The following is a 44,461-nucleotide window of genomic DNA, read 5'->3' on the forward strand; positions in this document are numbered from 1 at the left end:
GACTCATGGCCGCGCAGCACCACCGGCTCGCCCTTCCCGTCCGCACTCCACACCCGCGCCGTCTTGTCATCGGAGGCCGTCACCACCCACTTTCCATCCGGGCTGAAGGCGGCGGAATACACCACTGACTCATGGCCGCGCAGCACCACCGGCTCGCCCTTCCCGTCCGCACTCCACACCCGCGCCGTCTTGTCCCAGGAGGCCGTCACCACCCACTTGCCATCCGGGCTGAAGGCGGCGGACTTCACTAAATCCTCATGGCCGCGCAGCACCACCGGCTCGCCCTTCCCGTCCGCACTCCACACCCGCGCCGTCCCGTCCGAGGAGGCCGTCACCACCCACTTTCCATCCGGGCTGAAGGAGACAGAGCTGATGCTCTCTTGGTGCCCAGCAAGAACCGCGCTGCTCAGAGGACGCTGGAGAATGTCGATGGCGGTCTGTCTCCACTCCAGCGTTCCTTCCGGGTGCGTCACCTCACGTAGCACCAGAGCCGCAAGGGTCGGAACCTGCCCAAGCAGGTTGCTGGCGTGAACAACTCGTGAGGTATCCATCACCACGAGCCGTTGGCTCTGGGCCTGCCTTCCCTGCCACGCCGCCACGAGCCCGAAAGCGACGGACAGCAGCACGAGCACGGCCATCGCGGAGAGCACCCGTTTCCGCCGCCTCTTCCTGCCCGCCTCGGCCGCATCCGACTGCCCCACCAGACGCAAGCTCCTCGCCGACAACTCTCCGGGATACCTGTCCCGGACCTGGTGGGCGTAGCCCAGCCGATCCCCCGTCAGCAGGTACGACGCACCCCGGTCCTCTCCCCGCTGGTGCTCCTCCCACGCCTCCGCCCACGCCTCCAGCTCCCGCAGCTGCTGCTCCCGCTCCCAGTCCGCCTTCACCCACTTCTGCAACATCGTCCACCGCCGGATGAGCGCCTCGTGCGCGAACTGCACCCACACTCGCCCCTCCTCCTCCCCGTTCACCAGCAGCCGGCTCCTCACCAGCTTCTCCAGCACCACCTCGAAGTCCTTGCGCGCCGCCTCCCCGGACGGTCTCACCTCCTCCACCCACACCCGCCGCCGCGTCCGCGGGCTCGTCATGTCCCGCGAGCCCACCAGCTTCACCAGCAGCCGCCTCGCCTGCCCTTGCTGCGCCTTCGACAAGGAGGCGTAGAGCTGGTTCGCCGTCTCCGTCAGCGCTCCCGTCACTCCCTTCATGTCCGCGTACGCCTGGTGCGTCAGCCTCCGGCCCACCCGGTTCTTCCACAGCAGGTCCAGCGCGTACTCCAGCAAGGGCAACGCTCCGGGCTCCTGGCCCAGGTCCGCGAGCAGCTTCTGCACCAGCCCGGCCTCCAGCTCCAACCCCACCGCTCGGGCGGGCTTCTCGATGGCCGCCGCCAGTTCCTCCTCGCCCATGCGCCCCACGAAGAGGCGGTGCGCCTCCGAGTACACCACGCTGTCCAGCCGCGTCCGCTCGTCCAGCGCCACCTCTCCACAGCGCTCGAAGTGGTCTACCCGCAGGGTGCTCATCACCACGCACTCCCCCCCGGTACGCATCGCCAGCTTCCACAACACCCGCACGAACGCGGACTGCTCCTCCGGGCCTGACAGCTGGGTGAAGGCCTCTTCCAACTGGTCCACCACCAGCAGCAGCTTCCGCCCGGGCCGCTTCTCGTGCAGCCGCCGCGCTTCCTCCAGCACCTCGGCCTCGGAGGCGCCCGGCCCTCCCACCACCGGCTCGCTGGAACCGAGTGCACGCAGCCGCTTCCGCAGCCCCCCCAGCGAGGGGAAGCTCCCCTCCGAGCCCCCGCCCCCGCCCACCAGCTCGCTCGGACGCACCACCACCGCGTCCCAGTCCTTCTCCTCCAGCAGCAGCGGCACCAGCCCCGCCATCACCACCGAGGACTTGCCCGCGCCCGACGCTCCCGCCACCACCTGGAAGCGGGGCCGCTGCCCTTCCACCGCCTCCCGCACCCGCTCCCGCAGCTCCTTGGCCAGCGCCTCCCGCCCGAAGAAGAAGCGCCGGTGCTTCGCCTCGAAGGCCAGCAGGCCCCGGTACGGCCTCAGCGCCAGCGGACGGAGATCTGTCCCCTCATCGGCGCGGGCAAGGAGCTGCAGCGAGGCCCAGTCGAGCTGGCGCCCTTCCAGTCTCAGCTGCTGCCGCGCCTCCCCCAAGGCCCGCTCCAGCGAGCACGACTCCCCCAGCAGCTGCTCGTACAGCACCTCCGTCATCCGGATGGAACCCGCCACCGACAACGGCAGCCGCGAGGCCACCACCGCCGCAATCCCCACCCGGTGCAGCTCCTGCGCCACACTCCCCACGTGTCTGCCTGGCTCGCCCGAGCTCCCACTCCGGCACGCGCTCAGCACCACCAGGCGCAGCGTGCTGGCGTACGGGGCCAGCACCTGGCGCAGCCTCGCTCCATCCACGAAGTCCGGCTCCCCTCCCTCGCGCGAGGCATTCCACTTCAGCCCATAGGTGGCTCCTGCCTGGCTTCCATGGCAGAGGATGTGGAGCACCGCGACGGGCTCCCGGGCCGTCCTCAGCGCCTCCGCCAGCCCCTTGAGCGACACATTGCCGAGCACGTCCTGGCGCGCATCGAACGGCACGTCTCCCCGCTCGCACGCTCGCGCAATGGCTCTCTGGTGCGCCTCCGCCCCCACGTCTCCTGCCGCCGTGGACCATGCGAAGAGGATGCGTCCCCCCTCCGCGGGCGCAGCCGTGCGTGCCGGGCCCTCCGCCCGGGGCCACTCGTAGCGCAGCGTGCACCCGGGCACCTCTCCCAGGTGCTGCCCACTCCCCTTCAGCGTCAGCAGCTCCCACGGCAGCGCGTACAGCTCCGCCGCTCCCGAGCGCAAGGACACCTGCACCTCGCGGCCCTCGGCCAGCGCCTGCTCGATGGCCGCTTCCTGCATTCCCCAATCCAGCCGTCCCAGGAAGGAGCGCAGGTTGTTGCCCAGGCGCTGCACCGCCTCGCTCCCAGGCGTGGGGCTCTCGAGTGCCTCCAGGTCCGCCAACACCCCCGGGTTCCACGGAAAGGGCGCGTTCTGGAACACCCCGCCTTCCAGCCGGAGCTGGTAATCCTGCTCCTCGAACCGGAAGGCGTACGGGTCTCCCGCCTCCCGGGCTCGCGAGAACTCCAGCACCAGCGCATACGGTTTCTTCTGGGTCGGGCCCATCTTCCCCCCGGAATGACGACGGAGACGCCAACCCTAGCGCACTCCCCCAAGCGCCACCACGGACAGCGCCTGTCTGGTCCGCCGCGGCCCAGGTCTGCTAGAGGAGATCTGAAGACTCCCAGCACCTCACCCTCGAAGGACTCACATGCGCACTGTCATCCTGAGTGACCTGCACCTGGGCAACGGACAGGGCTACGACATCTTCGCGGGAGACACGGCGCTCCCCGCGTATCTCGACTCGCTCGCGGATCGTCCCACCCGGGTGGTGCTGAATGGAGACACGGCCGACTTCCTGATGAACGAGGATCCGCTCCAGCTCCAGACGGAGCGTGCGGTGGCGCAGGCGCGAGCGCTCGTCACCAGCCCCGCCACGGCAGCGGTGTTCGCCTCCCTGGGACGCCTGCTGGCCGGGGGCGGTGAGGTCCTCATGCGCCTGGGCAACCATGACATCGAGCTGGCCCTGGGCGAGGTGCAAGCCGTGTTTCGCGAGGCGCTGCGCCAGCCGCGCGAGGTGGCCGCCCGGCTCGTGTTCCGCCGCGGGGACACCCCGGAGCTGCTGGACGTGGGAGGAGCGCGGCTGCTGCTGGCCCATGGCGAGCACGGGGACGACTGGAACAAGGTGGAGTACGCCCACCTGCCCGGCCCGGGCGCCGCCGACAGCGCGCGGGCCGAGGACTACCAGTACTCCGCCGGCTCCGTGCTGGTGAAGACGCTGCTCAATCCGCTCAAGCGCCAGTATGGAATGCGCTTCGCGGACCTGCTGGTGCCGGACTTCCAGGGCGCGGTGATGGCGGCCCTGGCCGTCAACCCCACGGCGGTGAAGCTGATGTTCCAGCGCACCTCCCTCGACATCCTCTGGCAGCTGTTCCGCAAGTCGAAGATGCCGATGAGCTTCGACCCCGAGGAGCCGGCCCCGGCGGACCTGGGCCTGGCCCCGAGGCTCGCCGAGGCAGGCCTCACCGCCGAGGAGCAGGAGGAGCTGGAGCGGGTGCTCGGTTCCTCGGCGATGAGCTTCGACGGGGACGAGGAGGTGCTCACCCAGGCCCGCCTCAAGCTGGCCCGCGCCTGCCTGGGCGCCTATGCGCGCACGCAGCGGCTCGTGGTGGGACAGAGCGGTGAGCGCTACTTCAGCCTGGAGCCCACGGAGGCGAAGGAGGCCTGGCGGCTGGCGGAGAAGTTCGAGGCCGGAGCGGTCATCATCGGCCACACCCATGCAAGCCGCTGGAAGGAGGACGCTGGAAGGGTCTACGCGAACTCGGGCAGCTGGATCTGGGTGATGCGGCTGCCCTCACCGGAGGCGTCCGACGCGGTGTGGACGGACTTCCTCCAAGAGCTGCAGCGCAACCCCGGGCTCGCCCCCGAGAAGGCGAAGCTGGCGAAGCTGGAGACCCGCTTCACCGCCGTGATCGCCGAGCCGCATGCGAGCGGAGGCGCCCAGGTGTCGCTGGTGGAGTGGAAGCCCTCGGAGGGCAAGGTCCTGCCGCTCGCCACCACGCGCGTGGCAGCGGTGGCCTGAAGCCTCACGTCACGGCCTGGTGGCCTTCACCGCGACTTGTCCGGGTCCTACTCCCCCGAGGCGCAGCCGCTCGATGTACTCCGCAGGCAGTCCTGCGCTCTGCGCGCCGCGCACCAGTGCTCCCCCAAGCAGGTGAGGAGGAGGCGAGCTTGGCGCGTGAAGGGGCCGGTCGCCCGCGGAGATCGCGCGGCGCTCCCGCGAATCGCTCCAGCGGACACTCGCCGATGCCGGTGTCGCCTGACGACCCCCATCCCCCGCGCAAAAAAGAAAACCCCGGCCCACCTGATGGCGGCCGGGGCTCTTTCACTTCAGTGGAGGCGGCGGGAATCGAACCCGCCGCCAGAGACTTCCGGCGAGAGCGCTCCAGAGCGGTCGAGAGCGGTTTCCGTAGGACTTCCGGCCGGTTACGCCGCCCCCTGCCCCATGCTGGGCTGTGTTGAGGACGCTCCAGCGCGGGCCTGCTGTAGCAATGTAGCAAGGCACGTCGCGGCGGCCCTGGATGCCCTGGAAGGGGGCAATCTGGCGCGGGCTGCGACCCTCCTCCGCATCCTGCTTTCGTAGGACTCGAGCAGTCGCTGCAGGATCTGGCGGCGACGTTCGCGCTCCTACGAGACGTGCTGCTCAGCCCGTGAGTTACCGACCGAGGTAGCTCAGCAGCCCCACCGGCCATCGCTCCGCCTCGGTCCCTTCCACTCGCTCCCCAAGACGGAGACGCGCAAGTGCCTGCCTGGCGGCACTCCGCACCGGCATATCCGCCCCGTCTTCCTCGTGGACGTACCAGGACTGGTCCCATGTATCTCGTGCGAGCGCCTCAAGCGCCGGGATGCCGTCGAGCCAGCCCAGGCGGTCGATGGTCTCCGCGACCTCCTGGCGGACGGGACCGCTCTTGTCGGTGTGCATCGCGAGAAGCTCCAGTCGCTCCTCATCACTCGAGGAGTCCGCGAGCATCGCGATGGCCAGGCGGCGGCAGCGGTAATGTGGGTCCTTGAGCAGGGCCTTGACCGATTCCCTGGCCATGGGGTCGGCGTGCAGCGCGAGCCCGGCGCGCAAACGCGCCTCCTTTTCCGGAGAGTGGAGCAGCTGCTGGGCCTGTTCGCGCATTGGCGCCCCCGCGCGCGCCAGCAACAGGAGCGCGGTCGCCGCCCAGGTGTGTCGCTGGCTGAGCACGACCGCACGAAGCAGGGCGCTCGCCTCCGTGTCGAAGGCCTGAGTCGCGCGAATCAGCCCCTCCTCATCCTTTGCCCCCAGCGCCTGGAGCGCGTTCTCGATCGGCCCCGCTCCTGGTGTCGCCTCTCTCACGAGGCGACGAATCGGCTCGAGGGCCGCATGCTCCGAGCTACCCTGGTGGAAGGGGAACATCGCGAACACCAGCTCGATCCGACGGCGCGCGGAGGCCTGTCGAAGGGCGGCGCTGAACGACGCCTGAAAGCGGCCCGGCTCCAGGGAGTGCGACTCCTTTCGGAGGAGGTGTTGCAGACGTCGGGCGGGAAGCGCCTCCAGCCGAAGGAGCCACGTCTCCACCAGGGGGGTGGGAAGTGTGGAGTCCCAGGGGAACTGGTTCCACACGTCGTCATCCTGGTCGTGTGTCTCCGCGAGCTCGATGAGCGCATCGAACTCGTCCGGGGTCATGTCTTGTCCTCGCTTGAGCAGGCTCATGGCCCAGGGGCGGATCAAGGACGCTTGCTCCGGATGCGTGAGGATCCACCGCCAGCCCTCGGGCTGCCGCCTCCTCCAGGAGACGGCGGTTGTAAGCCCGTCCTGGAGCCACCCGTCCCCCTCCGAGGCCTTCTCCGAGAAGTGCTCCTGGGCCATGGTGTCCATCACCTGCTCGCCCCAGTCGGTCTCAGGGACCCGCTTGTTCCATTCGTGCTCATGTGCCCGGAGGGCGCGCACGCAGCGCATCAGCACGTCCTCGAAGGGCGCTCCTTCCAGCAGGGCACCCAGCACCAACTCCTGGAACTCTCCCGTCGTGCCGGCGGGCGCATTGTCGAGCACGCTGTCGAGCCCACGGAGGTACTCGGGCGCGAGGTTCCAGCCGAAGCGACGAAGGAACTCCGGACGACGCTCGTGGTTCTCGAGTGGGAGTTCGGTGAATGGGAGCATCCACTCGACGTATCGTCCGGCGAGCTGACGGGCCGCGGCGTCCTTCGCTATCTGGGCCAGTTCCTCGTCGGCCCAGCGTGGAGCGACCCATCGCAAGGTACTCAGGCCATCCGGCATCCGCTGGTCGTTCAGCAGGGCGTCGGTGACCTTCTTCACGGCATCGGCGGCCCTCGAGAACGCTCGGAGGAGATACAGGGACTGAGCGAATGCGTGGGGTGTCGGCGCTTCCAGCACGCCGTCGCGGAGCCAGGTGTCGAGCGCCTTCTGGCGTGTGGGTCTCAACACGAGGACAGACGGCTGGAAGGCCTCGAGCATGGTGACCGCCCACCCGAAGTCCTCTTCCTGGATGAGCTTCTCGACGAGGTCCGCGCGCGCGTGTTCGATGGCGTCCACGAAGTCGTCACTCTTCCAGGCCAGCTCGAGCCCCTTCTGGAGCAAGGGGTGCACGGTGTAGCCCGTGGTCCGCTCGCGCAGCGAGCGGCGGTCACGCAGCCACCGCAGGACACCCACGGCCCGTACTTCCTGGCCGTCCATGGCCCCGCTCAGCGCTCGGCCGAAATGGCCGGCGGCCTCCTCCGTCACGGTGCCCTTCGTGGTCAGCAACGCCCAGATGACGAGCGCACCCAGGGCGAAGGACAGACCCCGCTCCCTGACTTCCCTGGCAAGACGCTCACTGAGCATCTCGTGCTGCGCTCCCGCGAGGAGGCACTCGAAGTTGGCCTTCTCGCGGGTCTCGAGGCCAGCGAGCTGGTCCACGAACTCGACAAGCACCAGTGGATTGCCCGTTCGTCGAACGAGCTCGGGGATGTGCTCCTCCAGCCACTCCGCTCGCCAGGTTCCAGCGGCGCCCAGGCGGCGCCGCGCGATCTCGGCACGGGCCTCCAGCGGGTAGTCCTCCGCGCTGAGCGTGACCTGGAACCTGGCGAGCTTCTCCCGCTCCTTTTCCGTGACGGGCCCCGGGTAGAGGCCCCATGCGGAGGTGAGGAGGAACTTCTTGTCGGGTCCCGCCCGCCTCAGTCTCTCAAGCAGGTCCGAGGCCCACCCCTCACGCCCCTCGCGTCGCTGGTATTTTCCCCACGGGTCCTCGAAGGCGAAGAGGTGCCGGCCGGGTAGCCGTATGCGCTCGTCGACCTCGAGCCATGACGGATCGAGAACCAGCTCGAAGGGCACCCCCTCCCGTCGGAGCTCTTCCGTCAGGGTCGTGGCCGTCAGGCTCTTTCCGCTCCCAGGCGGGCCGAGCAGGAAGACGGCATGGAGTTCCTGCAACCGCTCCTGCGCGATCCGAAAGGAGACAGGTGGAACGAAGCCGACGAGCTCCGGCGAGCTCCGCGGCCGTCCTCCGCTCTCCGGCGAGCAGATGACCTGCTCGAGCTCCTCTCGCCGCCATTGTCCGGGGTGTGTTCCCTGGAGCCTGCTCCAGACCTGCCGCTCCAGGAGGTCGAGGCATGCGTCGACGCGCGTCGACGGGACGTGCCCGTGGGTCATCAGCAGATCCTTGGACCGGCGTGTGACCAGTTCCTCGGAGCACATGTCCATGATGGCGATACGCGGGGCGAGCCGTGCCGGATCGAGCCCCTGCTTCCGTGCGGCCTCCTCCACGGCCACGGGGAGTCGAGGCTCGATGGGGGCCGCGGTAAACTCCGGTACGCGCAGCGACGGCAGGTGCTCGCCTGTCGCCTGCGAGGAGGTGACGAGGAGGTACCGGGTGGAGGGGTCCCTCAGTGCGACGAGGGGGGGCGTGCGGCGGTTACTCGTGGATGCGTCTGGCTCCGCGATGCTCGCCGTCATCAAGCTGGTGAAGTCCCCGGACGTCCAATGCGCGGCGCGCCGCTTCACCTGGACGTTCAGGCGCGAGTCGCTCAGGCCAACGACCGCGCGGGCCTCCGCGTGTTCTTCACCTTCGGGGTTCGCGGCCCTCCGCAGGACCGCCTCGATGTCCTCGCGATCCACCGGCTCGACGGTGATGCCGTCGCATACGCGGCGATGGAACATCAGCTCCAGGGCCATCCAAACGGTCACCCGGACCTGATAGTGGAAGCCGCTCATTGCAACGATGGCCCCTGTCATCCGCTCCTCACACTCGATGTCGCCCAGGCGGCGCGTACCCATGCCGTCGCGGCGTTCTTGGAAGCCTCTCCACCGGCCGGAGCATGTCAAGTCTCGTCAGCTCCGCTGCTATACCCTCCGGACTTCATCGCCTTCGTGGAGCGCGTGCGCACCGTTCATCGGGAGCGCATCGGCGCGATGACCGCCATGCGCCGTCCGCCCTCCCTCACGCCGCCCCTCCCTTCAACCCCCGAGCCCTCCGCGGCGGATCTGGCACTCCGGGGAACAGCCTCCCCCTCGCGTGGCTGGTACTTGGTGCCCTTCGGCGTGGGCCACTTCCAGCACGGCCGGCGCACCCAGGGAACCGTGCTGGCGGTGACGCAGGGGGCGAGTCTGGCCATTTCCGCGGCAGCGCTGGACACGGCGCTGGCGCTGCGAGGCCCCGACGGGCGGTACAGCGCCGGGGACGCGAGCGTGACCCGAGGGCTCAACATCTCCTACCTCGTGGGGGCCTACGCATTCGCTGCCCTCTACGCCTACGGTGTCCTCGACGGCCTCGTCCTCACCCCACGAGACCCTTGAGTCCTCCTGGGTTGGACCCATCCCTGTGCGTCTCTCCGGCGAGATGGGGAGGCAAAGGAGCCGCTCCCCGCAGCGGATTACGGCGGCCAACACCTTCCCCTACCCCACGCCGAGCTGTGTTGAGAGCGCTCCAGAGCGGGTCTGCTGTAGCAATGTAGCAAAGCACGTCGCGGCGGCCCTGGCGACCCTGGAAGGAGGCAACCCGGCGCGGGCTGCGACCCTCCTCCGCATCCTGCTCTCATAGGTCCCGAACCCCACAAGCAGGCAGGGGCTCCACGGAGCCCAGTGGGAGGCTGACGACAGCGTGTGCCCTGGCGAGGAGTGGCTGGGGAGGAGCAGGTGGAGGAGCGCGGGTGGGAGTACCGGCGGAGACAGCCGGAGGGGACGGTGCTGTATGCGGCGGTGAGGGACAACCTCGCCACGCTGCTGGCGGACGTGTTCACCTGCGTGCCTACCTCTCCCCCCATGGGAGGTCGGCCTGGGCAGTCGTGTATCTCAAGGGGCTGCGCGGCCTGTCCACCCGCTTGGCTCACTGCTCGGCCGGCGCCTGTCAGCGCTCCTCCTCGGCACCTCCGCTCCTGCCCTCACCCCCAACATGGCCTCTATCCCGCCTATACGCATACGCCGCGCGTTCAAGAAGCACCTGCTCCAGGAAAGCTACATCCCCACGAACGAGCCGCATCGGTAATCTGACGCTGCAACGGGATGGGGCTCACCCAGCATCCCCTCGTTCATCGGGGGCCCCGGCGAGGCGCGCCACTTCCTCTTTGACGTCGTTGATCGACTCGTGGAGTCTCCACAGCCCATAGCTGATGAGGGCCGCGAACGGCACCTGCCTATGTGTGTCCTGCAGCACCGTCTCGGTGGCGTTCTGGATCCTGTCCTTCAACTTCTCCAGCAACCAGGCCCTGGGTACGACCGCCTCGAGTGTCATCGTGTCGAGAGTGAAGAACTCCCCCACTTGGTACCCTCCCGAGACGGGCTTGACCCCTACAACGCAGCACCCGAGGAGGTCCTCGACTCGCCAGGAACTCTCTGCGCGCTCCAACTCCGCGACCATCCAGTCATGCACGCGCTTGCGTCCTTCAACCTCCGCCCAGGTGGCCGCCATGGCGATGCACCACTGCACCTTGGGCAGCTCCTGGTTCGTCATGGCGGCGAGAATCTCCGGCACCCGGTGAGCGATCCTGAGCAGCAGCTCCCTCCCTCCTTGCCGGTCACTCGCGGGCAGCAGCACACGGAGTCGCATCAGCCGGAAGAGGAAGCGGATCTCCATGGAGTCCGTGAGGGCCAGACTCACGAGCTCTGTTGCACCCTCGGAGAGGACCACGAGCAAATGGAGTGACAGGTCCCGGAAGTCGGTGCGCTGGAGCAGGTCCTCACCGCTCTCATGCGCCGCCCGGTACCGGCGCGCGAGTACGATCAGGAGGTGGGCTCTCTGGAGCGCGTCAAGGCCAGGCTCCAGCGCCTTCAGCTTTGGGAGGACCAGCTCGAAACTCTCCCGGAGCCAACCCTCGAGCCGGGCCCTTTCCGCTTCGGTCCCTGCCCTCCCCAGGGTGGAGAACACCTTCTCGATCTCGTCCTCGGACACATCTCCCGGCGGCACACCGAAGTAGAAGTACCGCTCGAAGTAGTGCGTATCCGCAGCCCGCCGCTCGGTGGTCCCGCCGAGGAGATCCCCGCCCGAGGATGAGAAAGAGCCCGCCGGGAAGACCGCCGCGATGAGCTTGACGATCGTCGTGGCCTCGGATTCCGGCACGCCAGCGCTCGTGGCGATGACGGGCCACTGCAGCTGCCTGCCCATACTATCGGTGGGCCCCTTGTTCGTGAGCAGCTCCTGCTTGCGGCGATGCAGCTCGCGGTACAGCAGCGGGTAGAACGTGCGCACGTAGCTCAGCGCGACGAAGTCCGGCAGGTCCACCCGATGCACCACCAGAGGGAGGTACGCCGCGACTTGGGCGAAGAACCGCTTGATGCTGCGCGGCTCGTTCAGCCTCATCAGGAGATCGCTCTTCAGCAGCGCCTGCAGCCGGGCCTTCTCCTGATCGGTGATGGGCTTGCGCAGCCCGGAGAGGAGATCCTCCACACAGCTCTGGATCATCTCCTCCGCCTGCACCCGGTGCACGGTGGGCAGGTCCAGCCGGACCTGGACGATCTTCTCCAGGTACGCGAGCGCCCGGTCCGGGCTGCCCCGCGCCAACTGGCTCTCCTTCAGCACCGACAGGAGCGTCTGCTCGTCATAGGCGAGCAGATAGTGGATGCCCGGCAGCCGTCCCAGGAGCCGGATCAGCTTGAACACCATCAGCAGCTCGTCTGGCATCAGCCGGTCCAGATCATCGATGACGACCAGGATGCGCTGCGGGAGATCCGCGAGCGCCACCTCCAGCCGCTTCTTGAGCTTCTGGGTCGAGGCCTTGCTGTCCAGGAGCTTCCCGAGCGTCTCGGCCAGCTTGCCCGGGTCGAGGAACCCCATGGCGTTCGCCAGAATCGCACTGGGGACCTTGAATGCGCCCCCCAGCGACAGCAGCTTGCTGGCGTAGCTCTGCAGCGTCTCGCCCGCCGTCTTCGTCTGGAAGTCGTCGGGGATCGCGCTGGAGATGGCCTCGAAGAAGCCGATCATCAACCCGTCGAGCGAGGACACCTCCCACGGGTTGAAGGCCACCACCTTCCACTCGTCGGAGTGGTAGGTCTCCAAGGAGCGCGTCACCAACCCCAGCAGCGAGGACTTCCCGCTCCCCCACGGGCCGATCAGCGCGAGCACGGTGCTCGACTCCTTCGCGGGCAACCTCTGGATGACCTCAACGATCTGGCGGGCGAAGCCCCAGCGGTTGAGCTTGTCGTCGCGGGACTCGAAGATGGGATCGTCCGCCAGCAGGTGCAGCGCTCGGTTCATGGTGTCTCCGTCAGGCCCGTACAGCGGACGGTACCTCAGAGCGCCAGCCTCCAGCCCAGAATATGAGTCGACGTCTCCAGGGATGGCTGACAGAACGAAATCGGGAGCATCTCCCTACGAGCCGCAGCATCACGCGCAGCTCCTTGGCCTGGTCCTGCTCCTCGGGCTTGGGCGCAGCCACCTGGGCTCGCACCGCCCGAGCTGCTCACCAGTCGAACTCGAAGTTGTCATAGAGGGGGGGAGCAGCCGCCATCAGGTAGGTCCCCGTCACGTGTTGATGTTGATCATCGCGGTCCCCCTCCTGTTGCGGTAGACGCACACCATGGACGAGAAGCTGCGACACGCGCTGGGGGACGCGGCCCGGGCTGCTCGCCTGCGGCTGGGCCTCACGCAGGCGGAGGTGGCCAAGAAGGTGCGCCTGAAGTCCGGCGTCTACGGCCGGGTCGAGCGGGGCGCGATGGTGCCCAGCGTGCCCACGCTACGGCGCATCTGCGAGACCCTGGGCATCTCCTCGGATGCGCTCCTGTCCCTGGGTACTCAGGCCCACGAGGCAACGGTGCCGACCCCTCCACCCGAGGCTGGTGAGCACCCGGAGCTGAGCCGCATCATCCACATCTTGCAGGGCTGGCCGCCGGAGAGGTTGGCGCTCTTGCGCAAGCTGCTGGAGACGGCCGACACCCACCTCTCGGGCGAGAGCTAACGGGCCTCGGGCTGCACGAGGCTGCGCGCCATGTCACCGACAGCGGTGAGCTGCTTGTCGTCCAACTGGCGCAGGGTGCGCAGCAGACGGCGCATCTGCGGCGATTCCTCCGAGGTGGGCTCGGACTCCTTCAACCAGGCCGTCGCCTCGCCCGTTTGCAGTCCCAGGGCGGCACTGGCATCCACCCGCAGCACCATGCACAGCTTGCACAGGGTGAGGACGCTGGGCGTCAGGTGGCCCCGCTCCATCCGCCCGTACACCTCGGTGACCACTCCCACGCGCTCGGCCACGTCCGCCTGGGTCAGCTCGGCCTCGAGCCGGGCCTCTCGCAGCATTTCTCCCAGGTGGACGGTCAGCTTCTTCTTCATCAGGTGCGTGCCGTTCTTCATGGTCACTCGCTCCGCTCCTTCTCTTCCTCCTCGGCCGTGGCTTCCTCCTCGGGAGTGAGCAGGACGCCCTTCTCGATGGGGAAGGCGCCTGTCTCCTGGGGAGCTGGCTTGTCGCGGTCGAGGGCTCGCAGTTCCGCCGCTGCCCTGGAGCGTCCGAACCGCTTGCCCTGGCCGCTCAGCCATGCGCACAGCTCGTCCCTCATCTCTCCGCCACTCTGGTAGCGCTCGTCCGGGTTGCCGCGCAGGGCCTTGTGGAGAATCCGCTTGAGCGGCTCGGGCACCTTGCGGGCCACGCGCTCCACGTCCTCCGGGCCGAAGCTCAGGATGCGGTCAGCCAGCTCCCCCACGCTCGTCCAGGTGGGACGCTCGGCGCGCACGCGAGCGCTGTACCGGACTGCTTCCGGGGACTCAGGGAAAGGCAGCCTCTCGTCCGGGGAGTCCAGCGGGTACTGACCCGACAGCATCTCCAGCAGCACCATGCCCAGCGAGTAGAGGTCGGCCCGCCCATCCGGCTCCTGATGGCGCACCACCTCGGGCGCGGCATAGTCCAGCTCCGCGCGCAGCACCTTGGAGGGCGTGTCCAGCCGTCCCACCATCCGCGAGTACGCCACGCCGAAGTCGGTGAGCTTCACCCGGCCGCTGGACTCCAGCCGGATGCTCATGGGGCTCACCGCCCGGTGGACGACGTGCAGCGGCCGGCCCGCCTCGTCCTGGCTGTTCCAGGCGGAGTGGAGCGCGTCGGCCACCTCGGCGGCGATGTAGACGGCATGGGCCGGTGCGAGCCTCCTGCCCAGCAGCAGCGCCGTCTCCATGGCCGTCGCCAGGAAGAGGCCCGGGGCGTGCTCCATCACCACGTAGGGCTCGCCCTGGTGCTCCGCCAGCCCGTACACCTGGGCGATGCCGGGGTGGCGCAGCCGTGTGGCGAGCTGCACTTCCTCCACGGCCCGCTGGCGGCGCTCGTCCTCGGGCGGCATCTTCACGCCCTTGAGGATGACGAGGCACGGAACGCTCTCCCCGTGCAAGGAGGTGCGCCGGGCAATGGCCATGGGATCATGTGCGTCCGCCAGCGGAGCGACGAAGGTGTAGCGGTACTCGGGTCCCTCGAAGAGAAGACCGTCAGGACCCGAGGGGCGGATGGGGAAGCTGCCGCTGCCTGGTTGCTCGTTCACGAGGATGCCTCCTGAACCTTTCAGGTTCTCATATTGAAGAATGAGTTCCTTTCAGGTAACACGAGTGGCCCCCTGAAGAAAGTCCCGTGCAACTGCGCAAGTCGGTAGCTTGCCTCAACCTGTTGGAGTGGGTAACCCTCACCTGAAACCCGGCTGATTGGCCAGTAGACGGTTGGACGTGTTGATAACCCCACGCGGCGAGGAATTACCGCATTACTTGGATTGATGGTCTTTGCGACCTGGTCCAGAATCGCATGACAACCCACCGTAGGAGGGCTCATGCACTTCTTGGGACCTGGCAGATCGGGCAGCACGTGCGGCCCGCGCCTAGAGGTTGTCATCGCCATGATGTTGGCCTCGGGGTGTGCGGGTGCAGATGCGGCACTCGCGGACGTCGAGTGCAACCAGACGGACAGCACCGCCACCTGCTGCCTGAAGATGAACCCCGGCCAGTACGAGAGGTGTGGCGTGACGCCCCCGCCGCAGTCGGTTGAACGAATAAATGCAGCGGTTCCCAAGCTCCCGACTCGCGCGGAGAAGGAAAGATGGCGCAAGGACATCTGCACGCCAGCCTACGACAGGTGCATCGATGCTGGCGGTGGAAGCGTTGAGGGCCGCGTCTGGGGCGAGACGCAGTGCAAGGCGTGCTTCGAAGCCTGCATGCGCTACGGGTCATGGCCCAAGGAGGCCAACGACAAGCCCTGTCCGGGAGCGTAACCATGCGACGCACACGAAAAGAGCGCGGGCTGGCGCGTGGGCAGGAAAAGGACCAGCTCCTCGTGAAGCTGTTGAAGGCCGACGCCCCCTACGAGGAGATCAAGCGTGCATTGCTGGAGCTGGAGAAACGGTGGTTGAGCGAGGCAAAGACCGAGGTTGAACGTCAGCAGACCCGGCGCAGCATCGCGGAGGATCTCATCTCTCAGGCGTACTCGTTCGACATGCCGTGGGAGGAGTTCGGCCAGTGGCTTCGCCGTGTCCAACGGCTCGGCTTCTCCAACCTCGCGCTGCGTGTCCACATCGCCTGCCTCTACGTGCAATCGCTCCACCTCTACCCCCGCCGGGCCCGGGAGGCATGGGAGATGCTGGAGGACGCGGAGCGGAGGGTCCTGCGCATCCGCAAGGCTCACTTCCTCCGGAAGGAGAGCCTGAACGCCATTGCCTACGCGAAGGAGGTGGCCCCGGTGGGCAGGCCCACCTCCCGATGAAGGGGAGCTGTATGCCTACGGGAACGTTACGCCGTCGAGAGTCACGCCCCCGTCTCCGGCCTCATCCGCCCACAGCTTGAGCATGAAGGTGCCCCGGGCCTCGCGCTCCGTCGCGTTCATCTCCACGGTGATGCTCCCGTACTTCCCCGGCGGGATGGGTTCCAGGGGCCACACCGTCAGCCCCGTCAGCGCCTCCTGCCTGGCGCCCACCAGCGCCGCCCCCGTGGGCGTCCACGCCACTGTTCCCGGATTGAACAGCTTCACCTTCACGGCCACTCGTCCTCGCCCCTCCGGTCCGACGGCCCGGTAGCTGATGACCTTCTGCGCGACGAGCGAGTTTCCCGGACGCCGGGTGACGTTGAGGGTAATCACCTTGGCGACGATGTCCTTCTCGTCGAGCCACCCGTTCTCGATGAGGCCCATCAGCCCCACCTGACCGCCGCACTCGGCCTGGAGACGCGCCTTCTCCTCCCGGCACTGCTGGACCTCGGCTCGTGCCTGCTGCTCGCCCTGCCGGAGGGAGGCCACGGTGCGCTCGTGGCGCGACACCTCCACCTGCCGCTCCGCCTGGGAGGGGTGAACCACCAGCACGAACGTGGCGCTCGCAGGGGCCGCGCCGTCCTCGAAGTGGACCGTCACCCGCACGTGCTCTCCGTCGTGCAGCGCCTCCGAGGCCACGAGCATCAGGGTGTCGTCCACCACCTTCACCCGGCGGAACCGCTCCCGTCCCTCCACCACCACGCGCGCCAGCTTCGCGTCGAAGAGCAGGTTGAGGGTCAGTTCCGGCCGGATGCACACCTCCGGCGGCTTGCTGGGGGCGTCCGCCGTCAGCTCGATGTAGCGCGTGCCCTCTTCGCAGGTGGGGAGCGGCACCTGCTCGGTCGCGTCGGTGGGTGAGGCGAGTAGGGCCAGCCCGAGCAGGGCGGTGGAGGACAGGGCGAACACGGAGCGGGCACCTCTACGAAGAAAGCGAAGAGACCGGAGGCGTGGGCTCTAACACACCATTCTCCCCGGTCGTGCGCGAGCTGCCCCCTGCCTCCTGCCCGCCAGGCACTCGGATGGCGCTACTGGAAGCGGTTCACCGTCCTCACGTCCACGAAGGGGTTGACCCTGATGGCCTCGCCATCGGACCTGCTCTCCAGGCCACGCTCGATACCGGCTTCCCTCAGTTCCATGCAGACGGTGAACGTGTCCCCGGTGGGCGTCACGGCCTGGGTGATGTGGCCGTAGACGCGCTTCTCCCCGATGCAGAGCTGGCCGGAGAGGCGGGTGCCGTTCGGCAATGCCGTTCGTCCATCCACGTCCCAGTCGCCTTGCAGCTCAATCGAGAAGGCGCCTTCCTTCACGGGGACGGGCTTGCCCGTCTCCCACCCGGGGAAGACGGCGCTCCCGGCCCTGTTCCCGATGGGGATGCCGAGCTGGCGCGTCATGGTCTCGACGGCACCGGCCGGGCACGCCTGGGGGGCGGGCGCCTTGCGGACCTGGGCACCGGGACAGGCCATGTTGGCGGCGGCGGCCACGGCGAGCAGCACGTTGGCCCCGGTGGAGCCGGTTCCCTTGTTCTCCACCTGTGAGCCGGGGGCCTTCTTCTTCATGCGGGTGGTTCCCTTGCTGAGCGTCACGGTGGTGACGGGCGCAGGGGTGTCCGCCTTCGAGGGCGCTGCGCCTGTGTCAGCTTCGGGCGGCTTCCACGGGGGCGCCACTTCGTGGACGGGCGTGGCCCATGGCATCGGTCCGTCGAAGGAGAATTCCGCAGGTACGGGAGACGTCAACACCGGCTGGCCTGGAGCAGGGGACGGCGTTGGGACGGGAGGCGCCGGCCGGAGCTGGCCGAGGACGTTCACCACACCCAGCACGAGGCCCACCACGGTCACGGCCACGAGGAGCGGAACTGCGCGTCTCACCCGGGTACGAAGGGTGGGGACGGTTGATGCGGTGGGCGGCTCGGGTAGGGCAGGGAGCTCGACGGGATGGGCGGGAGCAGCGGGAGGCGCGGGCGGCCTGCCCCGCTTGGGCTTCTGCCTTATCCACCTGCGCAGCCACGCTTGGCTGTCGTGGCCCACCAGCTCCGGCGCGTCATCGGTGGTGCGTCCGTCCGCCGTCCAGCCGTAGCACAGCGCCATCTCCCAGCGGTGGGGGTCCGCCTTCGCCTCTTCCAGCAACTTCTCCAGCGCCTCGCACAGGGCCTCGGCGTCCGGTACGCGGGCAGCCGTCTTGGCCAGCAGGCGCAGGCACAGGTTGCTCAGCGCCGGAGGCACACGAGAGTTGCGCACGTGCGGGGGCTTGGGCTTGCCCGCGCGAATCTCCGCCATCAGCTCGTCATCCGGGCCGTTGAAGGGGTACACGTCCGTGACGAGCACGTAGAGGATGACGCCCAGGGCGTACAGCTCGTCCTTCACCGAGTAGTCGTAGCGCTCCCCCCGTTTTCGGTTCTCGCGCAGGAAGAAGGCCACGGCCTCGGGGCTGCGGTAGCGGAGGTTGGCCGGGGCCAGGGCTCCGGTGACGCGAGGAGCGCCCGGCATGGTGCCCGCGCCGAAGTCCACCAGCACCGGCGCTCCGTCCGCCTCGCGCACCAGCACGTTGTCGCCCTTCAAGTCGCGGTGCTTCACCTCCTGGGCGTGAACCGCCTTCAACGCCCGGGCGAGCGGCAGCAGCTTCTCCACCAGCTCGCGGGCGCATGGGTTGTTGTCCCGAGCCCACCGGTAGAGCGTCACTCCCGGCACGTACTCCATGACGAGCACCAGGTACTCGGGCTTCTCCTCCGGCCACTTGAAGTGGCTCAGCAGCCGCACCACGTTGGGGAACTCGTGGCGGAGCATGATGAACAGCTCGCGCCAGCCCCACTCACCCACGCTCTCCAGGTGGATGAACTTGAGGGCGCATGGGCTGCCATCTCGCCACGCGAGGAACACCTTGCCGAAGCCGCCAGCTCCCAGCTTCTTCTCGATGCGGTAACCGCCCACCACCATGTCCGGCCGCACCACGTCCTCCAGCGTGGGCTTCATGGTGCCCCTCCTGCGACACCAGCGTGTAACGGTAGGAGTTCGGTCACGTGCTCAACCTCGGAAGTGAGGAGGCTAGCAAAAACCTGGGGCCGCTCGTGCTCGGAGAAATCCCTCGCAGCCTCGGCGGAAAAAGAAAGCCCCGGCTCGCCTGATGGCGGCCGGGGCTCTTTCACTTCAGTGGAGGCGGCGGGAATCGAACCCGCGTCCGAAAGCCTTCCGTCCTTTGACCCTACGTGCGTAGTCCGCGATTTGCTACGTCCCCCAGACTCCCACGGACGGGATTCTGTGAGCCGGTCCTGGATGATCTCACCGCCGAGAGTCCAGGCACCCTCGACGGCCAGCCCGCATTATGACGGTCCTACCCCGCCCCACGGGCCGAGAGCAGGAGGACCGCGCACTAGGAAACTGCTAGTTAGGCAGCCAGCGCGAGCTCAACGTTGTCGTTGGCTTTTGTGTCTTTGTCGGTTGGTTTTACGAGCGAACCAACAAGCTCGGCACGCGTCTCGAACTTCCATGCCCCCGTCGAAACCAGGTCGCCCCCTTCGGGCACTTCAACTTCGCTCACTTCCTCTTTGCTCCACCCACCATAACCGCTGACGGCGCCCGGTCAATCCTTCTGACGCCTCGTGCTGTCGTCCTCCAACGGCCTCCCCTCGCCGCCCGCCCGCTCGTGGGAATAGCGGGTAGGCTGCGCCGTTTGCTGGCCCCCCACCTCGTGGGTGCTTCAGCGACATGAGGACACGCATGCACCGGCGCTTCATCCCCCTCCTGCTCCTCCTGCTGGGAGTGGCCCTCCCCGCCGCGGCCGCCGAGCAGGCCGCCTCCCCCTTCTTCCCCTACCCCATGAAGGTCGATCGCCTGCCCAACGGGCTCACGGTCGTCCGCGTGCCCTTCAACTCGCCCGGTCTCATCGCCTACCAGACCGTGGTGCGCGTGGGCTCGCGCAACGAGGTGGAGCCGGGCAAGACGGGCTTCGCCCACTTCTTCGAGCACATGATGTTCAAGGGCACGAAGAACTTCCCCGAGGGCGAGCGCGACAAGGTCATCAGCACCTACGGCTTCGACGACAACGCCTTCACCACCGATGACCTCACCCTCTACCACTCGTACGGCCCCACCGCCGGCCTGGAGAAGCTGGTGGAGATCGAGGCCGACCGCTTCCGCAACCTCGAGTACTCCGAGCCCTCCTTCCAGACCGAGGCGCTCGCCGTGCTCGGCGAGTACCACAAGAACGCCGCCCAGCCCTACCTGAAGATCGAGGAGGAGCTCGGCCGCACCCTCTTCACGAAGCACACCTACGGGCACACCACGCTCGGCCACTACGCCGACATCAAGGCCATGCCCCAGGCCTACCCGTACAGCCGCACCTTCTTCGAGCGCTGGTACACCCCGGACAACGTCATCCTCGTCGTCGTCGGTGACTTCGACGACGACACGCTCATGCGGGCCGTGCGCGAGCACTACGGCCCGTGGGACCGCAAGAGCGCCACCGTCACCGTGCCCGCCGAGCCGCCCCAGACGAAGGAGCGCTCCGTCCACATCGACTGGCCCCAGAGCACCCAGCCCCGCCACCTCTTCGCCTGGCGCACCCCCGCCGCCCGGCTCGACACCGCCGACGCCGCCCTCCAGACGGTGCTCGCCGACTACCTCGTCGGCCCCACCAGCCCGCTCTACAAGGAGCTCGTGCTGGACAAGCAGCTCGCCCAGGAGATCGGCAGCGACTTCTCCATCCACCGGGATCCGCACCTCTTCACCCTCGTCGCCGTCCTCCAGGAGGAAGGCAACCGCGCCGCCGTCCGCGACGCCTTCAACGCCGCCGTGAGGGCGCTCGCCACCGGCAAGGTGGACGCCGGCCGCGTCGAGGCCATCAAGAGCAACACCCGCTACGGGCTCCTCATGAACATGGAGACCGCCAAGGCCGTGGCCACCCAGCTGTCCTATTTCGCCGGCGTCTACGGCACGCCGGACGCGCTCGCCCGCCACTACCAGAAGGTCTCCGAGGTGAAGCCGGGCGACCTCGTCACCTTCGCCAAGAAGTACCTCACCGCCGCCAACCGCACCCAGCTCACCCTCACCCCCAAGCAGGCCGGAGGCCAGAACTGATGCGTCCCCTCGTGTCCCGCTCCCTCGCCCTCTGCGCCGTGCTGTGCCTCGGCGGTTGCGCCACCACGTCCCAGACCGCGTCCGCTCCCGAGGCGCCCCCACCCCAGGCCGAGCAGCAGGCGCAGGCTCCCGCCGAGCCCCCGGCTCCCGCGGCCCCCGCGTCCGTACCCGCCGTCCCCCTGAAGCGTCCCGAGCCCCTGCGGCTCGTCGTCCAGGCCAACCCGGCCAGCCCCATCGTCAGCTTCCGGCTCGTCTTCCACTCGGGCTCGGTGGATGACCCGAAGGGCAAGGAGGGCCTCACCTCGCTCACCGCCGACCTCCTGTCCGAGGGCGGCACGAAGAGCCTCACCTCGGCCCAGTTGCTCGAGGCGCTCTTCCCCATGGCCGCCGAGCTGAGCTCCTCCACCGACAAGGAGTTCACCGTCTTCGCCGGCCGCGTCCACAAGGACCACCTGCCGCGCTTCCTCGACATCTTCACGGATGTGCTGCTCCAGCCGCGCTTCTCGCCCCAGGAGTTCGAGCGGCTGCGCGCGCGGGCCCTCAGCGACGTCCGCAACGGGCTGCGCAGCGAGAACGACGAGCTGCTCGGCAAGGTGGCGCTCGATGCGCTCCTCTATGAGGGCCACCCCTACGCGCACTTCGTGGGCGGCACCGAGAAGGGGCTCGAGTCCCTCACCCTCGAGGACGTGAAGGCCCACGCCGCGCGCGTCTTCACCCAGGACCGGCTCGTCATCGGCCTCGCGGGCCCCGTGGACGAGGCGCTCCAGAAGACCGTCGTCTCGCGCCTGTCCGCGCTCCCGGCCACCGGCGCCCCGCGCGTGGAGCTGCCCGCCGTGCCCACCACCGCGGGCCGCGCGCTCGTGGTGCAGAAGCCCACCCTCTCCACCGCCGTCTCCATGGGCTACGTCACACCCCTGCGCCGGGGGGATCCGGACTTCTTCCCCGTGGCCCTCGCCCTCTCGTACCTCGGCGAGCACCGCCAGTCCTCCGGTGTCCTCTTCAACGAGCTGCGCGAGAAGCGCGGCCTCAACTACGGCGACTACGCCTACGCCGAGCACTTCATCGAGCAGCCCGGCACCACCTACAACCGCACCAACATCGCGCGCACCCAGCAGGACCTCACCCTGTGGATCCGCCCCGTGGTGCCCGCCAACGGCATGTTCGCCACCCGTGGCACCGTCTACTTCCTCGACCGGCTGGTGAAGCAGGGCATTCCCCAGGAGAAGTTCGAGCTCAGCCGCGGCTTCCTCCTGGGCTACACGCGCCTGTGGGAGCAGACGGATCAACGCCGGCTCGGCTACGCCATCGACTCGCTCTTCTACGGCACGCCCGGCTTCCTGGAGGAGTACCGCGCCGCGCTCGCGAAGATGACCCCCGAGTCCGTGCACGCCGCCGTGCGCCGGCGGCTGCGTCCCGAGGCCCTCAACTTCGCCTTCGTCACCCAGGACGCCCAGGAGCTGGCGAGGAACCTGGAGGAGCAGCCACCCTCGCCCATCACCTACGCGTCCACCAAGCATCCCGCGCTGCTGGAGGACGACAAGGCCATCATCACCTGGCCCCTGCCCATCCGGGCCGAGGCCATCCAGGTGGTGCCCGCGCAGTCCTTCATGGAGAAGTAGCGCGAAGCTGTAGCGAGCAGACACTCTCGCGGGGGTTTTCTTCCGCCCCCCGGGAGTGGGTGGTAAGAGCCGAGCCACTGAAGGGCCCGACTTTCCGGGCCTCTCCCTGGGAGCGGTCCTTGCGAAGCGCAGCAACCCGACTCGCAGTGGTGTGCCTGCTGTTGGCTGGTGTCACGGCGCGGGCGGACCATGATCCCTTCGCGCGCGGCTTCGACGCCGTGCCGCTGAAGGCCACGCCTGCCCAGAGGAGCGGCATCGCCCTCGAGGGCGCCAAGGCCGAGCCCGCTGGCAGTTTCCGGGGCGCCCTGCTCCTCGACTACAACCGCGGCATCCTCGCCCTCAAGCTGGGCGACGAGAAGCTGGGGGACCTCCTCCCCTACCGGCTGGATGCCCACGCGCTCTTCGCCTGGCAGCTGCACCGCCGGCTGGAGCTCGCCGCGGACGTGCCCTTCACCCTCACGCAGGGGGATGGCTTCCAGCTGCTGCGCGACAGCCTCAATGCCCCGGACTTCCCCGGGGCCGCCGGAGTCAGCCGCTTCGGTTTCGGCGACGTGCGGCTCCAGCCCCGCGCCTTCCTCCTGCTGCCAGAGGAGTTCCCCGTGGCCGTCGCCCTCTCCGCCGAGGTGCGTCTCCCCACCGGGGATGGCGGCAGCTTCCTCGGGGAGCGGAGCGTGCTGGTGGCGCCACGCATCGCCGTGGAGCGCGCCTTCGGTCCGGTGCGCGTGCTGGGCAACCTGGGCATGCGCCTGCGTCCCCAGCATGCGCAGTACCTCAACCTCTACGTGGGCAACGAGGTGACGTTCGGCGGTGGCGCCGTGGTGGACCTGCCCGACGTGGGCCGCCTCACCGACGTGCAGGCCATCGCCGAGATGCACCTGGCCACGCCCGCCGCAGCGCCCTTCAACTTCCGCCAGGCGGACTCCCTCAAGACGCCCTGGGAGGTGCTCGGCGGCGTGCGCGCCCACTTCCACGGCAACTGGGGCGTGGAGCTGAACGTGGGCCGCGGCGTGACGCTCGGCAGCGGCTACGGCCGCGAGGAGCTGCGCGTCATGTTGGCCCTGCGCTACGACGAGGTCTTCATCGACTCGGATGGCGACGGCGTACCCGACTCGCGCGACCGGTGCCCCATGGAGGCCGAGGACCTCGATGGTTTCGGGGACAACGACGGCTGCCCGGATCCGGACAACGACGGCGATGGCATCACGGATGGCGAGGACCAGTGCCCCAACTCCGCCGGCTCCAAGGCCGACGGGGGCTGCGGGGACTCGGATGGCGACGGCGTGCCCGATGGCCAGGATCTCTGCCCCTACATGGCCGGCCCCAAGAGCTATGACGGCTGCCCGGACACCGATGGCGACGAGGTGCCCGACAACGTGGACAAGTGCCCCGACCAGTCCGGCCCTCCCGAGGCCGATGGCTGCCCCATCGACAATCCGCCGCTCGTGGTCATCGAATCGGACCGCATCCGCATCAAGGGCAACATCCTCTTCGAGACAGGCTCGGCCACCATCCAGAAACAGTCGCTCAAGCTGCTCGACGAGGTGGCCGTGGTGCTCGACCGCAATCCCGAGCTGGGGCCCGTGCTCATCGAGGGTCACACCGACAACGTTGGCTCCGACACCCTCAACCTGAACCTGTCCCAGCGGCGCTCGCAGTCCGTGATGGACTACCTCATCTCCAAGGGCATCGAGTCCCACCGCCTGCGCGCCAAGGGCTTCGGTGAGTCCAAGCCCATCGCGACCAACGCCACCGCGCTCGGCCGCGCCAAGAACCGCCGCGTCGACTTCCGCCTCATCAAGTCGGAGATCGAAACGCCCGCGCGCACCGTCCCCGCCGACAAGAAGGGCGAGGGCGATACCGGGAAGCGGTGACGGGGAGGCCGGGAGCAATCCCCCCGGCGTTTGCCTATAGTACCGGGAGCAGCCTTTCTCCCCCCCCACACTCCCGGAGATGCGATGTCGAAGAGTCCCCGCCTGGATTCCCAGGGTCTGTCCCATCACGACGTGCTCGCCCGGATGCGCGAGATGCGCACCGAGGACGCACGCTGGCAGGAGGGGAAGACGTGGAGCCTCGTCTACAACGCGGGCGAGGACATCCGCCGCGTGGCCGCCGAGGCCTACACCGAGTTCATGTCGGAGAACGGCCTCAGCCCCCTGGCCTTCCCCAGCCTGAGGCGCTTCGAGGCCGAGGTGCTCGCCATCGCGGCGGAGCTCTTCCACGGCCCCACCGCCGCCGGAACGATGACGTCCGGAGGCACCGAGTCCATCCTCATGGCCATCAAGACGGCCCGGGACTTCGCCCGCTCCGAGCGCGGCATCACCGAGCCGGAGATGGTGCTGCCCGCCTCCGTCCACCCCGCCTTCCAGAAGGCCGCCCACTACTTCGGGGTGAAGCCCATCAACGTCCCCGTCGGGCCCGACTTCCGCGCGGACGTGGCCGCCATGCGCGCCGCCGTGGGCCCGCGCACCGTGCTCGTCGTCGGCTCGGCGCCGTCCTATCCGCACGGGGTGATGGATCCCATCTCCGAGCTCGCCGCCATGGCCCGGGAGAAGGGAGTCCTCTTCCACGTGGATGCCTGCCTCGGCGGCTTCCTGCTGCCCTTCGCGAGGCGGCTCGGCCACGACATCCCCGACTTCGACTTCGCCGTGCCCGGCGTCACCAGCCTGTCGGCGGATCTGCACAAGTACGGCTACGCGGCCAAGGGCGCCTCCCTCGTCCTCTACCGCACCCCCGAGCTGCGCCGGCACCAGTTCTTCACCTACGCCGGTTGGAGCGGCGGCATCTACGCCTCGCCCTCCATGGCCGGCACCCGTCCCGGTGGGGCCATCGCCGCGGCCTGGGCCATCCTCAAGTACCTCGGCGAGGAGGGTTACCTGCGGCTGGCCCGCACGGTGCTCGACACCTCGAAGGCGCTGCGCGAGGGTATCACCGCCATCCCCGGGCTCGAGCTGCTGGGCAGGCCTTCGCTCAGCATCTTCGCCTTCTCCTCGGACACCCTGGACATCTACGCGCTGGGCGATGCCATGGAGGCGCGCGGCTGGAAGCTGGATCGGCAGATGATGCCTCCCGCGCTGCACCTGATGGTGACGCCGGCCCATGCCACCGTGGTGCAGCCCTTCCTCGATGACCTGCGCACGTGCGCCGCCAGCCTCGCCTCCGGCGAGCCCGCCCCGGATGGCAGCGCGGCCATGTACGGCATGCTCGGCACCCTCCCCGACCCCAAGGACGCCGAGGGCTTCATCCTCCAATTCATGGACGGGCTGTACGACGTCCCCGAGCAGGAGTGAGCCCATGACCACCGTGGGGCTCTTCCAGGTGCTCGCGCTCGTGGGCTTCCCCGGGCTCTCCCTGCTCGCCGCGCGACACATCAAGCCCGTGGCCTGGGTGGGCCCCGTGGTCGTCTGCTACGCCTTCGGCATCCTCCTCGGCAACCTCCCGGAGTTGGGGCTGCAGGAGCGGCTGAGTCTCTCCGTCAGCGAGGCCGCCGTCCCGCTGGCCATCCCCCTGCTCCTCTTCACCACGAACGTGCCCCGGTGGATGCGGCTCGCGCGGCCCACGCTGGTGTCCTTCTGCCTCGCGTGCCTGTCCGCCATGGTGAGCGCCGCCGTCGTGGGCTTCGCCTTGTCGGACCGCTCGGACGAGTGGTGGAAGATGTCCGGCATGCTGGTGGGCGTCTACACCGGTGGCACCGCCAACATGAACGCCATCGGCCTGGCACTCCGCGTCAGCGATGAGACCCTCATCCTCCTCAACACCGCGGACATCGTCGTCGGCGCCGCCTACCTCCTCTTCCTGGTGACGGTGGCCCAGCGGCTCGCCCTGCTCTTCCTGCCGCGCTTCCCGAATGCCACCGGCTGGGATGACGGCGACCCGCAGGAGGCGGAAGGGGCCGGGCGCTTCACCTGGAGCCAGGCGCGCGGCATGGCCCTGGCCTTCCTCCTCGCCGCGCTCATCGTGGGCATGTCCGTGGGCGGAACGCTCCTGGCGTTCGGCGGCATGGAGGCTCCGGTGGTGCTGCTGCTCATCACCTCGCTGAGCCTGGCCGCGTCCTTCGTCCCCGCCGTGCGCGAGCTGCCCGGCAGCTATGCCATGGGGGACTACGCGCTGCTCGTCTTCTGCGTGGCCGTCGGCACGCTCGCGGACGCCAGCCGCATGCGCGACACGGGCCTCTTCGTCTTCGTCTTCTGCGCCGCCGTGGTGGTGCTCGCCGTGGGGCTGCACTTCGCCCTCGCCGCCCTCTTCCGCATCGACGCGGACACCGCCCTCATCACCTCCACCGCCACCATCTTCGGCCCCCCCTTCATCGGCCCGGTGGCGCGCGCGCTGCGCAACCGCGAGCTCATGGTCTCCGGTCTCACCACCGGCATCATGGGCTACGCCGTGGGCACCTATCTCGGACTCGCCGTGGCCTGGTTGCTGCGGCCCTGACGTACCTGGAGCCTTCCATGCATCCGATTCGGAAGACGTGGGCCGTGGTGCTCTCCACCGCCCTGGCCGCCACCCCCGCGTGGGCGGAGGAGGCCCCCCAGGAAGCCCTCGCGGCCCCCGGCCCCGAGCCCGTTCCCGTACCCGCGCCCTCCCCCGCGCCCCGGACGGGCTGGGGCGTGCAGGGCCTGCCGCTCGTCAACTTCAACAGCGACGAGGGGGTTGGTTATGGCGCGCGGTTGATGGTGGTGGACTCGGGCGACGGCACCCAGCGGCCCTACCGCCTCGCCTTCATCGCGCAGTTCTTCCAGACGACGAATGGGCTGGGCATGCACCGCCTCATCGTGGATGCGCCGGGTTTCCTGTCGTCGCCCTGGCGACTGACCACGGACATCAGCCTGCTCAACGACCGGTTCTCGCCGTACTACGGCCTGGGGAGCTCGGCGGGGTATGAGCCCGCCTTCGCCGCGTGCGCGGACCGGGACGCGTTGAAGTCGGATCCGAACGCCTGCCCGGGCAACCCGGACTTCCGCGGCCTGCGCTACTACACCTTCGAGCAACGCTCCCTGCCGAGCATGATGCTGAACGTGCGCCGGCCCCTGAGTGGCCCCTGGCAGGTGGCGCTCGGTTATCGCTTCCGGCTCACCACGGTGCAGACGCGCTACACCGCGAAGGACCTGGGACAGGCGAGGGACTCGCGGCTGGTGGAGGACGCCCGCGCGGGGTTGCTCACCGGGCTGAGTGGGGACTCGGACGCGCCGGCCTCCTTCCGCACCGCCGAGGTGACCGCCGGCTTGCTGTTGGATCTCCGCGACAACGAGCCGGCACCGGTGCGCGGCATGTTCCATGAGCTCGCGCTGCGCGGCGCCACCGGGGTGACGGGCAGCGCCTTCTCGTACTGGGGCGCCACCGCCAACCTGCGCTTCTACCACCCCGTCTTCGACGACCGGCTCGTGGCCGCCCTGCGCCTCTTCGTCGATGTCATGGGCGGAGACGTTCCCTTCGTCCTCCTCTCCGCCTTCAGCGGAGTGGAGTGGCGCGAGGGCTGGGGCGGCATCGGCGGCGTGTACACCGCCCGCGGCATCCTCAAGAACCGCCTCCAGGGCCAGGTGAAGGCGCTCGCCAACGGGGAGCTGCGCTGGAAGTTCCTCTCCGTGGCTCCGGGGAATCAGCGCCTGGACTTCACCCTCGTCACGTTCCTCGACGCCGGACAGGCCTGGGCCGATCTGCGCTTCCTCGACGGGGGAACGCCGCGCTACGCGGGCGGCGGCGGGCTTCGCATCGCCTGGGAGGACAACTTCATCCTCCGGCTCGACTACGGCGTCAGCCCGAGTGACGGCACTTCGGGGTTCTACCTGGACTTCAACCACTTGTTCTGAGTTGGGCTCACGGGGGCAACCCGGGGCCCGGATACCCTCACCCCGTCCCTCTCCCGGGGGGAGAGGGGAAATGGGGGGTGATTGGAGTTACTGGCCCAGGGCCCTTTCGATTCGCGCTCGCAGCGCGGCCTCGGACAGCGCGCCCCGCTGCGCGTCCACCACCCGGCCCTCCCGGTCCAGGAAGTAGAGCGTCGGCAACGCCGTCACCTGGAACGCCGCCGCCATCTCGTCCGGCGCGTACACCACGTACGGCGCCAGGTCCGGCATCCGGCTCACCACGAACTCCTCCACGAACAGCGGCGCGTCCGGCATCTCGTCCCGGCTCGCCGCCACGAACACCAGCCCCTTCGCCTCGTACTCCTTCGCCAGCTTGATGAGCGACGGCATCTCCGCCTGGCACGGCGGGCACCACGTCGCCCAGAAGTCCAGCATCACCACCTTGCCCCGCAAGTCCGCCAGCGACAGCTTCTTGCCGTCGTACGTCTGCATCGGCACCGACGGCGCCGTCGTCCCGTCCGACGCCAGCCGCGACCTCATCGCCTCCTGCACCCCCAGGTACCCCAGCCCCGCCAGGCCCAGCAGCGCCGTCACCACCAGCAGCACCTTGCTCCATCCATGACGCCCGGGTGCTGGCGCGCTCCCCTCGCCCACCTGCTCCGGCCGCCCCTCGGTGTCCGCGTTCCGCTGCTCCGTCACGTGCCTGCGCTCCTCGTCGTCTTCAACACCCGGTGCACCTGCTTCAGCACCCCCCTCACTCCCCGCCTCACCCCCGGCCTCCGCACCACCCACTCCGCCACCCCCGGCCCATACCGGTAGTACACCCGGATGAATTCCCGCCCCAGCCCGTGGCGCCGCAACACCTCGTCCCGGAACTCCCGGAACGCCACCAGCTCCGGCGCCCCTTCCCCGAACGCCGCCGTCACCACGAAGCACGAGCCCGCCGGTGAAATCCACATCAGCCGGTCGTTCGTCAGGTTGCGCACCACCTTCAGCTCACGCGCCTCGGTGTACAGGAAGACCAGCAGGTCCCTCCTCGCCACCGGGAACTCCTCGCCGCTCGCCTCCTCGAACTCGATGCGCGAGCTGCCCGAGCCCCTCACCTCGTCCACCGTGAAGAAGTAGCGCCGCGAGCTGCTCTTGTGCTCGATCTCCAGCCCGCGCAGCTCGCCGAAGTACGCCAGGAACGGCGTGCCGCACGCCGGGCACACGTAGCGCCGCGTCCCCGGCCCCGGCACGAACCCGAAGTCGTTGATGCGCTTGCAGCCCGTGTTGGGGCAGATGAGCTTCACCTGCGCCACCGGCTCCTGCCGCGGGTCATACCTCGAGGCCCCCGACGCCCGGTCGTACACCGGCGCCGCCACCGACTCCTTCGTCCCGAGCGCCCGCGTGGGGTGCGCCTGGCGCTCCAGCTCGATGGCCCGCCGCCACGCCTCCTCCGCCTGCACCAGCCGCCCGTCCACCGTGTGGCACAGCGCCTCGCCATGCGCCTTCAACGCCGCGAGGATGCGCTCCGTGGCCTCCCAGTGCCCCGACTCGCGCGCCACCGCCAACGCCATCGCCAGCACCTTCTCCAACTCCGGCACCAGCGCCTCGGCCGCCTTCCGCGCCGGGTCCTCCGCCCGGTGGTACACCGGTGGCTCCGGAATCCGGGCGAACAGGGCCAATGCTTGCGCGCGCAACTGCTCCTGCGCTTCCTGCGCTCGCGGGAGGGAGATCGTCGCCGCACGCTTCTGCGCGGCCTGGAAGAGCTCTTCGGGCTGCAAGGCCGCGCACATTAGAGGGCCCCCCGCTCGCTGTCAGCGCCCTTCCCCACCTCCTGACAGAAACTGGCCGGCCTCCCTGCCCCCGTGTATGAGGGGGTAGGAGGATGTGAACCATGGGCTTCGTGAAGTTCCTGGTATGGACGGGCTGTGCGGTGGGACTCGGGGTCTTCCTGGCGATCGGTGAGATCGATGGACGGCCGCCGATGGAGTACGTGCAGCGGGAGTGGAAGCGCCACGTGCAGCCGGCGAAGGTGGAGCGGGTGAAGGGCGAGCTGAAGGACGCGCTGGACGACGCCCGGGAGACCGTCACCCGGACGACGAAGCAAGCGGCCTCGGCGCCGCGCGAGCGCATCACCAACGAGGATCGGGCGGCGATCGACCGCATCATCGCCCAGAAGAAGTAGGGTTCCCTACCCTTGCCGGCCGCCCCGCTTCCCCTCCGGCCCCCCCCTCCCTAGCTTCTCGCGAGGCGGGCGGGGGTCGGAGGCGGGACGATGACGGGTGGACGGTGGTGGAGGGGTGTCGCGCTGGCGACAGTGCTGTGCGGCACCCTGGGTGCGCCAGCCTGGGGGGCGCGGCGGGGAGAGGACGAGCGGCTGTGGGTGGAGGCGCAACAGCGCTCCGTCCGCGAGGAGCGCTCGGTGCTGAGCCAGGTGGCCCGGTCAGCCATGCCCGCGGTGGTGTCCATCACCACGGAGCAGCCGGGCACCCATGCCGAGGGGGAGCAGCAGAAGGGCATCGGCTCGGGCGTCATCATCCATCCGGACGGCTACATCCTCACCAGCGCCCACGTGATCGAGGGCGCGGAGAGCATCTCCATCTCGGTGCTCTCCGAGCAGGGCTACCCCGAGGAGTACCCGGCGGAGCTGCTGGGCGAGGACGAGCGCACGGACTTCGCGCTGCTGAAGATCGACGCGGGCCGCAAGCTGCCGGTGCTGAAGCTGGCCTCCGCGTCGCGGGTGGACGTGGGCGACTGGGTGGTGGTGATCGGCAACCCCTTCGGGCTGACGCACTCGGTGACGGCGGGCGTGGTGAGCGCCAAGGGCCGCACGGACGTGACGCCCAACGGCCGCGACGGGGACTTCGACTACATGCAGGTGGACGCCTCCATCAACCCGGGCAACTCGGGCGGGCCGGTGCTGGACGTGCACGGGGACGTGGTGGCCATCGCCAACGCCGTCAACGTGGCGGGCCAGGGCATCGGCTTCGCCATCCCGGTGGACATCGCCAAGGCGGTGGTGCCGCACCTGCGCAAGTACGGGCGCGTGCGCCGCGGGTGGATGGGCGTGTCCGTGCTGGACTGCACCCCGGACGCCCTCGAGGCCTACGGGCTGGCCCACGCCCGGGGCGTGGTGGTGTCCGAGGTGACGGATGGAGGCCCCGCCTCGCGCGCCGGGCTCCAGGTGGGAGACGTCATCGAGGGCCTGGACACCGGGAAGGTGGAGCGCGCCGCCAGGCTGCGCTGGCAGGTGGCGGCCCGGGGCGTGGGCCACAGCGTGCTCCTCCGTGTGCGCCGGGGGGAGCGGCCCCTGAAGCTGCGGGTGAAGCTCGAGGAGCTCCCCACCGAGGTCCAGCAGGCCTCCAAGGGCCCCCCCCCGGACGAGCAGCCGGCGACGGGGGGCAGCGGCCGCCCGGACGCCCCCTCTCCCTAGCCGGAAAACGGGGGATGCGCCCGCAACCCCGCCTGCCTCCTTGCGTTCCGGTACGGCCAGAGCTACAGACAGCGCCTTTGCACGCCCCGCGGGTCTCCCCATGGTGACGCGAGGCACCGTTATCGCAACACAGGAGCATTTCCATGGCTGAAGCACAGAAGACGACCCTGAAGAAGTGGCCGCGCGTGGCCAAGGCCGGTGGCAAGAAGGCCTGCACCGTCGAGGGCTGCAAGCGCCCCTACCGCGCCAAGAGCTACTGCTTCTTCCACTTCAAGAAGTGGCGGCAGGGCGAGCTGCCCCACGCCCGTTACCGCACCTGCTCCAAGCCGGACTGCCGCGTGAAGACGTCCAAGGCCGGCCTGTGCGAGAAGCACTACGCCGAGACGTACAAGAAGGCCGACGCCGCCGCCTAGCCGTCCTGGCCGGGGCCTCGCGAGGGCGCTCCCTTCCCGGGAGTGCCCTTGCCCCCGCCCATCGCCCGTCCCACGTGCTTGAAGGCCGTGAGCCACAGCTCCGCCTCGCGCTGGGTCAGCTCCGCACGCAACAGACTCCGCTCCAGCTCCATGAGGATGTGCTCCGGCGCCTGCGGGTTGAGGAACTGCGCCTCCAGCATCACCTGGCGCATCCGCTCGCCCAGCGCGCGCACCGTCCCCATCTTCGCGCCCTGCTGCTCCGGGGCCACCGGCTGCTCCGCGGGCTTCCGGCCCTCGCGCGAGCACAGGTAGAGCAGCACCGCCGTCGCCTGCGCCAGGTTCATGGACGGCTGCACCTCGCTGGTGGGGATGACGAGGAAGTCCGTGCAGAAGGCCAGCTCCTCGTTGGACAGCCCCCGCTGCTCCCCCCCCATCACCAGCGCCACCCTCCCCCGCCGGCTCTGCTCCGCCAGCCGCGCCGCCGCCTCCTCGGGGGTGAGCGCCGTGCGGCCTTCAATCTGGGTGCGAGAAGTGGTGCCAACCGCGTACACGCAGTCCTGGAGGGCCTCGGGGAGGTTCTGGGCCACGGCCATGGCGTCCAGGACGGAGTCGCTCTTGACGGCGAGGCGCTCGGCCGCTCGGAAGGCGTAGGTGGCGGGGTCGGAGAGGATGAGCCGGGAGAAGCCGAAATTGGCCATCACCCGGGCCACCGCCCCCAGGTTGTCCGGTGATCGCGTCTGGTGGAGGACGACGGTCAAGTTCACGACCGAGAGCATGGATCCGAGTTTAGCTTTCCGTGTCGGACCCGCATCGGTATATTCCCGGGTGATGCGTCGCTGGGTCGCAAGCCTGCTCCTCTCCCTCGTAACCCTGACCGGTTGTGGCGTCGGGGGTGCACCCGTGCGCGCGACGTTGAGCGCACGACAGGCACTCACCAGTCCGCCCGAGCTGCTCGAGTTCGAGACGTCCACCACCCGCCTGGAGCTGTACCGCGAGGTGGCCCGCATCTCCGAGGTGGAGGCGGGCCAGGCCGCGCAGGCCCCGGTGCTCTTCCCCATCAGTCAGCGCGGTGAGCTGGTGGCGGCCCCGGGTTTCGAGGCGCGGACGGATCTGCTCCTGGCGCCGGACGCCGGGGCGCCGCTGCAGCTGAGCTTCGATGGCCGGGCGGGCGAGCGCTGGCCGGAGGATCGGCGCGAGGGCCTGCAGGGCCTGTCGGAGCGCGAGGCGGCCGAGCTGGTGGCCCGGACGCTGCTGGCGCACTGGCGGATCAACCCCTCGGGCGGGGTGCAGGTGGACCGGGCCTCGGGCGCGCCGTACGCGGCGGCGTACGTGGACGGCATCCTGCGCATCAACCCGGCGTTCCTGTACATGGCGGCGGCCCAAGGTCCCGCTTCCCTGCCGGGCGCGGGCCAGTAGAGTCGCGCCTCCTTTCCGCCCCGCTGAGGGGCAGAGGCGCCTCCTGTGAACACCTCCGCACTCCACGCGCAGCTTCCGCATACGCTCCGGCAGACGAACCTGCCCACCCTGGGCCAGCACTACCAGGGGAAGGTCCGTGACACGTACCGCCAGGGAGACCGGCTGGTGCTGGTCACCTCGGACCGGTTGTCGGCGTTCGACCATGTGCTGACCACCATCCCCTTCAAGGGCGAGGTCCTCAACCGGCTGGCGACGTTCTGGTTCGAGCGCACCAGGCACATCGTCGCCAACCACGTGCTGGACGTGCCGGACGCGAACGTGACGGTGGCGCGCGCCTGCGAGCCCTTCGCGGTGGAGGTGGTGGTGCGCGGCTACCTCACGGGCAGCCTGTGGCGCGACTACCAGAAGGGCACGCACACGGCCTACGGGGTGCCCTTCGCGGACGGGATGCGCAAGGACGAGGCGTTCCCCTCCCCCATCCTCACGCCGTCCACGAAGGCGCAGTACGGCCAGCACGACGAGCCCATCTCCGAGAAGGAGATTCTCGCGAAGAACCTGGCGAGCGCGCGCGACTGGGCGCGCATCACCGAGGCGGCAAAGGGGCTGTTCCTCGAGGGCCAGAAGTGGGCGCGCACGCGCGGGCTGATCCTCGTGGATACGAAGTACGAGTTCGGCAAGGTGGGCGATGAGCTGTACGTCATCGACGAAATCCACACGCCGGACTCGAGCCGCTACTGGGTGGCGGACGAGTACGAGGCGCGCTTCGCCCAGGGCGAGGACCAGCGGATGCTGGACAAGGAGAACATCCGCCAGTGGCTCATCCGCGAGCGGGGCTTCCAGGGCCATGGCACGCCGCCGGCGATTCCGGATGACGTGCGCGTGTCGCTCGCGGAGAAGTACCTCGCGGCCTACGCGCAGATTACCGGCACGCCGCTGGAGCTGAACGTGGGCGACGTGCACGCGCGCATCGAGAAGAACCTGAAGGCGCGCGGGTATCTCTGAGAAGCCTCCGGCGGCGGGGTCGATTCCCGCCGCATCCACGAGACATTGAAGGGGAGCCGCGCCGCGCCGCCGCGGCTCGAAAGCGGAGCGGCTGCCTGGCCTCCGGCGCCCCCCGCGGGGGCGCTACTGCTGAACCGCCCGGTACATCTGGAGCCTCGAGGCCAGGCCACCGCTGAGCGCCGGCAACTGGCATTCAATGTAGAACGAGCTGAACGTGTAGGTGTCGGTGAGCTGCGCCAGGTCGAGGATCTGGTAGCTGCTGCTGCTGCCCGTCGAGCACTGCCACGCGCCGGTGATCTTCGTGCCGCCCGGGTTCTTGGAGGCCACGCGGCAGCACACGCTCCCCGTGGTGCTCTGATCCACGACGAAGACGCGGCCGCTGAGGAGGGTCGTCGTCCCGGTGACCACCGGGCGCTCGGCCGGGCAGATGGCGGTCACCACGGCCGCCGTGCGATTCTCGGCCTCGCCGTCGTCGCGCACGGTGAGGTTCGCGCTGCCCGTGGCGACACAGGCCGAGCCGGGGGCGTTGGTGGTCGAGTCCCCCAGGGAGGCGCCAGCGGCGAGCAGTCCGGTGAGCAGGAGCAGTCTCTTCAGGGGGCGGTGGAGCTGGCTGTACATGGATTGATTCCTCATTTGTCCGATTCTTTGGGTTGACGCTTGATGGCTCGGTTCCGAAATTCGTGAGGGGGCTCAGCGTTTCGACAGGCGCGACCGATACCCCTGGATGCCGGAGAGGCCGAGGGTGGCGCTCCCCGGGACGGAGCAGACCAGGTTGAACTGGCTCCAGGTCGTGCCGTCGTAGACGGACGGCAGGCTCAACGACTGGTAGGCAGAGCTCGCGCCGCTCGAGCAGACCTGCGTGGTGGTGATGAGCTGGCCGTCGGGGTTCTTCGACTGGAGGTGGCAGCACACGTCCTGGCTCGGGTGGCGATCGAACACGAACAGCCGCGGGACATCCACCACGTCCGCGAACCCGGCCTCACCCGGGCGTGGGATGGGGCACAGGAGCTTCAGGGTGCCACTGCCTCCATTGAAGGCCTCGCCGTCACCCGAGTAGGTCGCCTGGCCCCCCTGGGCCGCCTGGCACGCGGCCCCCGGCTTGTTGACCTGCTTGAGCACGGCCGGGGTTGCAACGCTGTTGACCCAGTCGATGAAGGCCTGGGCGCTGGTCTGGCGGTTGTAGTTCGTCGGGTTGCCAGCCTTCATGACGCCGGTGAGGCCCGTCCCATCCCAGCAGCTCGAGCCCGAGTCCCCGGGCAGCTCCAGCTGGCCGAGCATGTTCGGAACCTGGAACTGGTACCAGATGACCGGGTCGTCCGTATCCCCGATGATGGTGAAGTTCGCCGTGCGCAGCGTCCCGTCGTTCGACGTCATGCACACGCCCCACTTGCAGAACTGACCCGACAGACACTGGCTGCTGTCGGAGCAGGCCCAGCCGGTGTCGATGGCGCCATAGCCCGCACAGAAGACAGTCTTTCCAATCAGCGAAGCGGTGGTGCCGGAGTAGATGGGCAGCGAGCCGACGCCGGGGTCGATCGGATTCGCGAGGCGCACGAGCGCGACGTCCACGCCGTCGGGGACCCGAGGGTGGAAGAGGAGCTCGACGCCCGGCGAGCTTGCCACGCTGCCATCGGCGAGGGTGAGCCTGGCGGTGATGGTCGAGGGCTCCGTGCTGGCGCCGTTGGAGAAGCAGTGGGCGGCGGTGAGCACCCACTCGCGGTTGAGCAGCGTGCCGGTGCACCCCCCCAGCCGGACCACGTTGCGCGTCCAGGTCTGCGTGGTCTGCGTCCATGGATCCCAGGGGAGCCCGTTCTTGATGGCCTGTGCGTTCTCCGCCAGCGAAGGCAGCTCGGTGGGAGACCCCTCCGAGCACGCGCCGAGGGCGGCCGCCACACCGAGTGCCACGAGCGCCACTCCGAGCCCGCGGCCTCTCGGCCCGCGGGAATGGATTCGTCCTTGCATTGCAATGGCTCCTTGTTGCTGGGTGCGAGCGCTCACCCACCCGCTCGTGAGAGCCGCAGCGAGGCAAGCCCTCCGGGGGCGCTCCGACTTCAAATGAAGCCGGAACAGAAATCAAGGAATTTCCGGAAAAACTCCCACCCTTAGCGGTACGTCATCGTCACGCAGTGCAGCGAGCCCTGGCAGGGGATGATGCCGTCCGACGGGATGGGCACCACCTGGACGGCGCCCCGGCCGAACTCGCGGTCCAGCTCGCGCTGGTAGATGGCGAAGGCCTCGGCCTCCTGCGCGGCGATGATGGCCTTGTGCGAGCCGGGCACCCAGCGGAAGACGGGCACGGCCAACGCGTTGCCCAGGCGGATGGAGTTCATGTACGTGGCCCATACGCGCTCGCTGGTGCCATCGCACGGCCCGATGAGATTCTCCTGGCCCGTGCAGGTGGCGTTGAGCTGCTTGCAGTAGGGCTTGGGCATGGGCACGCGCACCACCCGGTAGCCCAGGCCGCTCAGCCGCTGCGCGTTGCGGTCCAGGATGGCCGCGTTCTCCGGGTCATCCGTCACGTCGTAGCGGCCCACGAGGATGGTCTTCCTGGAGAGCACGGTCATCCACATGTCGATGTGGTCGATGACGCCGCCCACCAGCGACTCCATGGCGTGGACGCGGCAGCCGTGGAAGCCGCCGATGACCTCGTTCAGCTCCTCCTCGGTGTAGCACCAGCCGGAGAAGCAGTTGCGCGCGTTGGCATTGCGTTGGGCGCGGAAGCAGGTGCCGGCGCCATCCGTCTGGAGGTTGCCGCCCTCCAGGCGCACCTTCGCGCGGTGCACGGGCGAGCCCCAGGCCTCCGCCAGGCGCGTGGGCACCGCGTCGTCGCTGGTGCGGCCCGCCAGGTTGTTGCAGGTGCCGGAGAGCTGCGGGTAGTAGGACATGTCGATGAGCTGCCGCGAGCCGTCCACCCCCGTCACCACCTCGGGGCCGTAGTCGCGCATCCAGATGCTGTCCACCGGCGCGTTCACCCACTCCACCTGGGCCAGTTGCACGTCGCTCACCCCCCGGTGCCGCAGGCACGTCCGCGCCCCCTGCTGGTGCTCGGTGGACACCACCACCGTCACCTGGGTGCGGCCCAGCGCGGTGCGGATGAGGTCCGACAGCTCGGTGACGTCACAGCCATACTGCGGCCAGCCGATGAGAAGGCCCGTGGTGGACGCATATTCGCCGGGGAAACGCACGCCCGAGGGCGCGGAGGTGAAGCCGTACAGCCCCGGGTTGCACTGCCACGCATACGCCTGCGCCGCGCCCTGCGCCGGGTCCGTCTCCGTGCGCAGCAGCTCCTCCTCCGTCAGCCCGCGCGGAAGGACCGTGTTGCTCAGACCGCGTACGCTCACGCGTGGCTGGAGCCCCTCGTCCGGCGCGAGGCTCGAGTCACCGCAGGCCGCGCTCCCCAGCGCGAGTCCCGCGGCCATCACGAGTTGAAGGTGCTTCATGGTGTGTTCTCCTGGTCCTGCGAGTGGAACGTGCGCGGGCCGCGTCACGGGGCGTCGAGGCAACCGCCACCGCGAGCATAGCGGAGATGAAGCGGGCCATGGCGCGCGGCTCCCGCTCCGGACGCGGCGAGCCGGGACATCACGCGCGGAAACGGCGTTACTTCTGTAACATGCGGGCCAGATGACGCACCGACGCCTCCGAGCCCGTCCGTGAAGCCCTTCCTCCACGTCTACGCCCTGCGGCTGCGCCATGGCTGGAAGTTCATCCTGCTGGCGGCGGTGCTCTCCACCGCCTTCGCCGCGCTCTGCCAGAGGTACGATCTGCTGCGGATGAGCGAGGCCGAGCGCGGCGCCTACGACCAGGGCCTCACCTTCTTCACCCGGGGCCATCCGCGCTCCAGGGACGTGGTCATCGTCGGCATCGACGACACGACGCTGCAGGGCATCCGGGACAACGAGTCGTACGTCCGCAACTACGGCGTCTACCCGTACTCGCGCAACCTGTGGGCGCGCGTCTTCGAGCACCTCGTGGACGAGGGCGCCCGGGCCATCGTCTTCGACGGTGTGATGGACGAGCGGGGCACCGACGAGAGCAATGACCTGGCCCTCGCGCAGGTGCTGGAGGAGCGCGGCATTCCCCTCACGCTCGGCTTCAGCATCAACGCGGGCCAGCCCGCCCTGCCCCGGGTGGAGCCCGTCAACCGGCTGCCCCACCGGCCCACGCCGCCCGCGCCGGACGTCCGCCCGGCCGCCGCGGAGGCCGGGGAAGAGGACTTCGTCGAGCTCGCCGGGGCGGAGGGCCCTGCGCCCCTGAAGCCGGAGGAGGTGGCCCGGGCGCTCGCCTTCCCCGTGCACCACCCCGGCCTGGCGCTGCCCTCGCTGGAGCAGAAGCCGGGCGACACGGGCTCCCGGCTCATGCGCCACCCGGTGACGCCCCTGCCCGGCCTGGTGCGCGCCACACCGGGCTTCGGGCTCGTCCTGCAGGAGGAGGACGAGGACGGGCGCCTGCGCCGCACCCGCTTCGCCTACTCGGACGGAGCCAACACCTACGCCACGCTGTCCCTGGCCGCGGTGGCGGACATCCTGGGCGCGGAGCGAGTCGAACTGACGCCGGGCAGGCTGCGGATCGGCTCCCGCGAGCTGCCCATCAACGCGGACGGCAGCGCCGAGCTGGACTTCGGCGGCAGGTGGACGGAGCGCTTCGAGGCGCTGAGTGTCTACGCGGTGCTGGAGGACTGGGCCCGCCGCCAGCAGCACCAGCGCGAGGGCACGCCCTACGTGCCCGTCATCCCCGAGGGCACCTTCCGCGGCAAGGTGGTGCTGGTGGGCGGGCTCTCGGTGGGCACCAGCGACGTGAAGCCCACCCCCTTCCAGAGCGATGCGCCCGGCCTCGTCAAGCACGCGGTGATGCTGGAGTCCCTCCTGTCCGGAGGCTTCATCACCCAGGCGCCCTACCCGGCCTCCCTGCTGCTCACCTTCCTCGTGGCGCTCGTCTCCGGGGCCCTCATCTCCCTGGTGCGCGTGCCCCTGCTGGAGCTCGCCTGGCCGCTGCTGCTCTTCTTCGGCTTCTTCCTCGTCACCGGCCTGTTCCTCGAGCACGGCCGGGTGCACCTGCTCAACGCCATGCCCGTCTACGCGGGGGAGCTCGCCGCGCTGTCCGCGGTGGCCTTCAACCACATGTTCGCCAACCGCGAGCGCGAGCGGCTCCGCCTGTCCTTCAACCGCTTCCTGGACAAGACGCTGGTGGATCAACTCGTGGAGCAGCAGAAGCTGCCCTCGCTGGAGGGCGAGACGCGGGAGATCACCGCCTTCTTCTCCGACATCCGCGGCTTCTCCTCCTTCAGCGAGCGCTTCAAGGATGACCCGAAGGCGCTGGGGGCCCTGCTCAACCGCTACCTCACCCGGGTCAGCGAGGTGTTGATGGCGCACGGGGCCTGCCTGGACAAGTACATCGGCGACGCGGTGGTGTGCCTCTTCGGCGCCCCGCTCACCATCCCCGGCCACGCGGTGCGGGCCTGCCATGCGGCGCTCGCCGTGCGCGCCGAGGTGGACGCCCTGCGCGCCGAGTTCCAGAAGGAGGGCCTGCCGGACGTCTACACCCGCATCGGCCTCAACTCGGCGGAGATGTTCGTGGGCAACTTCGGCAGCGAGCACCTGCTGGACTACACCGCCATCGGGGACGGGATGAACCTGGCCGCCCGGCTGGAGGGCGCCAACAAGGCCTACGACACCACCATCATGATCGGCCCGCTCACCTACGCGATGGCGCGCGAGCACATCGAGGCGCGGGAGCTGGACCGGGTGCGGGTGGCGGGCAAGCAGGAGGCGGTGACGGTGTACGAGCTGCTGGCGCGCGCCGGTGAGCTGCCCGCGGCGAAGCGCGCCACCGTGGAGCGCTACCACCAGGCGCTCGCGCTCTACCGGGAGGCCCGCTTCCAGGAGGCGAGCCACGTGCTGAAGGAAGCGCTCGCGGCGGACCCGGAGGATGGACCCAGCCGGGCCCTGCTTGCGCGGTGCGAGCGTTATGCGTTGAATCCCCCATCCCTCCCCTTCGATGGGGTGGTGAGCCTGGAGAAGTGACCGTGAGCCTCGAGAAACTTCCTCCCCTGCTCGCGCTGGTGTGCCTGGCCGTCCCGGGCACCGCCCTGGCCGTGAAGCCCGGGGGCACGCTGTACATCAAGGCGAAGAACACCCACCTGAAGGCCTCGAGCAGCCCCACCGCGGACACGCTCGTGGTGCTGCAACCCGGCAAGGCGGTGACGTACGACAGCCGCGAGGGCAAGACGCCCTGGTACAAGGTGACGGTGCCGGTGGACAAGAAGGGCCCCGTCCAGGGCTTCGTCTACCAGGCCAACCTCTCCGTCTCGCCGCCGTCGCTGGAGGTCACCAGCAAGAGCCCGGACAAGCCGCTGTCCCCCGAGGCATTCGCCTCCTCGGGAGCGGCCGTCAAGGCGCTGGGGCCCGGAGCCATCGCGTATGGCAAGACGCTGAGCCGGCCCGAGAGCGTCCAGCAACTCATCGAGCTCGAGTCGCTCGCCGCCTCCATCGACACGGCCCAGGTGGCCGAGTACGCGCGCGCGGGAGGGCTGCCCGAGGTGGTGGGCCGTCCCCAGGTGGCGGGACGTTCCCCCGCCAGGAAGAAGGGAGGGAAGTGATGGCACGGCGACAGGTGACGACCCTCGTGGCGTGCCTGCTGCTCGGCGGCCTTCCGGGCTGCGCCGCCCTGCGCCAGGTGGCGAGCCAGTCCAACGGCGAACTGGGGCAGCTCGCGAGACAGTCCGAGGAGGCGGAGCTCCGCGCCACCGCGATGCGGAAGGACTGCGACGCGCTGAAGGCCCGCGCCATCACCTACGAGGAGGAGAACGCCTTTGGCGGCGCGGTGAGCGTCGACTGGGTGAGCCGGGGAGGCGGGCTCACGCGCCGGCCGGGTGCCAGGGCGCTGCACGTGCAGCTCAACAAGATTGGCAAGAACCTCGCGGCCCAGTCCAGCCGGCCGGGTCTGCCCTGGACGTTCGGCGTGCTCCAGTCCGACGGCGTCAACGCGGTGAGCGGGCCCGGCGGCTACGTCTTCGTGTCCGAGGGCCTGCTCGCGCAGTTGGACAACGAGGCCCAGCTCGCGGGCGTGCTGGCGCATGAGATTGCCCACATCACCGGCAAGCACGCGATGCGGGAGTACCAGCGCTACCTCGTGGAGCAGTGCGAGGAGGGCGTGGCCAACGAGCGCTCGAAGCCCTTGAAGCAGTTCGGAGAGGACAAGGTGCAGGAGATCGGCCGCGCGGTGGGCGGACTCGGGCAGATGCTTCCCTCCGCCGAGCTGCGCGGCCTCTTCAACCAGCTCGCCACCCAGGCGGACTTCGACTTCAACGCGTTGAGCCAGAAGGCGATCCAGGCCATCACCCACGGGGTCGTCGCGCGCCTGAGCGAGAAGGGCTTCGGCGAGGAGGACGAGTACGCCGCCGACACCGAGGCCGTGGAGCTGATGGCGGCCGCCGGCTACGCGCCCGAGGAATACGTGGCCTTCCTGTCGAAGCTGCCGGACAAGGGGCTGTCCACCGAGCACCCACGCAAGGACAAGCGCCAGAGCCGGCTGCGGACTCATCTGGCGGAGCTGCGCAAGCGCTCCTCGGACACCGAGTTCCTCACGTCCGTGGACCTCTCCCAGACGAAGGTCGTCCCCCTGCGAGACGCACTCCAGAAGAAACCGGCGGCCGCGCCCCCCACCCGCTGAACGGGGACGTCCCCCTCGGCGGCTTCGATTCCCGCCGCCTTCACTAGAAGTGACCCGCCGCTCCGAGCCGCGCCCTCCTCTCGCATGGGGTTCGGGCACTTCACCAGACCCGACGGCTTGACCTGGCTAGCAGCCGTTTTCTGTCATCGGCGGGTTTGGCTTCCAACTCGGGCGGCTTGCCCCGAGAGGTGCGTAAATGTCCAGGCATGCCGTCGACACTCGCCCCGTGGACACACGGCGGCCCTTGCGCGTGGGGGCACTGGCCCTGGCGGCGTTGATGTGGGTTACAGCGTGCGCCACGGGGGCCCCTTCGGGCGGAGGGCTGGACGAAGAAGACACAGGCGACAGCGAAGCCATCTTTTCCAACCTGCCCACGGACTTTCAGCCGGTGCGGGTCAGTGACTCCGAGCTTACGGCCGCTCTGGCAAAATTTTGGCTCCAAGTCCCGCTGCGGGTGTCCACCGCATGCCTCCCGCTGTACGTAGGCCGGAAGCTGGTGCTAGCGTCTGCGCCTTTGAGTGGCGAAGCGTGGCAATCAGACGTTGCGCAGTCCTATGGGCGATTTTGCGAGCGGCGCGGTACTCCTGGCGACTGTCTGACTTTGTTTGATGACGGGCCCCGCCTACAAGCTGACGATAAGCGCAGCATTGCCCTTGCCCTGGCGGTGGGTCCTGCCCTGGAGGGAGTGGACGCGGAAGTGCGGGCCATGCTCAACCCTACGCGGGTGCTGGCTACTCTCAGCTTCACCATTACAGTATACATGTCGCTTTTGCTTGCACCCGAGCCCGTCACGAAAGGTGTTGCGCTCGCATTTTCCGTGCTCATGTGGGGCTATCTCGGATGGGAATTCTTCGATCTGCTGCGTGCCTATGCGCAGCTTTACGAAGATGCGCCGCAAGCTTCTAATTTTGCGGAGCTGCGCGAGATAGGCGAGCGGTTCGGCCATGTCATCGGCCCCAATAGCGTGCGAATTCTCGTCATGGTGGCGACGGCGGCGATAGGCGAAACGGCGGCGCTCATGTCGAAAGGGCCAAAGCTGCCGGGCTTCGGGCAAGCCTCGCGCACGGTCGAGGCAAACACCGGGCTTCGCCTGATGGATACAGCAACCGGCACCGAGCGAGTCATTTTTTCCGTGAACGAGGGCACGATCCGCGTTGTCCTGCCGGTCAACGCTGCGTCCATGACTGCCCGGAACGGAGGCGGCGGGCGTTCTGCACTCAAGCCCGAGGAGAACACGAAAGGCGGCAGAATTCTCGCCGGTGGGCATCGTGCCTTCAGCTCGTTCAGAGCCTTTAAACGTCAGATGGGCAAAGCTGGCGAGGGCCTGGAGTGGCATCACCTTGTCGAGAAGCACAAATTCAATATCAAGCGCTTCGGCGCCGAGGCCATTCACAATACCGAAAACGTGATTCCGCTCGAGAAGGACCTGCATACCAGAGTGAGTGCGTTTTACTCCTCGAAGAACTTCGATGTCACCAGTTCGTATGGCCTGACAGTGCGAGAGTGGATCAGAACGCAAAGCTACGAGGCGCAGCGCTCGTTTGGCTTGCTTGTCATCAAAAAGATCAGGAGTGGGGAGTGGTGAAGGATCTGAATAGACTTGTAGAGGAATTTGCGGAGAATGTGGCCGCACAGACAGAGGCGGTAAAGAGAGGGGATGCCAAGACCGGAAACAAGCACGCAAACCGTTACACATCTGCGCTCAAGAAACTGCGCTCGGAGGGTAATGCCGGACGTGACGCGCTCGCCGTCCTGCTACAGCACCCTCGCCCGGATGTACGAGTCAAGGCTGCTGCGTTTCTGCTACGCTACCGGACAGCGGAAGCAAAGGCAGTTCTAGAGGCAGCCGCTAGCGGGGACGGGATGGCGGCGATTGGTGCGGTCATGACCCTGAAGCACTGGGAGGAAGGCACATGGGCGTTGGATCCCGAGTAGGGCGCGGCGGCGTAAGCGTCCGATCCAGCCCAGGTAGAGCTGGTGCTCGAGGAGCCGCAGAGTGCGCGGCGCGATGACGACGAACACAGCGACGACGAAGGCGGAGCCAGCGTGGTTGGAAGCAGCACGGCGGCCGAGGTGGACCCTGGAGGTAGCAGCGCAGGTGGTGCGAGCGTGGGAGGAGGAAGGAGGCACGCAGTCGGCCTTCATGCGCAAGCACGGGTTGCCGCGCGAGAGGCTGCGCTTCTGGACGCGCAGGCGTGAAGGGAAGGAGGGAGCGCGCACGGCCATGTCCTTCGTGCCCGTGGAGG

The 44,461-nt window shown here is 68.9% G+C and carries 35 protein-coding genes and 1 other RNA gene; 22 read left to right on the forward strand and 14 right to left on the reverse strand.

Annotation, left to right across the window (positions count from 1 at the left end):
* Positions 1 to 3,167 (reverse strand): CHAT domain-containing protein (locus VFZ09_RS30435; RefSeq protein ID WP_329731209.1); only part of this gene is annotated, 3,167 nt, incomplete at its 3' end.
* Positions 3,168 to 3,312: 145 nt separating this feature from the next.
* Between VFZ09_RS30435 and VFZ09_RS30440 the strand changes: the two genes are divergently transcribed.
* Complete coding sequence (locus tag VFZ09_RS30440) at positions 3,313 to 4,683, forward strand: hypothetical protein (protein ID WP_329731210.1); 1,371 nt, start codon at positions 3,313 to 3,315, stop codon at positions 4,681 to 4,683.
* A 633-nt stretch (positions 4,684 to 5,316) separates the two neighbouring features.
* On the opposite strand, the gene VFZ09_RS30445 is transcribed toward VFZ09_RS30440, so the two are convergent.
* On the reverse strand, positions 5,317 to 8,895 hold the full coding sequence (locus VFZ09_RS30445) for a hypothetical protein (protein WP_329731211.1): 3,579 nt from the start codon (positions 8,893 to 8,895) through the stop codon (positions 5,317 to 5,319).
* Positions 8,896 to 8,997: 102 nt separating this feature from the next.
* Here VFZ09_RS30445 and VFZ09_RS30450 point away from each other — a divergent pair, with 102 nt between their 5' ends.
* Entirely contained in the window at positions 8,998 to 9,414 is a 417-nt protein-coding gene (locus tag VFZ09_RS30450) for a hypothetical protein (protein ID WP_329731212.1), read from the forward strand.
* A gap of 712 nt (positions 9,415 to 10,126) precedes the next feature.
* On the opposite strand, the gene VFZ09_RS30455 is transcribed toward VFZ09_RS30450, so the two are convergent.
* Positions 10,127 to 12,307 carry a KAP family P-loop NTPase fold protein gene (locus tag VFZ09_RS30455; protein WP_329731213.1) on the reverse strand — a complete coding sequence of 727 codons (2,181 nt, stop codon included), beginning with the start codon at positions 12,305 to 12,307 and terminating at the stop codon, positions 10,127 to 10,129.
* Between the two features lie 322 nt (positions 12,308 to 12,629).
* Here VFZ09_RS30455 and VFZ09_RS30460 point away from each other — a divergent pair, with 322 nt between their 5' ends.
* Positions 12,630 to 13,007 (forward strand): helix-turn-helix transcriptional regulator, encoded by a 378-nt coding sequence (locus tag VFZ09_RS30460; RefSeq protein WP_329731214.1) that lies wholly within the window; start codon positions 12,630 to 12,632, stop codon positions 13,005 to 13,007.
* Here VFZ09_RS30460 and VFZ09_RS30465 read toward each other — a convergent pair.
* Positions 13,004 to 13,396, reverse strand: coding sequence for a helix-turn-helix transcriptional regulator (locus VFZ09_RS30465; RefSeq protein WP_329731242.1), 393 nt, complete (start codon positions 13,394 to 13,396; stop codon positions 13,004 to 13,006). The two genes, VFZ09_RS30460 and VFZ09_RS30465, sit on opposite strands and share 4 nt — an antisense overlap.
* A gap of 2 nt (positions 13,397 to 13,398) precedes the next feature.
* Entirely contained in the window at positions 13,399 to 14,565 is a 1,167-nt protein-coding gene (locus tag VFZ09_RS30470; protein ID WP_329731215.1) for a serine/threonine-protein kinase, read from the reverse strand.
* A gap of 345 nt (positions 14,566 to 14,910) precedes the next feature.
* Here VFZ09_RS30470 and VFZ09_RS30475 point away from each other — a divergent pair, with 345 nt between their 5' ends.
* The gene (locus VFZ09_RS30475; protein ID WP_329731216.1) at positions 14,911 to 15,282 is read left to right on the forward strand and encodes a hypothetical protein; all 372 of its coding nucleotides are present in this window, start codon (positions 14,911 to 14,913) and stop codon (positions 15,280 to 15,282) included.
* 2 nt (positions 15,283 to 15,284) lie between these two features.
* Positions 15,285 to 15,770, forward strand: a complete 486-nt coding sequence (locus tag VFZ09_RS30480; RefSeq protein ID WP_329731217.1) for a hypothetical protein — start codon at positions 15,285 to 15,287, stop codon at positions 15,768 to 15,770.
* A 15-nt stretch (positions 15,771 to 15,785) separates the two neighbouring features.
* Here the strand turns inward: VFZ09_RS30480 and VFZ09_RS30485 are convergent, their stop codons facing one another.
* The 3 genes from VFZ09_RS30485 to ssrA all read right to left on the reverse strand — a co-directional run bounded on the left by VFZ09_RS30485 (position 15,786) and on the right by ssrA (position 19,316).
* Positions 15,786 to 16,715, reverse strand: a complete 930-nt coding sequence (locus VFZ09_RS30485) for a DUF2381 family protein (protein ID WP_329731218.1) — start codon at positions 16,713 to 16,715, stop codon at positions 15,786 to 15,788.
* A 119-nt stretch (positions 16,716 to 16,834) separates the two neighbouring features.
* The gene (locus VFZ09_RS30490) at positions 16,835 to 18,775 is read right to left on the reverse strand and encodes a serine/threonine-protein kinase (RefSeq protein WP_329731219.1); all 1,941 of its coding nucleotides are present in this window, start codon (positions 18,773 to 18,775) and stop codon (positions 16,835 to 16,837) included.
* A 175-nt stretch (positions 18,776 to 18,950) separates the two neighbouring features.
* Positions 18,951 to 19,316: a transfer-messenger RNA gene (ssrA, locus tag VFZ09_RS30495) on the reverse strand.
* A 191-nt stretch (positions 19,317 to 19,507) separates the two neighbouring features.
* Here ssrA and VFZ09_RS30500 point away from each other — a divergent pair.
* The 6 genes from VFZ09_RS30500 to omp85 all read left to right on the forward strand — a co-directional run bounded on the left by VFZ09_RS30500 (position 19,508) and on the right by omp85 (position 28,301).
* A complete protein-coding gene (locus tag VFZ09_RS30500) occupies positions 19,508 to 20,878 on the forward strand; it encodes a pitrilysin family protein (protein WP_329731220.1) in 1,371 nt (456 codons plus the stop codon).
* Entirely contained in the window at positions 20,878 to 22,497 is a 1,620-nt protein-coding gene (locus tag VFZ09_RS30505) for a pitrilysin family protein (protein ID WP_329731221.1), read from the forward strand. The genes VFZ09_RS30500 and VFZ09_RS30505 overlap by 1 nt, the downstream gene beginning before the upstream one ends.
* Positions 22,498 to 22,658: 161 nt before the next feature.
* Positions 22,659 to 24,368: an OmpA family protein gene (locus VFZ09_RS30510; RefSeq protein ID WP_329731222.1), complete on the forward strand. Its 1,710-nt coding sequence runs from the start codon at positions 22,659 to 22,661 to the stop codon at positions 24,366 to 24,368.
* An 84-nt stretch (positions 24,369 to 24,452) separates the two neighbouring features.
* Complete coding sequence (locus VFZ09_RS30515) at positions 24,453 to 25,784, forward strand: aspartate aminotransferase family protein (protein WP_329731223.1); 1,332 nt, start codon at positions 24,453 to 24,455, stop codon at positions 25,782 to 25,784.
* Between the two features lie 4 nt (positions 25,785 to 25,788).
* Positions 25,789 to 26,925 carry a DUF819 family protein gene (locus tag VFZ09_RS30520; RefSeq protein ID WP_329731224.1) on the forward strand — a complete coding sequence of 379 codons (1,137 nt, stop codon included), beginning with the start codon at positions 25,789 to 25,791 and terminating at the stop codon, positions 26,923 to 26,925.
* 17 nt (positions 26,926 to 26,942) lie between these two features.
* On the forward strand, positions 26,943 to 28,301 hold the full coding sequence (omp85, locus tag VFZ09_RS30525) for an Omp85 family outer membrane protein (RefSeq protein ID WP_329731225.1): 1,359 nt from the start codon (positions 26,943 to 26,945) through the stop codon (positions 28,299 to 28,301).
* An 87-nt stretch (positions 28,302 to 28,388) separates the two neighbouring features.
* Here the strand turns inward: omp85 and VFZ09_RS30530 are convergent, their stop codons facing one another.
* Both VFZ09_RS30530 and VFZ09_RS30535 read right to left on the reverse strand, forming a co-directional pair.
* Positions 28,389 to 28,997: a TlpA disulfide reductase family protein gene (locus VFZ09_RS30530; RefSeq protein ID WP_329731226.1), complete on the reverse strand. Its 609-nt coding sequence runs from the start codon at positions 28,995 to 28,997 to the stop codon at positions 28,389 to 28,391.
* A complete protein-coding gene (locus VFZ09_RS30535; RefSeq protein ID WP_329731227.1) occupies positions 28,994 to 30,064 on the reverse strand; it encodes a CFI-box-CTERM domain-containing protein in 1,071 nt (356 codons plus the stop codon). The genes VFZ09_RS30530 and VFZ09_RS30535 overlap by 4 nt, the downstream gene beginning before the upstream one ends.
* 113 nt (positions 30,065 to 30,177) lie before the next feature.
* Here VFZ09_RS30535 and VFZ09_RS30540 point away from each other — a divergent pair, with 113 nt between their 5' ends.
* The 3 genes from VFZ09_RS30540 (at position 30,178) to VFZ09_RS30550 (ending at position 32,129) form a co-directional block, all read left to right on the forward strand.
* Entirely contained in the window at positions 30,178 to 30,468 is a 291-nt protein-coding gene (locus VFZ09_RS30540; protein WP_329731228.1) for a hypothetical protein, read from the forward strand.
* A 90-nt stretch (positions 30,469 to 30,558) separates the two neighbouring features.
* Positions 30,559 to 31,716 carry a S1C family serine protease gene (locus VFZ09_RS30545; protein WP_329731229.1) on the forward strand — a complete coding sequence of 386 codons (1,158 nt, stop codon included), beginning with the start codon at positions 30,559 to 30,561 and terminating at the stop codon, positions 31,714 to 31,716.
* 143 nt (positions 31,717 to 31,859) lie between these two features.
* Positions 31,860 to 32,129 (forward strand): vegetative protein, encoded by a 270-nt coding sequence (locus VFZ09_RS30550; RefSeq protein WP_329731230.1) that lies wholly within the window; start codon positions 31,860 to 31,862, stop codon positions 32,127 to 32,129.
* Here the strand turns inward: VFZ09_RS30550 and VFZ09_RS30555 are convergent.
* The gene (locus VFZ09_RS30555; protein WP_414640765.1) at positions 32,126 to 32,893 is read right to left on the reverse strand and encodes an RNA methyltransferase; all 768 of its coding nucleotides are present in this window, start codon (positions 32,891 to 32,893) and stop codon (positions 32,126 to 32,128) included. The two genes, VFZ09_RS30550 and VFZ09_RS30555, sit on opposite strands and share 4 nt — an antisense overlap.
* Positions 32,894 to 33,029: 136 nt before the next feature.
* Between VFZ09_RS30555 and VFZ09_RS30560 the strand changes: the two genes are divergently transcribed.
* Together VFZ09_RS30560 and VFZ09_RS30565 are read left to right on the forward strand one after the other, a co-directional pair.
* Positions 33,030 to 33,545, forward strand: a complete 516-nt coding sequence (locus VFZ09_RS30560) for a hypothetical protein (RefSeq protein ID WP_329731231.1) — start codon at positions 33,030 to 33,032, stop codon at positions 33,543 to 33,545.
* A gap of 45 nt (positions 33,546 to 33,590) precedes the next feature.
* Positions 33,591 to 34,547 carry a phosphoribosylaminoimidazolesuccinocarboxamide synthase gene (locus tag VFZ09_RS30565; protein ID WP_329731232.1) on the forward strand — a complete coding sequence of 319 codons (957 nt, stop codon included), beginning with the start codon at positions 33,591 to 33,593 and terminating at the stop codon, positions 34,545 to 34,547.
* Positions 34,548 to 34,670: 123 nt separating this feature from the next.
* Here the strand turns inward: VFZ09_RS30565 and VFZ09_RS30570 are convergent, their stop codons facing one another.
* The 3 genes from VFZ09_RS30570 to VFZ09_RS30580 form a co-directional block, all read right to left on the reverse strand.
* Entirely contained in the window at positions 34,671 to 35,165 is a 495-nt protein-coding gene (locus VFZ09_RS30570; RefSeq protein WP_329731233.1) for a hypothetical protein, read from the reverse strand.
* 72 nt (positions 35,166 to 35,237) lie between these two features.
* Entirely contained in the window at positions 35,238 to 36,452 is a 1,215-nt protein-coding gene (locus tag VFZ09_RS30575) for a trypsin-like serine protease (protein WP_329731234.1), read from the reverse strand.
* Positions 36,453 to 36,649: 197 nt separating this feature from the next.
* Positions 36,650 to 37,987, reverse strand: a complete 1,338-nt coding sequence (locus tag VFZ09_RS30580; protein ID WP_329731235.1) for an agmatine deiminase family protein — start codon at positions 37,985 to 37,987, stop codon at positions 36,650 to 36,652.
* Between the two features lie 210 nt (positions 37,988 to 38,197).
* On the opposite strand from VFZ09_RS30580, the gene VFZ09_RS30585 reads away from it, so the two are divergent.
* From VFZ09_RS30585 to tnpA, 6 genes are all read left to right on the forward strand, one after another.
* Complete coding sequence (locus VFZ09_RS30585) at positions 38,198 to 40,567, forward strand: adenylate/guanylate cyclase domain-containing protein (protein ID WP_329731236.1); 2,370 nt, start codon at positions 38,198 to 38,200, stop codon at positions 40,565 to 40,567.
* A gap of 2 nt (positions 40,568 to 40,569) precedes the next feature.
* On the forward strand, positions 40,570 to 41,142 hold the full coding sequence (locus VFZ09_RS30590) for an SH3 domain-containing protein (RefSeq protein ID WP_329731237.1): 573 nt from the start codon (positions 40,570 to 40,572) through the stop codon (positions 41,140 to 41,142).
* Entirely contained in the window at positions 41,142 to 42,215 is a 1,074-nt protein-coding gene (locus tag VFZ09_RS30595) for a M48 family metalloprotease (RefSeq protein ID WP_329731238.1), read from the forward strand. The genes VFZ09_RS30590 and VFZ09_RS30595 overlap by 1 nt, the downstream gene beginning before the upstream one ends.
* Before the next feature lie 196 nt (positions 42,216 to 42,411).
* Positions 42,412 to 43,800, forward strand: a complete 1,389-nt coding sequence (locus VFZ09_RS30600; protein WP_329731239.1) for a hypothetical protein — start codon at positions 42,412 to 42,414, stop codon at positions 43,798 to 43,800.
* A complete protein-coding gene (locus VFZ09_RS30605) occupies positions 43,794 to 44,150 on the forward strand; it encodes a DUF2019 domain-containing protein (RefSeq protein ID WP_329731240.1) in 357 nt (118 codons plus the stop codon). Before VFZ09_RS30600 ends, VFZ09_RS30605 begins: the two co-directional genes overlap by 7 nt.
* A 73-nt stretch (positions 44,151 to 44,223) precedes the next feature.
* The coding region (gene tnpA, locus VFZ09_RS30610) for an IS66 family insertion sequence element accessory protein TnpA (RefSeq protein ID WP_329731241.1) at positions 44,224 to 44,461 on the forward strand (238 nt) is incomplete at its 3' end.

The organism is Archangium sp., assembly GCF_036277355.1.
In the GTDB taxonomy this organism is placed as follows: Bacteria; Myxococcota; Myxococcia; order Myxococcales; family Myxococcaceae; genus Archangium.

Coding starts and splice junctions, on each gene's coding strand:
- VFZ09_RS30440 (WP_329731210.1), top strand. CDS start 3,313: ATGCGCACTGTCATCCTGAGTGACCTGCACCTGGGCAACGGACAGGGC.
- VFZ09_RS30445 (WP_329731211.1), bottom strand. CDS start 8,895: ATGGGTACGCGCCGCCTGGGCGACATCGAGTGTGAGGAGCGGATGACA.
- VFZ09_RS30455 (WP_329731213.1), bottom strand. CDS start 12,307: ATGAACCGAGCGCTGCACCTGCTGGCGGACGATCCCATCTTCGAGTCC.
- VFZ09_RS30460 (WP_329731214.1), top strand. CDS start 12,630: ATGGACGAGAAGCTGCGACACGCGCTGGGGGACGCGGCCCGGGCTGCT.
- VFZ09_RS30465 (WP_329731242.1), bottom strand. CDS start 13,396: ATGAAGAACGGCACGCACCTGATGAAGAAGAAGCTGACCGTCCACCTG.
- VFZ09_RS30475 (WP_329731216.1), top strand. CDS start 14,911: ATGATGTTGGCCTCGGGGTGTGCGGGTGCAGATGCGGCACTCGCGGAC.
- VFZ09_RS30480 (WP_329731217.1), top strand. CDS start 15,285: ATGCGACGCACACGAAAAGAGCGCGGGCTGGCGCGTGGGCAGGAAAAG.
- VFZ09_RS30490 (WP_329731219.1), bottom strand. CDS start 18,775: ATGAAGCCCACGCTGGAGGACGTGGTGCGGCCGGACATGGTGGTGGGC.
- VFZ09_RS30500 (WP_329731220.1), top strand. CDS start 19,508: ATGAGGACACGCATGCACCGGCGCTTCATCCCCCTCCTGCTCCTCCTG.
- VFZ09_RS30505 (WP_329731221.1), top strand. CDS start 20,878: ATGCGTCCCCTCGTGTCCCGCTCCCTCGCCCTCTGCGCCGTGCTGTGC.
- VFZ09_RS30515 (WP_329731223.1), top strand. CDS start 24,453: ATGTCGAAGAGTCCCCGCCTGGATTCCCAGGGTCTGTCCCATCACGAC.
- VFZ09_RS30520 (WP_329731224.1), top strand. CDS start 25,789: ATGACCACCGTGGGGCTCTTCCAGGTGCTCGCGCTCGTGGGCTTCCCC.
- omp85 (WP_329731225.1), top strand. CDS start 26,943: ATGCATCCGATTCGGAAGACGTGGGCCGTGGTGCTCTCCACCGCCCTG.
- VFZ09_RS30540 (WP_329731228.1), top strand. CDS start 30,178: ATGGGCTTCGTGAAGTTCCTGGTATGGACGGGCTGTGCGGTGGGACTC.
- VFZ09_RS30545 (WP_329731229.1), top strand. CDS start 30,559: ATGACGGGTGGACGGTGGTGGAGGGGTGTCGCGCTGGCGACAGTGCTG.
- VFZ09_RS30550 (WP_329731230.1), top strand. CDS start 31,860: ATGGCTGAAGCACAGAAGACGACCCTGAAGAAGTGGCCGCGCGTGGCC.
- VFZ09_RS30570 (WP_329731233.1), bottom strand. CDS start 35,165: ATGTACAGCCAGCTCCACCGCCCCCTGAAGAGACTGCTCCTGCTCACC.
- VFZ09_RS30580 (WP_329731235.1), bottom strand. CDS start 37,987: ATGAAGCACCTTCAACTCGTGATGGCCGCGGGACTCGCGCTGGGGAGC.
- VFZ09_RS30595 (WP_329731238.1), top strand. CDS start 41,142: ATGGCACGGCGACAGGTGACGACCCTCGTGGCGTGCCTGCTGCTCGGC.
- VFZ09_RS30600 (WP_329731239.1), top strand. CDS start 42,412: ATGTCCAGGCATGCCGTCGACACTCGCCCCGTGGACACACGGCGGCCC.